The organism is Micromonospora chokoriensis (assembly GCF_000718555.1).
Taxonomy (GTDB): Bacteria; Actinomycetota; Actinomycetes; order Mycobacteriales; family Micromonosporaceae; genus Micromonospora; species Micromonospora chokoriensis_B.
Window position 1 is genome coordinate 1 of sequence record NZ_JOAN01000016.1, and the last position, 54,001, is coordinate 54,001.

Genomic DNA, 54,001 nt, shown 5'->3' on the forward strand with positions numbered 1-54,001 from the left:
GATGATCGTGTTCATGGGGTAGCTCCTTCGGGGGTAGAACACCCACACCACATCGGGGGAACAGTGGTGCGGATGTCGAGCACCTCGTCGGGCGCTGCACAAAAGGGGAAAAGTCTTAGGGGCGGCGGCCTACAAGCGGGGGCTCGTGGCGCCGGGTCCAGATGTAACGACCGGGCCGCGGTCGGCATTCCAACCCGCGGGGCCCGCACCCCAACCCCAGCTCGGGCGGTGGTGCTGCGATCGTCAGGATGTGTAACGACCCCGGCCCGGCCATGATTCCACCCCACGGGTGCGGCCCGTCACAGGTCAAACCACGCAAGAGCCACCAAATCATCCAAGTGCCGGGTGTAGCTTGCCGTCAGACCGGCCGCCTGCGAGGTGATCCACTCCGACTCCTTGATGTCGGGGTATCCGACACGGCTCGACACCCCGACATCAAGGAACCCGAGTCGATCACGCGACAGCCAACGACGCACAGCGCCCACAAGCGAACAAAAGCCACGGACCACCCGAGGGGTGTGGTGGCTTCTAACGTTCGTCCGAGGCCCAGGTTCCGCTTCGGTAGAGGGTGCCGCGACCACCCGGGTCGGGCACGCCGTTCAGCAGGCCCTGCTCGGGGTCGGTCGGCTCGGGGTGGCGGGCGGCGCGGCGAGCTTTCAGCACGCGGGATCCGACGAACCAGGCGGCCGCCGCCACGCAGACCACGATCACCACCTTCTGGAGCATGCCGGCGTAGCCCTCGACGAGGTGCCAGTTGTCGCCCAGCAGGTAGCCGGCGAGCACGAACGTGGTGTTCCAGATCAGGCTGCCCAGCGTGGTGTAGAGCAGGAACGTGGTCACCGGCATTCGCTCCACGCCGGCCGGAATGGAGATCAGACTCCGGAAGATCGGGATCATCCGGCCGAAGAAGACAGCCTTCACACCGTGCCGCAGGAACCACGCCTCGGTCCGGTCCACGTCGCTGAGCTTGACCAGTGGCAGCCGGGACACGATGGCGCGCATCCGGTCGCGCCCGAGCGACGCGCCGATCAGATAGAGAGCCAGCGCGCCCACCACCGAACCCAGCGTGGTCCAGAAGATCGCACCAACCAAGCTCATCCGTCCCTGCGCGGCGACGAACCCGGCCAGCGGCAGGATCACCTCACTGGGGATCGGCGGAAAGAGGTTCTCCAACGCCACCGCCAGGCCGGCACCCGGTCCGCCGAGCCGTTCCACCAGGTCAGTGACGTATCCGACAATGCCACCCTGCGGCGGTTCCGCTGCGGCGGCGGGGGTTCCGGTGGCGAACACGGCGTGGGACGTTCGAATCATGCGCCCACGTTACGAAGTCATCCTGAGAGCCGACCATGAGGACGACCGCCCGACCCCGCGGGTCGACCACACCGGTGAGGGTGCGGAAAGCCGCACCCCGCTGCGGCTCGCGGTGGTCCAGCCTCCGTGCGTACCCCTGGATGTCGCGGCGAACGCGCGGGCGCACGCCGTCGCGGTCCGCGCGGCGCGCACCCGGTTGGTGGTCTTTCCGGAGCTGTCACTGACCGGGTACGAGTTGGAGGCGCCGGTCGTGTCCGTCGACGACGCGCGGTTGGCGCCGCTGGTCGAGGCGTGCGCCGAGACGGGGGCGTTGGCGCTGGCCGGTGCGCCGGTCGCAGGCGACCACATCGCGATGCTGGCGGTGACCGGCGGCGGTGCGACGGTGGCGTACCGGAAGATGTGGCTGGGGGACGCGGAGGCCCGCCGGTTCCGGCCGGGCGGCACGGCGGTCGTGCTCGAGGTGGACGGTTGGCGGGTGGGGCTGGCGATCTGCAAAGACACCGGCGTGGCCGCGCACGCGGACCGGACGGCCGCGCTCGGCATCGACGTGTACGCGGCCGGTGTCCTCGAATCGGCGCGCGACGCCGCCGTGGTGGACCAGCGAGCGCACCGGGTCGCCACCACACACCGGGTCTGGGTGGCGGTGGCGAGCTTCGCCGGGTCGACCGGCGGTGGCTATACCGAAGCGGCGGGGCGGTCGGGCATCTGGACGCCTGAGGGCGAGGTGTACGCCCGCGCGGGCACCGAACCGGGCGAGTCGATCAGCGCCAGCGTCGGCTGACCGCGATGTCGTACGCATCCGGCAGGATCAGGTCATGGACACAGTTCCCCCTCGACTGTCTGTGGTGACGCTGGGAGCGCGCGACATCGGCGCGCTGCGGTCGTTCTACCGCGCGTTGGGCTGGCCCGAGCTGCCGGCCAGCGACGATGGCTGGTCGGCGTTCCTGCTCGGTGGGGTGTTGTTCGCGCTCTACCCGCTGCCGGAGCTGGCCGCCGAGGCGGCACCCGGCGTGCCCGATCCGGCGGGTGGATGGTCCGGCACCACCCTGGCCTGCAACGTCGACAGCCGCGAGCAGGTCGACACGGCGTTCGCTGCGGCCATCGCGGCTGGCGCGACGGTGGTGGCGGAGCCGACCGACCGGTCCTGGGGTGGGCGCTCCGGCTACCTCGCCGATCCGGAGGGCAACCGCTGGGAGCTCGCCTGGGCGGGCACGGCCCGCTTCGACGAGCGCGGCGCTCTCGTCTCCTTCGGCTGACGGTGTGGTGTTTGCGCGTCGACGATGATCTTTGGAATGCTTCGGGAATGACTGCCTTCCCGGGAACCTTCGCCGACGATGTCATCGCCCAGCCGGCCCAGACGCAGTTCGAGACGTTCATCGACGAGCACCGCAGAGCGCTCAACGGCTGTCTGGACGGGCTGACCGAGGAGCAGGCACGCCGGTCGTTGGTGCCGTCCCGGACCACGCTGCTCGGTCTGGTGAAGCACGCCGCGGTCGTCGAGAAGGTCTGGTTCGACGAGGCGGTCACGTGCCGGTCGCGCGCCGAGATCGGCATCCCCGCGACGCCGGACGAGTCGTTCATCCTCGACGACAGCGACACGATCGCCACCATCCAGCGGACACACCGCGAGGCGTGCGAGGCCTCCCGCCGTGCCACGTCCACCCTGGGCCTGGACGACCTGCTCCGCGGCAACCGGCGCGGCCCGCTGCCGCTGCGCTGGGTGTACCTGCACGTGCTGCGCGAGCTGGCGCAGCACTGCGGGCACGCGGAGATCCTGCGCGAACAGATCCTGGCCGCCGAATAGCATCGGCGGATGCCCGAGCTGGTCGCGCCCACCGTCCGTCTGCACGCCGCCTGGCTGGAGGCGCACGACGAGTGGGGTCCCGGCCTCCACGAGGACGGGTTCGGTCTGCAGTCGACCGATGAGGTGCGCTCGTCGGACGGGTTCGCGGCCTGGGTTGCCCGCCTGGCCGACCAGTCGGATCCAGACAGGCCACTGGAGGCTGCTCGGGTGCGGTGCACGTACCGGTGGATCGTCGAGCACGACCGGGTGCTCGGCGCAATCGCGCTGCGCCACGAACTCGACGACTACCTGCTGCGGGTGGCTGGCCACATCGGATACGGGATCCGCCCGTCCGCCCGCCGCCGCGGGCTGGCGAGCTGGGCACTGGCCCGGATGCTCGGCGAGGCCCGAGCGCTCGGGTTGGATCGGGTGCTGCTGGCCTGCGAGGCGGGCAACACCGCGTCGGCGAAGACGATCGAACGTCTCGGCGGCGTCCTTGAGGACATCCGAGACACCGAACTCGGTCCGGCCCGGCGGTACTGGATCACGCTCTAGCCCACCCCCCGGTGTCGGCGAAGCGACGGAGCGTCCAACGGGCCGGCGGCCAACCGCCGGGGTCGTGGTCGGTGGTCCACTCGGTGATCGAGGCCGGGGCCACGTCCAGGTCGAACGCCCGGAACACCGGCTGCGCGGCGAGCGCGTGGAACGCGCCCTCGACGGTCTCGCTGTGGCCGACCAGGATCGCGGTGGAGCCCCGGTGCCGGTGGGCGATCTCCATGATCGCGCGACTGACGCGGACCACCAGTTCGGCCCAGCTCTCGTTGCCCTCCTCGAAGGGCCGGAACACGCCGCCACCGGACACCGCGTGTTCGGTGCGGAAGCGGGCGGTGGGCAGACCGTCGGCGTACGGGGGTGTGTGCCAGGTACACAGACCACAGTCGGCCACCGGCCGGACGCCAAACGCCGCGCCGATCGGTTGCGCGGTCTCGACAGCCCTGCGCAGCACCGACGAGTAGACCGCCACCGGCCGGTCGGCGGCGACGTCACCGGTGAGCCGGTGGGCCAGGTCGTGTGCCTGCTCATGGCCGTAGGCGGTGAGGCCCCGACAGCCATGTGGCCCACCGACGGTTCCTTCGAGTTGGTGGACCGACTCGCCATGTCGCACGAAGATCAGACGTGTCCGCATCGGGACATCATGCCAGCGGTATCGGAAGAGGTATCAGTCGTCCGTACGGCCGGTAGAGAAGCTGTCGGCCTGCGTGAGCAGAGCGTCCAGTTGGGCGCCCGTCTGAGCTGGTAGGCGGTCCCGCCGCACCAGCTCGGAGATGTGGTCCCGCAGGTCGGCGACGCGCTTGGCGCGGTCCCGGGTGCGGCGGTTGACCTCGGCGAGGTCGTCACGCAGATCTTCAGCGGTCTTGCGGTCGACGTCACCCCGGGCGACCGCGGCGGCGAGGACGGCGGCGAACTCGCTGCTCACCTCCCGGAAGCTGACCGGTATCTGCTGCCCGACGGTCGAGGGCACGGTGCTGGCGGCGGATGGTGGCGAGGACGGCGCGACCGGCGTCGGCGAGTGTGTCGTGGGTTTGGGGGCCGCAGCGGAGGTCGACGGCGCGTCGGCGACCTTGCCCGGGTTGGGTGCGCCCGGGTGGCCGAGCGGACTCTCGGCGAGCAGGGCTCCGAGGCCGATCAGCACGGCGAGGCCGGCCGCGACGAGCACGGCGACGGGCCGACGCGAGCGGCGTCGGGTCGGCACGGCGGTGACCGGGGCGGGGCGGGCCACCGACCGGTCGATCAGGGTGGGCGGGTGGGCGGCCGGCCGGATGCGCAGCAGCTCGGTGGGCGGCTCGATCGGCTGACCGGCGCCGAATCGGCGGGCCAGGTGCGCGGCGCTCGGCCGGTCGGCCGGGTTGGCGGCCAGGCAGGCGACGGTCAACTCGGCGATGTACGCAGGTAGGCCGGGCATCCGCAGCGGCGGTACCGGGGTGCCCCGCCGGTGCACCTCCAGCGCGTCCTCCCAGCTCTGCACGGGCAGCGGCGCCCGCCCGGTGAGGGTGCGGTAAAGCAGTGCGCCGAGGGCGTACACGTCGCTCGCCGGGTCGGGCGGGCCGGCTCTCAGCCGTTCCGGAGCGAAGTAGGCGGGAGTGCCCATCAGCGATTCGCCGGACTGACTGTCGAGGCCGCCGAGGGCGGCGATGCCGAAGTCGAGCACCTTGGCGCCGGTGTCGGTGAGCATGACGTTGCCGGGCTTGACGTCGCGGTGCACGACGCCGATGCGGTGCGCGGCGGCAAGTGCGGCGGCGATCTGCCCGGCCACCCGGACCGCCTCCGGCCAGGGCAGCGGCCCGCTCCGCAGCCGGTCGGCCAGGTTGTGGCCCTCGACAAGCTCCATCACCAGGTACGGGACCACGACGCCACCGGTGAGGGTCGCCTCGGCGTAGTCGTACACCTGGGTCACGTGTGGGTGGGTCAGCCGGGCGGCCGCGCGGGCCTCGCGTTGGATGGTGGCCCGCAGCTGCGGATCGGTGGCGAACTGCCCGGCGAGCACCTTGATCGCGACCGGTCGGCCGAGCACCTCGTCGTCGCCCCGCCAGACCTCGGACATGCCGCCGAGACCGATCCGCTCGTGCAGTACGTAGCGGTCGTGGAGGCGGAGAGTGGGCGTGAAAGGTGACATGGCTTCACCAGTCTGCCTGGCCACAGCCCCTTCGACCACTCTGCGTGCCCAGCCCCACACTGTTCGTCCCGTGCGTACCGGAATGGGGTTGCTTCGGGTCAGGAGCAGCGGGGGGTGCCGGGCAGTGGTCGCGGCTGGATGCGGTCGGCGAGCCGGCGCAGGGCGAGGGCGGTGGCCTGTCGGGTCGGGGCGAGCACGGCCCGGCGGGGGTGTTCGACCTGGACCGGGGCGTCCGGTCGGGCCGAGTTGACGTGTCGGTTCATGGCGTCGAGCGCGGTGACGTATCCGGTGGGAAGTTCCATGGTCAACTCCTCGGGACAGGTCCGGTGGAGCCCCGGACGATGAGCGCGGTGGGCAGCAACACGTGACCGGCCGCGGCATCCGCGGGCGGGTCGAGCAGTAGTTCGGCGGCGATCCGGCCCTTCTCTTCGGCCGGCTGCCGGACGGTGGTGAGGCCAGCCGCGGCGGCCTCGGGGACATCGTCGAAGCCGGTCACCGAGACGGTTGGACGATCACGGGCCGGTCGCGCGGCCAGGGCGTCCAGCACACCGAGCGCGAGGACATCGGAGCCGGCCAGCACGGCGGTCGGCGGCGCGGGTTGGTCGAGCAGCCCGGCGATGGCTGCGGCTGCTGCCGGGCGGCTGTTGCCGGGGGCGTTGACCAGGGTCAACTCGGCCCAGCCGACGCCGACCTCGGCGAAGGCGTCGGCGAACCCGGCGAGCCGACCTCGGGTCGTCGGATGCGGCACCTGGTCAACCCCGACCAGGGTGAGTGGGCCGGCCGGCGCGCCGGGCAGCACCGAGTCGGCGAGCAGCGCCACCCGTCGGTGCCCGAGCCCCGCGACGTGCGCGGCGGCACTGCGCGCGGCGGCCCGCTCGTCGATGCCGACGAACCGTTCGTCGTCGCCAGCATCGTCGCGCGAGGCCGTGCTGACGAACGGCAGCCCGCGTTGGCGGATCACGTCCAACGCCCATTCCTCGTCGGCGACGCAGTAGACGCAGAACCCGTCGACCGCGGCGTTCTCCACCGCCCGACGGGCGTCGGTCACCGCTGGTGGCAGCGGGACCAGCAGCATGCTCGTGCCGTGCCGCTCGGCCGCCGTGCCGACACCGGCGAGGAAGCGGACCGCGAACGGGTCGGTGAAGGCGTACGACAGTTGCGAGGTGAACAGCACCCCGATCGACCCGACGAAGCCCCGGCGCAGGGAGCGCGCGGTGGGGTTGGGGCCTGGGTACCCGAGTTGCCGGGCGGCGTCCAGGATCCGCTCGCGCAGGGTGGCGGAGAGTTGGTCGGGGCGACTGTAGGCGTTGGACACGGTGCTGCGGGAGACGCCGACGGCGTCGGCCACGGCTTGCAGTGTTGGCTTCACCGGCACCTCTCTGTATCGATCCAGTCTGTATCGATACAGAGACTAACCCGAGCAGTTGGCAACGGTCAATGCGGAAAGATGTCCACCTGGCCACGACCGACCCGGGGTCGTCGCCCGGAGCAGCGGTCAGGCTGGGTAGGTGTCGTCCAGCAGTCGCCCGAGGATCTCCGACGTACGCTCCGGCGGCTCGGCCTCGACGCAGAGCCGCTCCATGGCCACCGCGTAGTAATCCAGATCGTCACGCTTGTCGAGGTAGATGGCGCTGGTCAGCTGTTCGATGTAGACGATGTCGGGCAGCTCCTGGTCGCCGAAGCGCAGGATGGTGAAGGCACCCCCAGCGGCGGCGTGACCACCGGCGGCAAAGGGGATCACCTGGAGCCGGATGTGCGGGGACTTGGTCGCCTCGATGAGCGCGGTGAGCTGGCCGCGCATCACCTCGGCGCCGCCGATGGGTCGGCGCAGCGCCGCCTCGTCCACCACAGCCCAGAGCTGCGGTGGGTTCTCCCGCTGGAGCAGCTGCTGACGCTGCATCCGCAGCGCGACGCGTCGGTCGATCTCGCCCGGACCGGCCGCGCCATGCCCGAGCAGCACGACCGCCCGGGCGTACTCCCGGGTCTGGAGGAGGCCGGGCACGAACTGCACCTCGTAGCTGCGGATCAGCGCGGCTGCGGCCTCCAGGCCAAGGTACGACTGGAACCAGGACGGCAACACGTCGCCGTAGCGGTGCCACCAGCCGGGGCTGTTCGCGTCCCGGGCGAGCTTGAGCAGCGCCTCGCGCTCGTGTTCCTCGGTGACGCCGTAGAGGGTCAACAGGTCGGCGACGTCACGCTCCTTGAAGCCGACGCGACCCAGCTCCATCCGGCTGATCTTGGATTCAGAGGAGCGGATCTCCCAGCCGGCACCCTCCCGGGTCACCCCGCTGGACTCCCGCAGGCGGCGCAGTTGAGCGCCGAGCAGCATGCGCAGCACGGTCGGCCCGGTTGTCGGGCCACCCTCGGCGGGAACCATCGTCACGTGCTGACCTCCGGAAACCGACCCACGGCGGCCGAGCGCCCCGGCCCGACCGACGTGTAAGCATGCCATGGACCGACAGTGAGGTGAACTCCTCCGCGCCGGTGAATAAGTCTCGTCGCCGGGACGACCCCTCCCGGGACGGTCAGTTGATCAGATGGTCGAAATCGCCGTCCCGCGCACCGAGCACGAAGGCGGTGATCTCGTCCACTGTGTAGATCAGTGCCGGCCCCTCCGGGTGGCGCGAGTTCCGGACCGCGATGCCCGCTCCCCCGGGCAGTTCGGCGAGTTCGACGCAGTTGCCGCTGGGGTTGCTGCGGCGGCTCTTCTGCCAGCTCAGCGGAGGCAACTGGTGGATTGGTACGCCATTTGGAGGCTGCTGCATGGGGGCGTCTTTCTGTTACGAGCCCGCCGGTGGCCGTGGGAGGAGCGGTGACGGCGAGGGGGTGCGGCATCGACATTGGACGGTTCTGCACGTGCATCTGCTATTGCATCTGCATCCGACGGCGAGCATGATAACGCACGTGATCGGTGCCCATCCGTTCACTTTGAGTTACCCCCGCAGGGGCAACGATCAGGCAAAACTGGGCCGACGCGGCACGCCGTGTCGGGCGAAGGCTGGAGGCGGTCGCGGCGATGGGAGGGTTCGTGCCGGATCCGATGAGTGTCGCCTCCGGCGTCTGCGCGGCCGGCGCATTGCTCTCCTCCTGGCAGTTACGCCGACGGGCCGTACGCGCCGAGGCCGAGATCGGGCACCTTCAAGCCGAGCTGGCCGCCGAACGGCACGCCGCGAGTCACGACCCGCTCACCGGGCTGCCCAACCGACGCGCCTTCTACCGCCTGGCGGCTGCCCTGCTCACCGACGCCGCCGGCCAGCCGTTGATCGCCGTGGTGCTGGACCTGGACGACTTCAAGCAGATCAACGACCGGTACGGGCACGCCGCCGGCGACCAGGTGCTGATCAGTGTGGCCGAACGGCTCGCCGGTTTCGCCGGAGACAACCTCGTCGCCCGCCTCGGCGGCGACGAGTTCGCCGGGCTGCTCTCCAGCCCCACCGTCGACCGGCGCTGGATCGAGCACTCCACCCGCCGACTCAGCGAGACCGTCGCCGCGCCCATCCGGCTGAGCGGGTGCAGCGTCCGGGTCACCGCGTCCGTCGGGCTCGCCCCCGTCAGCTGCCCAACTCAGCTCACCGAAGCGCTCAGCCGCGCCGACGCGGCTATGTACCAGGCGAAGAGCCTCGGCGGCGCCCGGTCACCCCGACAACTCGTCGACAGCGCGTTCCTGACCGAGCGCTGACCGTTCAGGCGACGGACGTGCCGAACCACCTGGGCAGCTGGCTGAGCAGGTCGCTCTGATCGTCGCCGACCCACGCCACGTGGCCGTCCGGTCGTAGCAGCACGGCGGGCACGTCCAACTCCTCGCTGACGTCGACGACGTGGTCGACCCGTTCCGCCCAGCCGGCGACCGAGAGCTGGCCGGTCTGGTCGAGCAGCAGACCGCGGCCGCCGTGCATCAGCTCGTAGAGGCGCCCCCGCTTCAGCCGTACGTCGCGCATGTGGCGCCCGAGCATCTCGTGGCCCGCGCCGAAGTCGTAGCGGACCCCGATCGCGGTGATCTTCTCGATCAGGTACCGGTTGACATCCTCGAAGTCCAACAGCTCCGACAACAGCTGGCGCACCGACCGGGGCCCCGGCTCGGGTGAGAGCAGCAGCATCTGCGCGCGGGTGTTGTTCAGCACGTCCGCGGCCACCGGATGCCGCTCACTGTGGTAGCTGTCCAGCAGCCCCTCCGGCGCCCAGCCGTTTATGTCTGCGGCCAGTTTCCAGCCGAGGTTGAATGCATCCTGGATGCCGAGGTTGAGCCCCTGCCCACCGGTCGGCGGGTGGATGTGCGCGGCGTCGCCGGCCAGCAGCACCCGGCCGACCCGGTAACGCTCGGCCAGTCGGGTGGCGTCACCGAAGCGGGAAAGCCAGCGCGGTGAGTGGACGCCGAAGTCGGTGCCCGCGTACACCCGCAGTTGGTGTTTGAAGTCCTCGATGGTTGGTGCGACGGTGCGGTCCTCGACCACCCTCTCGGCCGGAACGAGGACGCGGTACACCCCGTCCCCGAGTGGTCCGAGACCGAATCTGAGATGCGTCTTGCGGACCTCGGCCACCACCTCGACCACCGTCTCCGGCGGCACGCCCACCTCCATCTCGCCCAGCAGGGTCTCCACGCTGCTGGGCTCGCCGGGAAAACCGACACCGAGCAGTCCGCGTACGGTGCTGCGACCGCCGTCGCAGCCGACGAGGTAGCGCGCACGCAACTGCGTGCCATCGACCAGCTGCACGGTCACCCCATGGTCGTCCTGGCTCAGCCCGACCAATTCGCTGCCGCGCCGGATCTCGACGCCGACCTCGCTGGCGTGCTCGCTCAGGAGACGGTCGGTGATGGTCTGCGGAATGCCGAGAACGTACGCGTGTGCGGTGTCCAGCCCGCCCGGCGACGGCTTGGGAATCGCGGCGAAGAAGCCCCCGACCGGGTACTGCTGTCCGAGCGCAAGGAACCGCTCCAGCAGACCTCGCTGGTCCATCACCTCGATGCTGCGTGCGTGCAGGCCGAGCGCGCGGACGTACCTGGTCGGCTCGGTCTCCTTCTCGAGAACGAGCGCGTGCAACCCGTGCAGCCGCAACTCGCTAGCCAGCATCAAGCCGGTCGGCCCGCCGCCAGCAATGATGACATCGATCATGAAATCCCCCGATTTTCCCAGATTTGGGCGTCGGCTGGAGATTCTGCTGCACCACCGGGGGCTTGCCGCAAGGCCCCCGGTGCGATATATGTTGGAAGTGGCAGAGAGCGAACCGCTCTTTGCCTTACTTTTTGTCCGGCGTAGACGACGCGGTCGGTCATCTGCCGACCAAACCGGGCACGGGTGTTCCGGGACGTCCTCTTCGGGTATGGGAAGCCAGTACTCGAACACGACAGCCGAGAGGATCCGACGTGGCGAGCATTCGCGCCCTCGTACTCAACTGCACCCTCAAGCCGTCTCCGGCCCCGTCCAGCTCCGAGCAGCTTGGGCGGGAGGTGCTGGCCGAGTTGGCCGCGCAGGGCGTGGAGGGCGAGCTGGTCCGGGTCGTCGACCACGACGTGCGCTTCGGAGTGTCCACGGATGAGGGGGACGGCGACGGTTGGCCGACGATCCGCGCCAAGCTGATGGCAGCCCAGGTGCTGATCATCGCCACACCGATCTGGCTCGGTCAGCCGTCCAGCGTCTGCAAGATGGTCCTCGAACGCCTCGACGCCGAACTCTCCGAGACCGACGACGCGGGCCGCCTGCGCACCTACGGCAAGGTGGCCGGTGTCGCCGTCGTCGGCAACGAGGACGGCGCGCACCACACCATCGGCCAGGTGCAGCAGGCTCTCAACGAGGTCGGGTTCACCCTCGCCGCCGCCGCCGCGACCTACTGGGTCGGTGAGGCACTACACAAGGTGGACTACCGCGACGCCGGCCCCAAGCCCGACACCACCGGGCGCACCACGAAGGCCCTGGCGCTCAACACCGCACACCTGGCCCGGCTCCTCGCCGACCAGCCGTACCCGCCGCCGGAGGCCCGCAACGCCGCGGTGGGCCCGAGCCGCACGTAGACCTGACCCCGGATGCCCAGTTTCTGGGGCGGCCCGGCGGGCCGTCAGCGCCAGCCGTAGCTGGCGCGCAACGCCTGCCCGATCCGGTCGAACCGGGGCCGATCCAACACGGCACCCTCACGGCGGATGCTGTCCTCGCGCATGGTGAGCACCCGGTCCAGCCGGACCCAGCTCGGCCGGTTGTCGCGGTCCCACTCGCCCGGCCCGAGGGCGAACCAGTGCCGCTGCCCGTCCCGCTCACTCTGACTGGACAGCATCAACCCGAACAGGGTCCGGCTGCGCCGCCCGACCACCAGCACCGGCCGGTCCTTGCCCTGGCTGGGGTCGTCCTCGTACTGCACCCAGGTCCAGACGATCTCGCCCGGGTCTGCCTGGCCGTCCCGTTCCGGAGCGTAGGTCAGCTCCCGACGCTGCAACGCGCTCACCTGACGGCGACGAGCCACCTGGGCGGGCGACGGCCCGCTACGCCGGGGCGACGGGATGACCGCACCCACCCGGGAGATACGAGCCGCCACATTCCTCAACAGACCAGCCACGGCGGGCAGCCTACCCGCCGTCGCGGCGAGTGGCGCCACAGACCGACTCCATAGACGAGCTGCCCCGCGTCCTGCCGATCCTCAAGCGACACGCGGTGCGGGTGGTGGTCACCCCATCTCTCGCCGGCACGGAGATCGACGAGCCGTTCGAGCTGTGGTCGTGAGCCGGGCCAGCGGGCAGAGTAGGGCCATGAGGACCGATCTGCACAGGCCGCTGTCCGCGTACGCCGCACGGCTGCACGCCACGGCCGGCGACCGGCACCACGTCGCCTCCCCGCTCGGCGCCTGGCTGCTGCTCGCGGTCAGCGCCACCACGGCTGTCGACTCCGACCCGGCCGCCGTCGATCTGGCGCATGCCCTCGGCACCGACCTGCCCAGCGCGGCCGAGGTCGCCCGCACGCTGCTGGACGCACCGCACCCGCTGGTCGGGTCCGCCACCGCGCTCTGGCACCGCACGGGGCAGGGCGACGGCGGCCCGGCGACGTGGCGGGCCGCGCTGCCCACCACGACCGAGGTCGGCGTACTGCCCGATCAGGCCGGGTTGGACGCCTGGGCGCGCGAGCACACCCTCGGCCTGATCGACACGTTTCCCCTGCGGGTCGGGCCCGACGTGGTGCTGGCTCTGGCCAGCGCGTTGGCCACCAGGGTGTCCTGGGCGGCCCCGTTCGACGTCGCCGACGCGCGAGCGCTCGGCGCGGGCAGCCCATGGGTCGGCCAACTACGGCAGGTGCTGCGCAGCCCGAGTCAGGGCCACCGGTGCGCCATCGTGTCCACCGCGCGGGCCGGTGACGTGATCGTGCACGCCGCACCGGCCCAGACGACCGACGGCGCGGGGCTGGTGGTCCTCTCGGTGGCCGCCGCGCCTCAGGTGACACCGGCGGAGGTGCTGGCCGTCGCGTACGACCTCAGCGCTGGCGCGGCCGACGGCGGGCAACCGACGGGTAGCCGCTCGCTGTTCGACCTGCCGCTCGGCGCCACTGCGCTGTGGACGCTGCGCGAGGAGCGGGTACGCACCCAGGCCCGCGGCGGCCGCGAAGAGCGGCACACCGCCGTCCTGCCCTGCTGGTCGGCCCGGAGCGAGCACGACCTGACCGCCCCGACGCTCGGTTTCCCGGCCGCGTCGGCGGCGCTGGCGACGGCGATGGCACTGCGGGTGCAGCGCTTCGAGGCACGGCAGACGGCGGTGGCCCGGTTCGACCGGTACGGCTTCGAGGCGGCCGCGGTGACCGGCATGTTCGGGCGGACCAGCCTGCCGCCGGAGGGCGTGGCCCGCACCGCCGAGCTGCGCTTCGGTCACCCGTACGCGGTGGTGGCCGTGGCCACCGACACCCGGACCGACGGTGCCACCGGCCCCTGGCACGGGTTGCCGGTCTTCTCCGCCTGGGTCGCCGAGCCCGAGGAGGTTCCCGAGTCGTGAGCTACCTAGCGGCGGCTGGTTCGGACAACGCTGTGATCGACTCGGGTTCAGTGCGACCGGGTCACAGCACGTATCGCGAGGGTCCGGCTTCACCGTCGTCAAGCGGTAGCCGCGCCACCATCTGCCGGAACTCCCGTACGGTCATCGCCGCGCGTAAGGTCGCGAAGACCGCCCCGGTTCCGGCCCGCGCGGTGGCCGGGTCCACCCCGGCACGCTGTTCCACGCGACGAAGGAACTCTGCCGGGCCGGCGTCCGTCGGGGGTGCGGTCGCCGCGGCACCGCCGACCTCCAGCCCCACGCCGCTGGTGAACCCATCGGCGTCCGGCCCGATGACCCCAGCCGCATCCACGGCTGGGCCGGCAGTCCCAGCCGCACCCACGGCCGGGCCGGTCAGGTAGCCGTCGACCTCGTTCGGAAGATGCCCAACGAGGTCGTCGGGCGCGCCGCCGGTTACCCGCTCGGCCAACGTCTGGAGCACGGCGCGGGCAAGCACGGCGGCCTCCTCGGCCGGCAGGCCGGACCGTTGGGACACCGCGTCGATGAAGTACGGGAACCCGTCGCCGTCGGTCACGCTCGGGCGGTTACCCCTGGCCGGCCGCGACAAACAGCCCTCAGGCGAGCAGGCCCTCGGCCAGCAGATGATCGAAGATGATCTGGTCGACCGGCGCGGTGCGGTGCCGGTCCGCGTACCCGAGCCAGGCCATCTCGGCAATCTCGCTGGCCGGCCGCAGCTGTCCCGCGTAGCCGGCCCGGTAGCAGGTCATCCGCACGGTGATGCCGGCCGCGTGGCCGTGCGCTTGAGCGGTGAAGGTGCCCAGGTGTACGGCATCGCGCACGTCGACCTCGACGCTCAACTCCTCGTCGATCTCCCGGCGCAGGGTCTGCAGGTCGGTCTCGCCCGGCTCACGCTTACCACCCGGCAGATACCAGACGTCCTTGCCCTCCGACCGGGTGCTCAGCACCCGACCGTCCTCGATGAGGATCCAGGCCACCTTGTCGATCTCGCGCACGATGTTCCTTCCGGCCGCCGGGATCGGGCACGCTACCACCAGCAGGCGCACTCAGTCGGCCAGCAGGTCGAGCAGGAGTGCGGCGGTCCAGCTGAACGCCGGTGAACCCAGCCCGACGCCGGTGTCCGGGTGGAAGTACTCGTGGCAACCGGCACCGGCGACCAACCCGATCATCGAGTGGCGCAGACCGGCGGCCAACTCCGGGTGCCCGTGCGTGAGCAGCCCTCGCCGGACCAGCCACCCGATGTTGAGCCAGCTCGGCCCACGCCAGTAGCGCAGCGGCTCGACGTCAGGCGCGGTGCGGTCGTAGGTGGGCAGCGGCCGGTCCATCCGCCGGGCCACCCCGAAGCGCGCCGATCGGGCCTCGACGACAAGCGCGTCGGCCTGCCGGGTCGGCAGGTCGGGCAGGATCAGTGGGGTCAGCCCGAGGACGGTGCGGGCGCTGACCAGGCGGTCGGTGCGCAGGTCACGGGGCTGGAACGTGCCGGTGCTCGGGTCGTACAGCCGTCGTACCAATGCCTCGGTGATCCGGGCGGCGCGGGCCCGGTGTGGCCCGGGGTCGCCGCCGAGGAGCGCGGCGATCTCGGCGAGGGCGTGCTCGGCGGCCCCGAACGCCGCGTTGAACAGCGGGCACTCCACCAGGAACGGGTGGCCACCGGCCAGGTCGTGATCGGCGTAGCCATGGTCGCGGTAGGCGGCCACGATCGCCAGGTAGCGCGCGTAGTCCAGGTCCGTGGGGCGGTGCGCGGCGTCGGCGTGCGCGGTGTCATGCCGACGGTACGCGCGCATGACGGCCGCCTCGGCTCGGACCGCGGCCATCGGCTCGTCCCACGCCGGGCTGTTGTCCAACCCGGACTCCCACGGGTGCACGATGCAGACCAGCCCGTCACCGGCCACGTCCCGCCGGTCGGCCAGGTAGCTCTGTTGGGCGACCAACGCGGGGTAGAGCCGGCGCAACGCGGCCAGGCCGGCAGGGTCGGGTGCCCGTCGGTACGCCAGCAGCGCGGCGAGCGCGTGCACCGGCGGCTGGACCAGGCCGGAGGTGGCCACCGTCGGTGCTCCGGGCACGTCGGCGGAGCGCCACATCTCCGGCCCCGGGAAGTACGCGCCGACCCGCAGCGCCGGGTTGAACACGATGTGCGGCACCCGTCCGTCGGCCCACTGCGCCCGGAACAGGCTCGCCAGCTCCCGCCAGGCTCGGTCGGGGCGGGCCTGGGCCAGCCCGATCGCGATGAACGCCGAGTCCCAGCTCCACTGGTGCGGGTAGAGGGTGCGCGAGGGCACGGTGTGGTCGTGCTCCCAGTTGGCGTCGAGGGTGTCGAGCGCGAGTCGACGCAGCCCGGCCAGGTCGGCCGAGCCACCGGTGCGGGCCGCGCCGAGGCTCGTCGGCGCGGCGGCGGCGGGTGCGCCGACGCCTGTCTGCCCGGCACCGGCGGTCATGCGGCGGCCCGCCGGGGCAGCGCGTGTCGCAGCACCGTGGCGGCCTGTTGCAGGGCCCGGACCGGGTCGCCGCGCAGCCGGCACTCCAGGGCCAGCCAGCCTCGGTAGTCCAGCTCCAGCAGGGTGCGCAGCAGCGCCGGCCAGTCCAGGTGCCCGGCGCCGGGCTGGTACCGGTTGGAGTCGCTGACCTGCACGTGCCCGAGGTACGGCGCGGCGGCGCGCAGCGCGCGGTGCACGTCGTCCTCCTCGATGTTCATGTGGAAGGTGTCGGCGACCACCCGGACCGACGGCAGGCCGAGCGCGGCGCAGAGCGCCACCGCCTCGTCGAGACGGTTGACCATGTGGTCCTCGTACCGATTGAGGGGTTCCAGGAAGAGGGTGACCCCCTCGGCCTGGGCGTGCTCGCCCAGCTCGCCGAGGGCGTCGAGGAGCACCTGCCGGTCGTCGTCCGGAGCGCGCGGCGGCTCGAACGGCGGCAGTCGCCGGGAGAACATCCCCCAGGCGGCCGGGGTCATCACGCCGACGCCGCCCAGCTCGGCGATGACCGTGAGCTGGGAGCGCAGGTTGCGGACGGCGTCGGCGGACCGGGCGGGGTCGAAGTCGCCGATGAAGTGGTCCATCTCGACGCAGACGGTGGGCATCACCACCCCGGCGGCGCGGGCTCGGCGCAGCTCGGGCAGCCGGCGGGCGAACGCGAGGTCGCCACGGCCGCGTAGCTCGATGCCCTGGTAGCCGAGGGCGGCCGCGAGGGCGTACTTCTGGATCAGGTTGGTGCCCGGCAGGAGTTGTTCCTGACAGGCCAGCGCGATGGTGGTCATTTAGAACCTCAGCACGACTTGGAGGACGTCACCGGCGCCGCGATCGAGCAGCGCGAGGGCGTCGGCGACCGCGCTGGCGTCGACGATGTGGCTGACCAGCGGCAGTGGGTCGACGCTGTGTTCGGCCACCAGGTCCATGAAGGTCTGCGCGACCCGGTCTCCGGTCCACCGGCCGGCCATGCTCGGCGCGGGGGTGGGCCCGGAGACCTGGGCGGCCACCAACTGGATGCGGTTGTGGTGGAACTCCTCGCCGAGGCCGAGCGCGTCGGCCTGGCCCTGGTAGAAGCCGGCGGCCACGACCCGGCCGGCGTGGGTGGTGGATCGGATCGCCTCGTGCAGCGCCGGGTACGCGCCGGACAGCTCCAGGCAGACGTCGGCTCCTCGACCGTTTGTGGCCTGGCGCAGCATGGCGGCGGCGGACGCGACAGTGGCGTCAACAGTGGCTGTCGCGCCGTAGCGGGCGGCATGTGCCAGCCGGTCGGGCACCGGGTCGACGGCCACCACCCGGGCCCCGGAGAGCACGGCGAGCCGGGTGGCGAGCAGCCCGATCACGCCTTGCCCGAAGACACCGACCCAGTCGCCGAGGTGCAGGTCACCGGCGAGCACGGCGGTCAGCGCGATGGCGCCGGGCCGGGCGAAGACCGCGGCGAGCGGGTCCATCCCGGCGGGGAGCGCGCGGACCGCGTCGGCGGCGAGCACGGCCTCGGCCCGGTGCCCCCAGATGCCCCAGACGAGCTGCCCTGGGTGCCGGTCGGTGACCTCGGGTGCGACCTCGATGATCTCGCCGACCTCTTCGTAGCCGAAGCCGATCAGCGGGTAGGGCACCGGGGTCTGTCGGGGGACGAACATCCGGGCGGCGTCGTCCCAGTCCTTGCTGAGCCGGGGATTGCTGCCCCGGTAGAGGGTCAGCTCGGTGCCGGCGGAGATGCCCGAGTAGCAGGTGCGGACGCGGACCTGGCCGGGGCCGAGCGGATCCGGGGGGCAGGGCTCGAGGCTGATGCGTCGAGGACCCGCGAGAGAGACCACCCAGTTGCCCATGTGTCACATCCCGGTAGCACTGGGCTCCAGGATAGCAAAAAATCGCAATATGTCTTGCTATTGATCAATCGAAGGTGTTGGATCCGTCATGTACCCTTCGAGAGGAGTGCCACTGATGTCAGCACCTCCGAGGCGGATACTCGCCACCACCCTGATCCTGGCACTGACCACGTCCACCCTGCTGGCCTGCGGCGACGATGGGTCAGACAGCAACAGCAAGAAGATCACCGTGTGGAGCCTGGAGGACGTGGCCGACCGGGTCACCGCCACCAAGGCGATCATCGCCGACTTCACCGCGAAGACCGGGATCCAGGTCGAACTCGTGACCGTCAACGAGGACCAGTTCCCCTCCCTGATCGCCGCCAACGCCGCCGCTGGGGACCTGCCCGACGTGGTCGGGTCGGTCTCCCTCGCCGGCATCCGCACGCTCGCCGGCAACGAGCTGCTGCACGCCTCGGCGAACGCGGAGGTCGTCGACAAGCTGGGCAAGCAGACGTTCTCCCCCCGGGCACTGGAGCTCACCTCCGACGACGGCACACAGCTCGCCGTGCCCAGCGACGGATGGGGGCAGCTGCTCGTCTACCGCAAGGACCTGTTCGCCGCGGCCGGCCTGCCCGCCCCCGACACGTACGAGCGGATCACCGCCGCCGCAGCGAGGCTGAACACCGGCGGCGTCGCCGGGATCACCGCGGCGACCGCCCCTAGCGACGTGTTCACCCAGCAGACCTTCGAGCATCTGGCGCTGGCCAACGGCTGCCAACTCACCGACGACTCGGGGAAGGTCACCCTGGATTCGCCCCAGTGCGTCGAGGCGTTCCGCTTCTATGGCGACCTGATCCGCACCAGCTCGGTAAAGGGCGCGCAGGACGTGGACACCACCCGGGCCACCTACTTCGCAGGCAAGGCGGCCATGGTGATCTGGTCACCGTTCATCCTCGACGAGCTGGCCGGGCTGCGCAACGACGCCAAGCCGACCTGCCCGCAGTGCCAGGCGGACCCGGCGTTCCTCGCGAAGAACAGCGGGTTCGTCACCGCGATCAAGGGCCCGAACGGCACCGAGCCGGCCCAGTACGGCGAGATCAGCTCCTGGGCCGTGCTGGACGGCGCGGTCACCGACCCGGCGAAGTCCTTCGTGGAGTTCATGCACAGCGACGGCTACCCACGCTGGTTCGGCATGTCGCCGGAGGGCCGCTTCCCGGTGCGCAAGGGCACCCCCGCCGAGCCGGAGGCGTACCTGAGCGCCTGGAACTCCAGCCAGGCGGGCGTCGATGCGAAGAAACCCCTCGCCGACGTGTACGGCGAGGAGGTGCTGGCCACGCTGCGCCGCAGCCCGGACACCTTCGGGCGGTGGGGTCTCAGTCAGGGGCAGGGCAAACTCGTCGGCGCCATGCTCGGCGAGTTGCCGGTCCCCAAGGTGCTGGGCGACCTCGTCGCGGGCAAGTCCGACGCGGCGGCCACCGCCAGCCGGGCCAAGAAGGACGTGGACGCCATCAAGGCGGGCGTCAATTGACCACCACCGTGCCAGGCCCCGGCCGCTCCCCCACCCGGGATCGGCCGGCACCACCCCGACGCCGACCGCTGACGCTGCGCCGCCGCGAATCCCGGGCCGGGCTCGCGCTCGTCGCACCGACCCTGCTCGTCACCATCGCGGTCATCGGCATCCCGATCGTGTGGACCGTGGTGCTCGCCTTCCAACGGGTCCGGCTCGCCACGCTGCGCAAGACCGGCCTGTTCGGCGAGTTCACCATGGACAACATCGACCGGGTGCTGCACACCCCCGGCTTCGCCGAGACGCTGTGGGTCACGCTCATCTACAGCATCGGCGGCACCGTCGGGTCGATCCTGCTCGGTCTGGTGGCCGCCCTGGTCGTCCGCCGACCGTTCCGGGGCCGCACCCTGGTCCGGGCGTCCATGCTGCTGCCGTACGTGGCACCGGTGGTCGCGGTGACGTTCGTCTGGCAGGTGATGCTCGACCCGCAGCTCGGCATCGTCAACGCATGGGGTCAACGCCTGCTCGGCTGGGACACGCCGGTGCCGTTCCTCACCCAGGAGTCGACCGCGCTGGCTACGGTGATCGTCTTCGAGGCGTGGCGGTACTTCCCGTTCGCGTTCCTGTTCCTGCTGGCCCGGCTCCAGGCGGTGCCCGGTGAGTTGGAGGAGGCCGCCCGCGTCGACGGCGCCACCCCCACCCAGCGGTTCCGGCACATCCTGCTGCCGCAACTACTGCCGGTGATCGCCCTGCTGGGCGTGCTGCGCTTCATCATGACGTTCAACAAGTTCGACGACGTCTACCTGCTCACCGGCGGTGCGGCCGGCACCGAGGTGGTCAGCGTGCGGGTTTACGAGTTCCTCACCGCCCGTACCGACATCGGGGCCGCGGCCGCGCAGGCGGTCGTGCTGGCCGTGGTGCTCATCGTGTTCGTGCTGATCTATCTGCGCTTCTTCGGACGGAGGGTGGGCTGATGGACCGGGACATGGTCGAGACGGTGAGCCTGCGTTGGCTGCGCCGCCTGGTGATCGCCGTGTTCCTGCTGATCACCGTCTTCCCCTTCTACTACATGCTGGTGCTCTCGGTGCGCCCCATCGAGCGGCTGCTGCTCGACCCCGGCGCGTTGGTGGTCGGCTTCGGTGAGCTGACCGTGGCCACGTACGCCGAGGTGTTGAAGGCCACCGACGACGGTGGCCAGGGTTTCCTCACCTTCATCCGCAACAGCGGAATGGTCGCCGTCGCGGCGACCGTGCTCACCCTCCTGGTCGCGATCCCCGGCGCGTACGCGGTGGCCCGGCTGCGGTTCTTCGGCCGGCGGCAGGTGGACTTCCTGTTCCTGGCGGTCTACCTGTTCCCGTCGATCGTCATCGCGATCCCGCTGTTCGTGGTCTTCACCCGGGCCGGGCTGCGCGGCTCACTGTTCGGTCTGGTGCTGGTCTACATCTCGCAGACGTTGCCGGTGTCGGTCTACATGCTGAAGAACTACTTCGAGACCATCCCGGTCAGTCTGGAGGAATCCGCCGCCATCGACGGCGCCGGCCGACTCGGCATCATCCGGCGCGTCAGCCTGCCCCTCGCGATGCCGTCGATCATGGCGGTCGCGCTCTACGACTTCATGATCGCCTGGAACGAGTTCCTCTTCGCGCTGCTGTTCCTGGTCGACAAGCCCGACCGGTGGACGGTGTCACTGGGGCTGTCCCTGCTCGCCGACGGCGTGGAGGTGCCCAAGACGGTGCTGATGGCCGGGTCGGTCGTCCTCACCCTGCCCATCGTGATCCTCTTCTTCGCCAGCGAACGACTCCTCACCGAGGGGCTGACCAGCGGGGCCGAGAAGGGTTGAGTGGATTGGCGTCACAGTCCGGATACGCTCGGGCTGTGACGCCTCCCACAATCACCGTCATGTCCGTACCATCGGCACGTCCTTATTCCGGCACATCTGAGGGAGCCGGCGCATGAGTCAGGCACGACGGAATCGCCCGACCGAAACGGACGGCGAGGACTACACCGACCGGCTACAACGCCTCGGTGGTGCCCGGTGGAAGCAGGTGCTCGACGTGCAGGCGCCGTACCGGCGGAATCTGCGCCAGCTCAATCTGGGCAACACCCTCGACGTCGGCTCCGGCCTGGGTCGCAACCTCGCCAACCTGGACGGCAACGGCGTCGGCGTCGACCACAACCCGACCTCGGTCGCGCACTCACGGGCCGCCGGGTTCGAGGCCTACACGGTGGACGAGTTCAAAGACAGCCCGCACGCCCGGCCTGGCGCGTTCGACTCGCTGCTCGCCGCGCACCTGCTGGAGCACCTGCCGGCCGACGAGGCACGCGACGTCATCTCGTCCTACCTGCCGTACGTGCGCTCGGGTGGGCAGGCCGTGTTCATCACCCCGCAGGAACGCGGGTACGCCAGTGACGCCTCACACGTCCGGTTCGTCGGCTTCGAGGAGGCGGCGCAGACCTGTCAAGAGCTGGGTCTGACCGTCACCAAGCAGTACTCGTTCCCGTTCGCCCGGCCGCTCGGGAAGGTGTTCACCTACAACGAGTTCATCACGGTGGCCCGGCTGCCCTGATCCCGGCTGTCCCGGGTCGCCCGCCCAGCCCCCACCGGCCCGGTTACGGTGGCCACATGGCCAACCCGACCCGCTGGGCGACCGACACCGGTCCCGAGCACTCACAGTGGTATATCGACCGGTTCCGCAAGCTCGTGGCCGAGGGTGCGGACCTGGCCGGCGAGGCCCGACTGGTGGACGCGCTGGTCGCGCCCGGCTCACGGATCCTCGACGCCGGCAGCGGCACCGGCCGCGTCGGTGCCGCGCTGGCCGAGCGGGGGCACACGGTGGTCGGGGTGGACGCCGACCCCGCCCTGGTGGCCGCCGCCCGCGCCGACTACCCCGGCCCGACGTGGCTGGTCGCCGACCTCGCCGAGTTGGATCTTCCAGCGCTGGGTGAGGCGGAGCCGTTCGACGCCGCGGTGCTGGCCGGCAACGTGCTCGCCTTCGTCGCCGTCGGCACCGAACCGGAGGTGTTGCGACGGGTGGCCGCACACCTGCGGCCCGACGGCGTGCTGACCGTGGGCTTCGGCACCGAGCGCGGTTACCCGCTGACCGCGTTCGACGCCGACGCGGTGACCGCCGGGCTGCGCGTGGAGCAACGCTTCGCCACCTGGGACCTGCGCCCGTGGCGCGACGACGCCCCGTTCGCGGTCAGCGTCCTGCGCCGCCCGGCGGACTGACCCCGGCGGGGCCGCGTCCCCTCAGTCCAGGGCGGCGACAGCCCGGGCGGCGGCCGGGTCCAGGGTGGCCCCGGCGGGCACCAGGCTGACCAGCCCGGCCGGCAGCCGCACCGGGCGCACGTCGCGGTAGCCGAGCATCGCGAGCACCTCCCGGTCCGCCAGCACGTACCGTCGGCCCAGGTCGGTGACGACGGAGACCGCTCCGCCGGTCGCGCCGGGCGCCGCAGCGGCCTCGACCACCGCGCCGCGACCCGGCTCCACCACGACGTGGTCGGCCAGCACCGCGCCGCCGGTCGGCGCGGTGCGTGGCGCGGCCGTCAGGTCCCGCAGTGGTACGCCCCAACGCACCTCGCCAACCCCGCCGTCGTCGGCGACGCGGGTACAGAGCGCCCCGTCGTTGCCGGCCGCGAGCCGGGGCGGGGTCGGCGGCGGGGCGTTCGGGCCGGTCGGGGCGAGATCGGGCACCGTGGGCAGCGCGGCGAACCGGCCCAACGTCATCGGCACCGGCTCGCCCTGCCCGGTGCGGGCCAGCAACAGCCCCGCCTGCAACTCGGTGATGCCAGCCAGGCCGGCATCGAGGGCCACCGCGTACTGCCGGCCGCCCCCGGAGTTGCTCACCAGGTAGACCATGCCAATCGTGGCACCCGGCACCCGAGTCGCGGGCCGGCCCAGCGCGGGCAGGTCGAGCGGGGCGAGGTCGGTGCCGGCGGGCAACGAGTTGAGCAGTGCCGGCGCCACCGGCACCGCCTGGGCCCGGGTGGTGGCGAGCGCCGCCAGCACCCTGCTGGGATCGCGGACCAGGTAGCGCCGCTGGTGCCAGACCAGGTGCAGCCCGCCGTCGGGGTGGCGCAACAGCAGCGCGTCGTCGCCGAGCGGCCGGCCGCCGTGGGGCTCGGTGCCGATCAGCAGCGCGGAGCGGGGCGCTTCGACGCGCGCGCCGGCCGGGACCGTCGAGCAGACGGTCCACGCCGCAGTGGCCAGCCGGCCGGGGGCGGGCAGCGAGTCGGGGGCGTCGGCGATGCCCAACGGCAGGCCGCGCGGCACTCCGTCGATCGTGCGTCGGGACACCAGCACGGTCTTCGACCGGTCCGCGCCGACGATGAGCAGCGCCGAGGCGTAGTTGAGCACCGGATGCAGCTTCTGCTCGCGATAGACGAACCGGGCGCCGGACTCCTTTTCCACGATCACCGCGCCAGGGTCCCGCCACCCCTTGCCGCCACCGGCGAACAGGCCGTATAGGGCGAAACCACCGAGCCCGATCGCCGCGACCAGGACGCTGGCCAGGCCAGCGCCGGCCAACCGCCGAAACGGTGACTGCGCGGGATCGGTCTCCCGCATGACCAGGGCGGCGACTGCCCGCTGGACGCTGAACTGGTAGGAGTGCAGCTGGTCCTGCCGCGATGGCATGCGTCCCCTCCGGTGGATTGGCCGGGCACAGGATATGCGCTCCGTCGACCTCCCGCAGACCCTGCGTGGCCGTCCGTCACGGGGCAACCGGTACCATCCGTGGACGAATCCGGCGGCGAGAGGGCACCCGTGGGCGCGCGTTTCGAAGAGCTGGCCTGGCGGGAGACTCCGATCGGCGCGATCAGCCTGCGCCGACGTCGGGACCCGGCACTCCAGGTCGAGGTGTACGAGGTCAAGCTCGACGACGAGTACCTGATGTCCAGCCTCTTCCCGGTCGCGGAGATCGAGCTGGCTCGGCTCGGTCTCGCCGAGGTGCCCGGTGACTCGCTGGACGTGGTCGTCGGCGGTCTCGGGTTGGGCTACACCGCCTGCGCGGCGCTGGGCGATCCACGGGTGCGCTCACTGCTCGTGGTGGAGGCGATCGAGGACGTGATCGACTGGCACCAGCGAGGGCTGCTGCCGTTCGCGGCGGGGCTCGCCGAGGACCCCCGGACCCGGTTCGTGCAGGCCGACTTCTTCGCGGCGGTGGCCGGTGACACCGGTTTCGACGCCGAGGTGCCCGGTCGGCGGTTCGACGCCGTGCTGCTCGACGTCGACCACTCCCCGCGCAACGTGCTGCACCCGAGCCACGCGGCGTTCTATCCGCCGGCTGGGTTGCGCCGCCTGGCCGCCCTGCTGCGCCCGGAGGGCGTCTTCGCGCTCTGGTCGGACGACCCGCCGGACGCCGAGTTCACCGCGGCGCTCACCGAGGTGTTCGTGGACGTGCGGGCGCACGTCGTGCCGTTCGCCAACCCGCTGACCGGCGGCGAGTCGGCCAACACCGTCTACGTGGCACGCGCTGGCGGCTGATCGACTCGGGTGTCGGGCATGGTGTCGGCCGGACTGGGAATCTGAACCCGGGCCCGCCGCACCAGGCGCGGCCGGCTACGGGAGGTCGAGATGCGTGCACTGCTCTGGGTCGTCGGCGTGGTCGCCGGTGTGCTGATTCTGCTCGGGTTGATCCTCGAGGCGGTCCGCTGGCTGATCATCATCGGTCTGATCGCACTGGTGATCGTGATCATCTTGGGCGTCGTCAAGGGGCGGCAGGCCATGAGCCACCAGTCCCGCCGACGGTGACGGGTCAGAACCAGTCCGGACGCATGTCGAGGGTCGTCCGGTCCCGGCTTTCCAGCAGGTCGAACTGCGGGCCGGTCCGGGGCAGCTCGACCGTGAAGAAGTAGCGGGCGGCCTGCCGCTTGCCGGCGTGGAACGCGTCGCCGGCCCCCTCCGGCGGCAGCGCCAGCACCTGCTCCAACCACATCCAGGCGATCACCACGTGCCCGACGGCCTCCAGGTAGGCGCTGGCGTTGGCCAACGCGAGCACCGGGTCGCCGTCGGCCCACACTCGACGGGTGACCGCGGTGACCCGGTCCACCGCGGCGGCCAGCCGGCCCGCCAGGTCGGCCGCCTCTCCCCCGGCCTGCCGGGCCCGCTCGACCGTGTCGCCGATCGTCGCGGTCAGCAGGGCGAGGCCAGCGCCACCCTGCATGGTCACCTTGCGCCCCAGCAGGTCCAGTGCCTGGATGCCGTGGGTGCCCTCGTGGATCGGGTTGAGCCGGTTGTCCCGGTAGTGCTGCTCCACGTCGTGGTCGCGGGTGTAGCCGGCGCCTCCGAGCACCTGGATCGCGAGGTCGTTGGCGGTGAGGCACCACTGCGACGGCCAACTCTTGGTGATCGGGGTGAGCACGTCCAGCAACAGGTGCGCGCGCTCGCGGTCGGCGTCGGCCGGGGCGGTCTTCTGCTCGTCGAGCAGCCGCGCGCAGTAGAGCACCAGCGCCAGTGCCCCCTCCACGTAGCTCTTCTGCGCCAGCAGCATCCGTCGTACGTCGGGGTGGTCGATGATCGGCACCTGCGCGGCGGCCGGGTCCTTCGCGCCGACCGGCCGGCCCTGCGGCCGCTCCCTCGCGTACGCCAGGCTCTTGAGGTAGCCGGTGTAACCCAGCGCGGTGGCGCCCGCCCCGACCCCGATCCGGGCCTCGTTCATCATGTGGAACATCTGGGCCAGACCCTGGTGCGGTGCGCCGACCAGGTGGCCGACCGCTCCGGCGCGGCCCGCCGGGGTGTGCCCGCCGTCGCCGAAGCTGAGCAGGGTGTTTGTGGTGCCCCGGAAGCCCATCTTGTGGTTGAGCCCGGCCAACACCACGTCGTTGCGGTCACCGAGCGACCCGTCCGGGCCGACGAGCACCTTGGGCACGATGAACAGCGAGATGCCCTTGACCCCGGGCGGCGCGCCAGGGATCCGCGCCAGCACCAGGTGGACGATGTTCTCGGCCAACTCGTGGTCGCCGCCAGAGATCCACATCTTGGTGCCGAAGAGCCGGTATGTGCCGTCCGCCTGCGGCTCGGCGCGGGTGGTGATGTCGGCAAGTGAGCTGCCGGCGTGCGGCTCGGACAGGCACATGGTGCCGAAGAACCGGCCATCCAGCATGGGCCGGACGTAGGTGTCCACCTGCTCGGGGCTGCCGTGCGCCAACAGCAGGTTGGCGTTGCCCAGGGTGAGGAACGGGTACGCCGACGTGGCCACGTTGGCGGCCTGGAACCAGGTGAAGCAGGCCGCCGCGACGGCGTGCGGCAATTGCAGGCCACCGACCGTGGCGTCCAGCCCGGCGGTGAGCAGGCCCGTCTCGGCGAAGCTGTCCAACGCCGCGCGGACCTGTGGGATCAGCCGCACCCGCCGCCCGTCGAAGGTGGGCTCGGTGAGGTCGGCGGCACGGTTGTGCGGGGCGAACTGCTCGGTGGCCACCCGCTCGGCGAGGTCAAGGGCGTCGTCGAAGGTCTCCCGGGAGTGCTCGGCATAGCGGGGACGCTCGACGAGGTCGGACACCCGCAGCCACTCGTGCAGCAGGAAGTCGAGGTCACGGCGGGAGAGCAGGGTGGACGGCACGGCACTCCTCAAGCGGGCACGGGGGTGGGTCGAGCCGGGACGACGGCCCACGGTCGCCCCGGCCCATCCTGGCCGATCGACGGGGCGCACACCACCGGCCCGGGCGGCGTCGCCTGAGCGGAACTTGTCACACCGACCGAATAGCGTCGTTGCCCGTGACCGCACCCGGAGATGTCCCACCCGAGGTCCTCGACCGGCTGCGGCCGATCTGCCTCGGTCTGCCGGAGACCTACGAGGAGCCCGCCTGGGTAGGCACCCGCTGGCGGATCCGCAAACGCACCTTCGCACACGTGCTCACCGTCGACCCCGACCGCCAGGCGGTCCACGCGCGGGCCGCCGCGCTCGACGAGCCCGCCTGCCTGCTGAACTTCCGCTCACCCCTCGACGAGATCGCCGGGCTCCTCGCCGGCGGGCGCCCCTTCTACAAGCCGGATTGGAGCCCGAACGTGATGGGCATGATCCTCGACGGCGACACCGACTGGGACGAGGTGGGCGAGCTGCTCACCGAGAGCTACCGCGTGCTGGCGCCGAAGCGGCTCGCCGCCCAGGTCGGCCCCCCGGCCCCGCCGGCCGGCTGAGCGCTCTGGGTACGAAATCCGGTGGAGGGGGTGCGGTCCGAGGGGTGAAGATCGCAGTGTGTCCGTTCCCGCTCGTCAGATCCGTGCTCACCACTCGACCGACACGATCACCGTGTACCAGGCGTACCCACCGGAGATCGCGCTGCCGGCGGTGGCCGCCGGTCGCTTCGTGGCCCCCTTCAAGCGTGACCGGATGACCTGGATCAAGCCGTCCTTTCTCTGGATGATGTACCGCTGCGGCTGGGCCATCAAGCCCGGGCAGGAGCGCGTGCTGTCCATCGACATCACGCGGGAGGGCTTCGAGTGGGCGCTGTCGCAGGCCTGTCTGAGTCACTACGACCGGAGCCTGCACAGCGACCGGGCGACGTGGTCGCGACAACTCAAGGCCAGCCCGGTACGGGTGCAGTGGGATCCGGAACGGACGCTGCACCTGAGCGCGCTGCCGTACCGGTCGTTGCAGGTCGGCTTGTCCGGCGAGGCGGTGGCCCGGTACGTCGAAAACTGGATCGTCGCCATCCGGGACGTCACTCCCACCGTGCACCGGGTGCGGGACCTGGTACGGGCCAATGACCTGCGCGCAGCGACAGATCACCTGCCGGTCGAACGCGTCTACCCTCTGCCGGCGCAGATCGCGGCCCGCCTCGACGCTAGCTCGTGACCGGCCGACCTGTCGGAGGGCGGCGTTAGGCTCCCGGCCATGGCTGAATTCGTGTTGGTGGCGGGGGCGTGGCTGGGGTCGTGGGCGTGGGACGACGTGGTGCCGCCACTGCGGGCCGCCGGTCACGGCACCCACCCGCTGACCCTCTCCGGCCTGGCCGACAAGCGGGGCGTGCCCGCCGGGCAGCAGACCCACGTGCAGGACATCATCGACGAGATCGAGCGCCGCGACCTGCGCGACGTGGTGCTGGTCGGGCACAGCTACGCGGGCATCCCGGTGGGTCAGGCCGCCGAACGGATCGGTGACCGCTTGACCAGGGTGGTCTTCGTCGACTCGGAGGTGCCGGTCGACGGTGGGTCGTTCGCGTCCGGCTGGTGGCAGGGTCAGGCGGCGTTCGAGGCGCAGCTCGCCGACAACGGCGGCAACTGGGCACCGCTCGGTGCGGCCGACTTCGACGGGCAGGGTCTCACCGACGAGCAGATCGCGCGCCTGGTCGAGCGGGCCACCCCGCACCCGGGCGCCACGCTGACCGAGCCGGCCGTGGTGACCCGATCACTGGGTGAGCTGCCGACGACGTATGTCAAGTGCCTGCTCGACGGGCCGGAGCCCAACGACACGGTGGCCAAACTGCTGGCCAGCGACCACTGGCGACTGGTCACGATGGACACCGGCCACTGGCCGATGTTCTCGCAGCCCACCGAGCTGGCCCGGGTCCTGCTGGCGGAGATCGCCTGACCAGGTTAGGCGGTGGGCTCGTCGAGGGTCTGGATGTGGCGCACCGGTGACGCGAGCAGCCACAACACGGCGAGCACGCCGCCCAGGCCGGCGACGACCAGGGTGGGCCGCAGCCCGATGGTGGTACCCAACGCGCCACCGACCAGCGCGCCGAGTGGCCGGATCCCATAGTTGACGGCGCTGTAGGCACCGGCGCGGCGTCCAAGCGCGTCCGCGGGTGTCACGGCGATGAGCAGGGCGTTGAGGTTCACGTCCATCAGCATCACCCCGACGCTGGAGATCAGCTCGATGGCCGCCAGCATGGCCACCTTCGTCCAGGTGGGGCCGGACACCAGCGCGGTCAGCGCCAGCGGCGCGGGGAAGAGCACCGCGCCGATCATGGCGGTACGGCCCAGACCGATGGCGCGGGAGACTGGCGGTGCGAGCGCCGCGCCCACGAATCCGCCGAGCGCTCCGAAACCGAGGGCGATGCCGATCGCGCCGGCCGACAGGTCGAGTTCGCGGGTGGCGTAGAGCACCAGCAGCGCGCTGGCGATGAAGGTGAAGAAGTTGACTGTGCTGGTGCAGCCGAGGGCGGCCCGCAGCACCGGGTGCCGCAACACCAGCACGAGCCCGTCGCGGACCAGGCCGAGCGTGGAGGTCTGACGCGGCGGCGGCGGGGGCTCGGTCACCGGGATGCGGCTGAGCAGCAGCGCGGAGCCGAGGAAGCTGACCGCGTCGACGACGATCGCGACCGGTGCGCTGAGCGCCTGGACCAGCCCACCGCCGACTGCCGGGCCGGCGATGAAGGATAGCGACCGGCTCATGCTCATCTTGCTGTTCGCGTCCACGTACGCCGATCGCGGCACCAGGGCGACGAAGAACGCCTGACGCGCCATGGCGAAGAGCACCGCGCCGAAGCCGGTGAGCAGTGCCACCAGGTAGAGGTGGGTGAGGGTGATCGCGTCGAACAGGTAGGCCACCGGCAGGCTGAGCAGCACCGTGGCGCGGATCAGGTCGGCGATGATCAGCAGTCGCCGCTTGTGGGTGCGCTGGTCCACCCAGGCGCCCAGGAACAGGCCCAGCAGGTTGGGCAGCCAGATCAGCGCGGTGAGGACGCTGACCTGCACGGGTGTGACGGTCAGCAGGGTGACGGCGATGAGCGGTAGGGCCAGTTCGCTGATGCGATCGCCGAACTGGGAGATCGTCTCGCCGATCCAGAAGGTGCGGAAGCGCCGGTCACGGTGCAGGGCCGGCGGGGGTGCGGTGTCGGCATCGGTGGGGGCGTCGGTGGCGGTCATGACGCGGCCGGGCCGTCGCCGGGCTCGGCCGGGGCTGCGTCCCCCGGCTCGGGCAGCAGGTAGCGCAGCATCCGGACGATCCGCGCGTCGGCCGGAGCCGCCTCCTCCTTGCGCCGCACGTACGGGGCGATCAGCTCTTCGATCGACTCCTCCAGTAGCCGCAACTCGTCGGGGGTGGCGACGAATCGGGTGTCGGCCATGCCCGCCAGGGCACGCCACTCGGCGTCCAGTCGGGGCTCGTCATGCAGCAGCCACTGTTGGGGGGCCTCGGCGTTGCGGGCGAACATCTCGCCGCGCAGTTGCTGGACGGCGGACTGCCCCTCGGTGCCCTCGGGCGCGGCGAAGCGGAAGCCTCGGGCGGCCGCCTGCCACCAGCGTTCCCGCTTGCTGGTGGCACCGTCCCAGTCGAGGACCAGGCCGAACGTGGCGAGGTGCCGCAGGTGCCAGCTGACCACCGACGGGGTGGCCCCGACGTGCGGCGAGAGCCCGGTGGCCGTGTTCGGGCCGTGCCGCTGAAGGTGCTCCAGGATCGCGAGTCGGACCGGATGGGCCAGCGCCCGCAGCGCCTGTGGCTCGGTGATCTCGAAATCCCCGTACGGGTTCTTGAGAGACATGTTTCGAGAGTAGTCTCTCAGATTGTGTCGGGGCAACCACGAGCCGCGCCGATCAGGCGATGCCCAACCGCGCCAACGGCTCGACCAGCTCCCGCTCCTCGTAGCTGAGGTGCGACAACAGGGCGTCGGTCAGCAGATCCACCGCGGCCCGCAGTTCAGTGAGGCCGTCCGGAGACCCGACGTACGCGACCAGGGCCCGATCGACACCCTCCAGCACGTCGTGGATGACGTGATGCTCCTGCTCCAGCCGGTCGACCACCGGGCCGAGCCGGGGGTCACGCGCCCGCAACCTGGGGAAGAACGACTGGTCCTCGATCGTGTGGTGGGTGGTGACGATGCGGCAGTACGACTCGCAGTAGACGCCGAGCGTCCACCTGTTCTGCCGCATGGTCATCGTGTTGATGTGGGACCGGGCCGCACCGGCGTCGATCTCGCCGGCCGCCACCTGCTCGATGAGGTCGTGAATCTGGGCCAACTCGGCGCGCAGGCCGTCGTGGATCTGCACGAGGTGCGCGCCGGTGGCCTGCTCGTGCGCGGTGTAGGTGCGCTCCGGATCGGGAGCGGGCCCGGTCGGCCGGGTCGACTCGTCCCAGACCTGCCGCTCGCTGCGCCGTACACCGTCGTCGGGGGTCGGCACCACGGCGAACGCGCCGCCGGTCACCCTGACGCGGCTCGACCGGGCCGGCGAGGCCGCGACCGGCTCCGGCTCCGGCGCCGGGGTGCGCTCCGCAGCCGGCGTGCGCTCCGCAGCCGCGCCACGGTCGCGCTCGGCCGCGACCAACTCGCGGACGGCGGGGGCCACCTCGCCGGCGAACCGGCGCAGGTCGTCCGGGTCGTCGCTGCCGAGGATGAACGCGCTGACGCCCTCCCCCAGCGCCAGCTCGACCAGCTCCTGCACCCACTGCTCGGCGGGACCGTTCAGCGGGCCGCGTCCGAGCGCCGAGAACTGCCCGGAGATGTTGAGCAGGCGGCGTACGTCCTGCGGGGACCGCCCGGCCTGCTGCGCGGCGTCGTCGATGATCGCGTTGCCCTTGGCCAGGTCACCGGGCTGAAGGTAACCCAGCGAGGGCAGCCAGCCGTCGGCCCGCCGCCCGGTGAGCTGGAGCATCCGGGGCTTGTACGCGCCCAGCCAGATCGGCACCGCGTGGGCCGGAGCGGGCCCACGCTTGGCACCCACCACCCGGTAGAACTCGCCATCGACCCGCACGCCGCCGCGCGTCTCGACGTCCCAGAGCTGACGGATGACCTCGATGGCCTCCTCCAGCGCGCGTACGCCCTGGCCGGGGGTCAGCCGCCGACCGCCCATCGCCTCGATGGCGTCCCAGAACGCCCCCGCCCCGAGGCCGAGGCTGACCCGACCACCGCTGAGCAGGTCGAGGCTGGCCACACTGCGGGCGAGCACCGCCGGTGGGCGCAGCGGCAGGTTCGTCACGTTCGCCGCCACCTGCACCCGGCTGGTGCGGGCCGCGACGAAGCTCAGCAGCGTCCAGGTGTCGAGGAACGCCGGCTGGTATGGGTGGTCCTGGAAGGTGACCAGGTCCAGCCCAACCTGCTCGGCCAGGACGGCGACGCCGACCGTGTGGTCCGGATTGCCGGCGCTGGGCGTGACGAAGGATCCGAAGACCAGGTCGTGGCCGTAGTCGCTCATCTGCGAGCCTCCCGATTTCCGCGCCGCCTCGGGCGATGCGTCGTAACCATAACCTTATGCCACACAGAACATCTGCTGCCAACATGGTCTGGCCCACTGCGGTATTGTCGGCGTATGACGGGTGCCACTGACCGGCCGGACCGGCCCGATCCGCTCGACGACGACCTGGGCTGGATGCTCGGGATCGTCTTCCGCGGCTACGTCCGGGCGGCCGAGCACACGCTCACCGACTTCCCCGGTGGCCCTCGCGGCTATCAGCTGCTCACCGCGGCGATCAACGGGCCAGCCCGCAACCAGGGCGCGATCGCCGAGGAGCTCGGCATCGACCGCACCGTCCTCACCTACCTGATCGACGACCTGGAGCGACCCGGGTTCGTCGCCCGCCGGGCGGACCCGGCCGACCGACGCAACCGGCTGGTCGACGTCACCGACGCCGGCCGGGCTGCCTGGGAGCAACGGCGGTCGGCGCTGCGGCAGGTCGAGTCACATCTGTTGGGCGCGCTCGCGCCGGCCGAATCGGCGACGCTGCGGGCCCTGCTGCAGCGGGTGGCCTGCTCGGCCCAGTCGGTGGACCCGCTGCGTGACCTCTGCGAGGTGGTGACGCAGGTGCGAGCCGACGACCCGGCACCGGCGGCACCCGGGAAACCCGCCGGCCCGCGAGCCCGCCGCCGCAGCCCAGGCTGACCTGCGACGACTGCGGGCCCGCCCCGCACCGCCCGACGTCGTACGTCGAGCGGTGTCGGACGGGCCCGCGGTGTCGCTACCGCGCTCGGTCAGCGCACGTGCACGAACACCGGGTTCGAGTAGAACCACAGGTCGTCCCACGGGCTCTCCAGCCCGTCGGCGAGCGGCTCGTCCTCGTCGGTGCTGGTGCCCCGCACCCGCGCGTAGGTGTCGGCCTCGACGTTGCGCAGGGTGTGCCGGATGACGTAGCTGTCCCCGTGTCGACGCCAGTCCCGCGGGCCGAAGCGGGCCGCCACCTTGGTGGTGGGGTTGGTGTCGGCGTCCAGGCTGGCGCTCGGGCCGGTGATCTGGCCGACGATCAGGTCGACCCGACGGACCTCGGGCCGGTCACCGTTCGCGTTCGCCCCACCCAGCGGGCGGAACGTGATCTCGATCTCGACATCGGTACGGCTACGCCGGCTCACCGTGATCGTCTCGCCCACCTCGGCGGTCCTGCCCTGGGACGTGGCGGTGACGTCGAGGTTGCGGATCAGGTCACCGGTGGTGACCCAGATGCGGCCGTTGCGCAGGCCGTCCATGATGTCGCCGTAGTCCTGGCGGGCGTGCACGTACGTCTTGCTGTACTCGCCCGGCCAGAAGTCGGAGCCACCGCGGGTCCAGTGCACGTGCGAGTCCGAGGTCGCGGTGATCCACCAGCGCCGCCCCTCGCCGAGCAGGGAGTCCCACAGGCCACCGACCCGGGCGGTCATCTGGTCGAAGCCGCCGTAGGTGGGGTGGTTGCCGTACCCGCCGCGCTTGCCACCGTTGAGCGGGCCGGCCTGGTGGCCGGGGGCACCCTCGAAGCCGATGTAGACGTCCGGCGCGGCATTGTTGCCGTTACGGAACTCGCGCGGGGTGTCCTGACCGTAGACACCGAGACCGGGCGCCGAACGGGACGCGTGGTGGGCGATCACCAGCGGCTTGTGCGGCATGCCCCGGGCGACCTTGAGGAACTCCACCATCTTGGCCTCGGTGTCGCGGGCCGGGTCGGTGGGGAACGCGTCGTACTTGGCGAACCGGCTCTCCAGCTCGAAGAGCTGCTTGGCCTCGTCGTCGTGGCGCGGAATCATCAGCGTGTGGTGATCCAGCGAGGGCGCGTCGAACTCCATGCCCCAGAACTGGAGCACCTCGGGGACCAGCTTGCGCGAGCGCAGCAGGTCGGGGTACGCCTGCTCGATGTTCACCTTCGAGTGGGTGGGTCCACCGTGGTCGGTGCACATCGCCCAGGTCAGACCGAAGTGCTTTGCCATGATGGCGTTGGTGACGATCGGGTAGACCGCGTCCGCACCCTTGTGGAAGACAATCGGGGACTTCGTGGTGTCGAACTCGCCGCTGTACTCGGAGTGGATGTGGTGGTCGCCCGCGCGCCACACCCGGTTCTTGGAGTTGCCCCGGTCGCTCTTGTCGTCGTCACCCGGCCGGAGGTCCTCGTCGGCCCACGCCGCGCTGGCACCGACCAGCGGGCTGGCCGCGGCCAGCGTCGCGCCGACGCCCGCGTACTTGACCAGCTTGCGCCGCGACAGCTGAGCGTGCTCGGTCTCTTCGGGATGCTTGTCTCTCACGTGAGAGCCTCTCCTCGATCAAGCGAATGCTCTTTCGATCAAGGAGCCTCGAAGAGGGCGGTGAACTCCCGTCGTATGGGGCACGTGTTCACGATGAACACTCCGTCCGGGGCCGGTGGGCCGCCGACGGCCTGGTCAGATCCGGGCTCGGGGCAGCCAGCCCAGGAATCGGAGCCGGACCCGAGGCAGCGGCAGCGTGGGCAGGTCCTGGGCGGCGGCGACGAGACAGGAGCCGAGATAGACCGCGAGGGCGGCGCGCGCTCCACCGAACTCGGCGAGCAGTTGGCTCTGTTTGGTGGCGCAGGGCCACTCACGGCCGCATCCGGTGCAGGTCCAGCTCGGTGGGTTGGGCAGGTGCTCGGGCAGCTTGGCGCGGCGATACCGGCCGACGACGCTGTTGTCCGTGCGGACGTCGCGCCGCCGTGGCGCGGGGCCCTCGTTGCGGTGTACGACCGAACGGGCAGCGGGCAGGTAGCGCCCGACGGTGCCGAAGAGCACTCCAACGCGGATCAGGGCGTCCGGGCCGACGTGCTGGGCCAGCAACGCGGTCATCAGGTAGTGCCCCAGCAGGTCGAAGGCGTCGTGGTGCAGACCCAGGTCACGACAGAGGTCGACGAATTCCGGCGTAGTCAACGGCACCCGGTCGTCGAGTGCGCGGCGCAGCACCTTGCGCAGCGCGTCGCCCAGCCTCGCCAGTGCGTCACCCTCGCCCAACCCTAAGCTGTCCTCGTCCGCCACCCGGGCCAGCGCCTCGGCCACGGCAAGCTGAACGACACGGTCAGGATCCGTACTGTCCAACGCTCATCCCTCCGTGGGCCGGTCTCCCGGCGGTGGCCCGGGTCGTCCTCCGACGACGCCGGGAATCATGAACAAGATTTCGCTGTCGGCCGCGGCGGCGGCTAGGCCAGCAGGCGTAGAACCATTCGGCGCGCTAGCCGAAAAGCGAAGTCGATCTGCCGACACATCTCGGCGATTCGCGGGACGGCGCGACAGTGATTGTCGTATGGTGAAATTCCCATCTGCAGATATTGCGTTCCAGAGCCACCGAACGGTCAGACCAGATCCGATGCACTCAACCGGTCGCTGCCGTCCCGCTCGCGACGTTCCACTGCACCGCACCGCCGGCCAACATCGTGCCGGGCGCCCCCGAGTGCCCCGACACGTACCGATTTCGCCGTCGGACCGTTCCACCACCCGGCGGCACTCCACCGGACGGAGACAGCGGATGACGTCATCGCCAGTGCAGACCCACCGGTTCGACAGCCGTGACCCGGCGGCCGTCCAGGAGTTTCTGTCCGCGACGTACGACCCGAAACTGCGGATCCAGAGCACGGACCGCTACCGGCTCACCCATCACCGCGTCGACACCGGGCCCTTCGCCATCGCGACCACTCGCCAGACCGGGCACCTTGAGATCGGTACCAGCAGCAACCTGCACGGACTGGTCATCGGCCGCACCCGCACCGCCCGCGTCGAGCGCTCCTGCGTCGGATCGGCCCACCGGTTCGGGCCCGGCGAGGTCTTCCTCGCCACCAGGCCGGCGGAGCCGTGCAACGTACGCTGGCATCCCGGTGAGGTGGAGCTCTGCGTGCTGGACCTGTCGGTGCTGGCGCAGGTGGCCACCACCGCGCCGGCCCGCCGGCCCGGTCGAATCCAGTTCACCGATTTGAATCCGGTCAGCACGGCCCTCGCCCGGCAGTGGCGCAACACCACCAGCTTCGTCCGCGACGTCGTGCTCAACAGCTCCGCCGCCGACGCGCAACCGCTGGTGATCGGCAATGCCGCACGGATGCTCGCCGCGGCGGCGCTCACGGTCTTCCCCAACACCGCGTTCACCGAACCGACCGCCGCGGACCGACATGACGCCACCACCGGCACGCTGCGACGGGCGATCGCGTTCCTGGAGGAGCACGCCGACCGGGACATCAGCGCGGCCGACATCGCCGGTGCCGCCGGCGTCTCCCTGCGGGCGGTGCAACTCGCCTTCCGCCGCCACCTCGGCACCACCCCCATGGCCCACCTGCGTCGGATCCGCCTCGTGCGGGCGCACCACGACCTGGTGCGCGCCGACCCGCGCCAGGAGACCGTCTCGGCGATCGCCAGTCGGTGGGGGTTCGCCAGCCACAGCAGGTTCACCGCGCGATACCACGCCAGCTTCGGCGTGCCGCCGCGCGAGACGCTGCACACCTGAGACACAGAGCGCCCCCTCCCCCGCCGTCCGGCCCTCGGTCGCCTTCGACACGGCACTGCACGACGAGTTGATCGCGATGCTGGAGCGCGACCAGGCCGACCGCGCGGGCACGCCGCAGCACGAGTCCGACCAGGCCCGCATCGCCCGGTTGAAGGAGATCATCCGTACCCGCGGCTGGCCGACGTTCGCCCTCGTGGGTGCGGACGGCGGCAACGCCGCCTGGGCGATCGCCCAGCACTCCGACCAGGATCCGACCTTTCAACAGGAGGCACTGGACCTGCTGCGGGCCGCGGTATCCGCAGGCCAGGCATCGCCGGGCAACCTGGCCTACCTGGAGGACCGAGTCGCGGCGGGCAAGGGCGAGCCCCAGGTGTACGGCACTCAAATCCGCCGCGGACCGGGCGGCCCCGTCCCTGCGACCCCGATTAGGGACGAGCCGCGTGTCGAGCGGCGTCGGGCCGAGGCCGGTCTACCCACGCTGGCCAGCTACCTGGCCGAGATGACCACGATCTGCGCGCAGGACACCAACTAAGAGCGACCGGCGATAGGTAGGTCGTTTGGGCGGTGAGGACCCCGAGGTAGCAAGCAGGCCCACCACCCGCCGACTCAAGTGACACCTATTGCCGGTCGATCTAACGCGGGCGGGGCAGATGCGGGACCGGCCCTCCCCGAGCCGAGTCCCTGATTCGGCGCAGGACCGGGATGAATTGCGGGCTTTCACCACGATGCCCGGCGGTCACGACCATAGACAAGACCTTCTGTCCCTGCTCACAGGCCAGATGCGTTTTGGTGGTAAGACCGCCGCGAGATCGTCCGAGGGCGGGATCGGCGGGTCGTCGTGCACGCCGCCGGGTGGCTCTCTCTGCAGGTGGCCGTCAGTGCGAGCGTCGGCGGCGTCGGGCGACCGCCCCACCCTGTTCATCGATGCCGTGGCTGACCGCACCACTACCACTCGCTTGTCCCGCGCGAGCGCAATACGTCACCGCGCTGACCGAGAAGCGCGCCGGCCCGCAAGATCGAGTCCACCGTCATCTGTACAGTCCCGGGCAGTTCGGCATGGTTTGGTGACCGCATGGGTCAACTGCGGCCGCTCAGCAACCTATCGAGCACCCGCACGCCGAACTGGAGGCTGTCCACCGGCACGCGCTCGTCGACGCCATGGAACAGGCTGGAAAAGTCCATGTCGGACGGGAGACGCAGCGGCGTGAAGCCGACGCACTTCATGCCGAGCCGGTCGAAGGACTTGGCGTCGGTGCCGGCCGACAGCATGTACGGCAGTGGATGGGCGATCGGGTCCTCGGCGGTGAGCGCCTCGGAGATGTCCTTGATCAGCGGGCCGTCGAAAGAGGTTTCCACAGCGGGCCGACGCACGATGGGTTCGCACTCGAAGGCGTCACCGAGCAGCTCGCCCATGACGCGGTCGAACTCCTCCTCCTGGCCGGGCAGGAACCGTCCATCGATCATCGCGACGGCCTCACCCGGGATCACGTTCACCTTCTGGCCGGCCCGCATGAAGGTGGGGTTGGCGGTGTTGGCGATGGATGCGCCGATCAGGCGAGCCATCGGGCCGAGTTGGGCAAGCAACGGCTCCGGGTCCTTAGCGTCGAAGGGGAGCTCCAGGAAGGAGCTGAGATCGCGGAGCAGGCTGCGGGTAGTGTCGGTCAGGTGGATTGGAAAGCGGTGCCTGCCGACGCGGGCGACGGCCTCGGCCAGCTCGGCCACGGCGTTGTGGTCTGGCAGCATCGATCCGTGCCCGGCGACGCCGCGGGCCCGGATCTGCATCCAGGAGAGGCCTTTTTCGGCGGTCTGGACGAGGTAGAGGCGTAGATTGTCGCCGATCGTATACGAGAAGCCGCCCACCTCGCTGATCGCATCGGTGCAGTCCTCGAACCACTCGCGCCGGTTTTCCACGAGCCAGTGCGCACCGAGCTCGCCGCCGGCCTCCTCGTCGGCCACGAAGGCCAGCACGAGGTCGCGCTCAGGCCGGCGACCGGTTCGGACCATGTCTCGCACGACGGCCAGCACCATGGCATCCATGTTCTTCATGTCCACCGCGCCACGTCCCCAGACGCAGCCGTCCCTGAACTCGCCGGACAGCGGCGGGACGGACCAGTTGTCCTCCTCGAATGGGACGACGTCCAGATGCCCGTGCAGCAGCAGGGCGCCCCGGTCGGAGCCGGTGCCGGGGATCCGGGCGAGCAGGCTGGTCCGTTTCCCGTGGCCCGGAGGGGCGATGATCTCACAGGCGACCGCGACCTCGTCGAGCTTGCCGGCCACATATTCTGCCGTCAGCCGCTCGTCACCGAGGCCGTCACCGTAGTTGATCGAGTCGATTTGGATGAGTTCGCTGCAGAGCTGAGCAACTTCGTCCTCTGCGTTCATGAACTAGCTCCGCTTCCTGTTCGCTCTTGCCGCACTGACTGCCGGACAACGACTGGGGCGTGCAATCCGTCGCTGTCTCGGCAGAACGTATCGTCAGGACAGCGACGGATGACCATCAACGTTGCTGTTGCGCGGACGCGCCGCTGGCAACATAGTCGCCGACGTCCACGCCGGTCTGCCACAGCAGACTGTGGTAGCTCTGGAACAGCGACCCGAGCTCGCGGCTCTGACAGCTGAACCCCTTGAACTCGTCGCGTTCCACGACGAATGTCACGAAGACGATGTCGTCGTCGACCACCGCCATGCTGATCGCGTCACCGGTGTTGTTCTTCGCGACCCGCACTGTGTAATTCGGCCGGCGGTTGCGTTTCTGTTCTATTTCAAGCATGCCCTCCATGCCCAGGCCCTCGGGCCGGATCACGATCCTGCGGAAAGCGTGCCCCGCCGGATCGCGCGCCGCCCACTGCTCGCAGACCCTGAAATAGGTCTCGGCGTCCGGGCCGAGGGACTGGATTGACACCGGCCGCAGATAGGTGGTCCATACCCGGCGGCGCGCCTGCAGGACACGGGCGGCGAGGTCCAGATAGAACTCCGCCGCCGTCTCGTAGGTGCGCAGTTCCACCCGCCCGCGGGCGCTGTCCCTCCAGACCGCCACCAGCTTGTCCAGGGAGACCAGGAGGTACAGGATCGAGGCAGAGACGAGCGGACCCTCGATGTACTTGTTGAAGCCCAGCTCGCGGCCCATGAAGAGGGCCACGAAGTAGAGCGGGATCGAGACCAGGAGTGCCGCCTTCAGCACCCGCCTGTCCCACCGCTCGCGCTCACCGGCGAACGACGTGTCGATTGGGTTCACGAATCCTCCCGTGGCGTCGGAAGTCGGGGCGTCCTGTCCGTGGCCGGAACGGCCTTGCAGACCACGTTGCACCAGGTGCACTCCCAGACGTCGTATGCCTTCAGCTCGAAGGTGCATGTCGGGAAGAACGTCTGGCGGTAAGTGGGCCGGTGGCCGCATTCTGGACAGGTCTCGCCGCTCTCACGAATATCGGTGCAGGAACCGCTGGGCGCTGCCTTTGCGCCAGTGCTGTCGGTGTGCGTGTTCATATTTTGGCTCCTCCACTCGAATTCCTCTGAATACAGAGAATGCGCCGACTTGACGGCGTCCACAATCGGGTGTTGCGAGGTGTGGCGAGGAATAGCGGGAAAGGGCCTGCCGCCAGGGCGAAGGGCATTCGAGAGCACAGGAGCGACCCGCGATGCATCGGTGCGCCACGTGCCGCCATGGCGGCACGTGGCGCACCGATGCGATCTTGTGCGAAGATGTGCATACCTCAGGGAGGGAAAGCGAGGTTCCGCGTGATACAGGTGCCGGGGCAGCGGGTTCATGGCGAACCGCATGCAGTGCGCCGCCCGGAGCTTGTCGAGGAATTCATCGGGATGCTGCAGGAGCTCCGACTCCGTGCGGGTAACCCGCCGATCAAATCGTTCGTGACACCACTGGGGACAAATCGGAATGCAGCCGCTCAGATCCTCAAGGGGAAGAGGCTGCCCACCCACCCGCAGCTGGCCGCGCTGCTCGTGAAGCTCGACGTGCCCCGCTCGGAGCACTCGGACCGGCTTATCGGTCTGTGGGAGCAAATCCACGGCCTGGCTCCGGCGAACCCGTCGTCCGCGCCACTGGCCCGTCCGGATTGTGCCGACGAGACCGTGCCGACCACGTACTTCGATTCGACGAGTGATTTCTACTCATCGCTGGAGGCCGGGGTCGTCCGGGCACGCGAGCTCGTCCGCGTGACCTACATCCGCCAGAGCCCGCCGACCCGGTACGCGAACCAGGCCGCCACCAGCTACTTCCAGCGATTGGTTGCCTGGGCCGCGGAAACCCAGCTGCCGGTCAACCGGGTCATCGGCGCGCCGGTCGGCGCCGACGGGCAGCCGGAGGACGAGTTCTTCGACTGGCTGGAGGAGCACCAACGCCACACCCGGGACTTCACCACCTACGAGTCGAGGGTGGTGCCCTGGTCAGTTGGGGCGGATGCGATCAACATGGCACTAATCGACGACAAGATCGCGTTCCTGACCTTCTCCGGGATGAACGCACAAATCCTGCATGGCGTCCGCATCGAGAGCCGACGCTTCGTCGAACGCCTCACCGAGTACTTCATGCAGTTGTGGTACTCAGGCGTCCCGTTGAACACCTATCTAAAGAAGATCAGTCCGCGCTAGGTTCTGTCCCGCGCGATCTTCTAGCCCCGATCGCGCTCGTGGGTGTCGCGGGAGGTCTGCAACTCGGGCACCGCGGCCTCCAGCAGATCGGCGAGGCCCCGCAGGTGCTCGGCGACCCGGGCACCGAGGGGGGTCAGTGAGTATTCGACGCGTGGTGGGATCGCGGTGAGCACCTCGCGGGTGAGCATCCCGTCGCGTTCGAGGGTCTGCAGGGTCTGGGAGAGCATCCGCTCGCTGACCCCGTCGATGCGGCGACGCAGCGCGTTGAACCGGTAGCGACCCTCGCCGAGCGCCAACAGGGCCAGCGAGGCCCACTTCGAGGTGACGTCCTCGAAGGCCGCACGGGAGGTGCAGCCCCGCGCGAAGACATCGCTGACGAATTCCTGGGTAGGCCCCGCCGGGTCCTGGGCCGGCATGTCGCTCACCTCACCACCCTATCCCATGGCAACTCTCGGTTAGTGCTGTAGATTCGTAAGTGCTTGCAGATCTGTCACTACCCTTCGGAGGTTCTCATGCCCACCTATGCCGTCACCGGCGCCACCGGCCGGCTGGGCCGCCTGGTGATCGGGCAGCTGCTCGACAGCGGCGTACCCGCCACCGAGATCGCCGCCATCGTCCGCAGCCCGGAGAAGGCCGCCGACCTGGCCGCGCGCGGGGTCGAGATCCGCAAGGCCAGCTACGACGACCCGTCGACGCTGCCCGGCGCCGTGGCCGGCGTACGCCGCCTGCTGCTCATCTCCGGTGACACCCCCGGTCAGCGCGTCGCGCAGCACACCGCAGTCATCGACGCCGCCAAGCTCGCCGGGGTCGAGCGCCTGGTCTACACAAGCATCCTGAAGGCCGACACCACCGCGAACCCGCTCGCCCCGGAGCACAAGGCCACCGAGGAGGTCCTCGCCGCGTCCGGTCTGACCTACACCGTGCTGCGCAACAGCTGGTACACCGAGAACTACACCGACCAGCTGCCGCAGTACCTCGGGACCGGCACCATCCTCGGTGCCACCGGTGGCAGCAAGATCTCCGCCGCACCCCGGGTCGACTACGCGGGGGCCGCCGTAGCGGCGCTGACCCGCGAGGAGCACGGCAACGCCGTCTACGAGCTCGGCGGCACCGCCTTCACCTTCGACGAGCTGGCCGAGGCCGTCACCGAGGTGACCGGCACCACCGTCGTCCACCAGGACATGTCCGCCGCCGAGCTGGCCTCGGCCCTGGAGAACGTCGGCCTCGACGCGGGCACCGCCGGTTTCGTCGCCGCGCTCGACCAGTCGATCGCCAACGGCGAGCTGGCGACCGACAGCGACGACCTCAGCCGGCTCCTCGGCCGGCCGAGCACCCCGCTGCGCGACGCCATCCGGGCCGCGCAGGCCTGACCCGGCCGGCGCCCACGCTGACACCGGGCGGGCGACGGGACCCACGCTCCCGTCGCCCGCCCGGCGTGACTCCACACTGGCAGACTGGCGGCCTGGGAACCCGACCGAGGAGCGCCGAGGAGGTCGTGATCGTGGACCGGAAAACCCCCTGCCAGGGCACTGCGGCGCGCACCGGGTGCTCGCTGCCGTCCCTCGCCGCCCCGGCGTTCCCGCACCCGGCGGCAGCCCGATGAGCGCCGGCGACGTCGTCGTCCGGGCCGCGGTGCCAGAGGACGACCCCGAGCAGGTCTTCGACGTGCTGTGGCAACTCGCTCCCGACGATGCTCGGCCGGACGCCACCCGACTGTCCACCGCCTGGCGTGACCTGCACGCGCAAGCTGGCCGCCGCCTGCTCCTGGCCATCGCCGGAGACACCTTCGTGGGCACTCTGGACACTCTCGTCGCCCCCAACCTGACGCACGGCGCGCGGCCGTACATGGTGGTGGAGAACGTGGTGGTGGCGCCCGGCTGGCGTCGTCGTGGGGTCGCCCGGGCTCTCATGCTGGCGGCGGTGCACGACGCGACGGCGGCCGGTTGCTACAAGGTCCAGTTGGTGTCGAACGCCGCACGTACCGACGCCCACCAGTTCTATGCGGCCATCGGGTTCGCGCAGTCCGCTCTGGGCTACCGCCGCTACCTCGCCACTGAGACGTGACGCCGGGTGCGCCCCGCTACTCTGCCTCGTCCTGCTCTTCGGTGAGCTCGGCCAGGACGTCGGCCGCATCCCGGTTCCCGCCGTCGGCGAGCCGGCGAAGTTCGCCGACGTCCGCCCGCTCCGCGGCCAACTCGACGAGGTGGTCAGCGGCGTCCCGGTCGCCCCGGTCGGCGAGACGTCGCAGCTCGTTCGTGTCCCCAAGTTCGGTGGCAAGCTCGACCAGCTGGGCCGCCGCGTCGGTGTTGCCGTCCTCGGCTAGCTGACGCAGCTCGGCCAGGTCACCCCGTTCCCCCGCGAGCTCGACGAGCTGGTCGATCGCGTCCCGGTCACCGCCCTTGGCCCGTTGGCGCAGGTCAACAAGATCAGGTTCGGACATCGCGCACCCCTCATAGCTGGCGCGGGTCGCCTGGTCCCGCTCACCATCGAGAACCTAGACCAGCGGACGTCGTGGTAGGCGCGAGAACCGCCGACACCACCTGTCCGCCCGGGCGGTCAGCCCGCCTCGGCCGACTCCGCGAGCAGCAGACCGGTCAGCAGACTGCGCAGGGTCCGCTCGACGAGGTCCGCCCGGGGCTCCGGCCCGGAAGGCTGACGGAACGCCGCGACCAGGTGCGGGTATGCCGCGAGGTCCACCCCGGCGAAGCTGAACGCCCCGGTGGTCGACTCGCGGCGGGCGAAGAGGCTCACCACGCCGGTCATCATCGCGATGGCCTCGAACTTGGCGGCGACGGGGCAGCGCACGGGTTCCAGGATCCGGATGCAGTTGTCGAACCAGGCCAGGGTCTCGGGGCCGATGCCGGACGGGCGGTGGATCACGTCGAGCAGCCACGGGTGGGCGCCGAACAGCGCCAACTGCCGGCGGCCCAACAGCACCATCGTGTCCAACCAGGTGCCCTCGGCCTGCGGGTACGGGCGCAGCTCCCCCACGGCCCGGTCGGTCATCAGGTCCAGCAGGTCGTCGCGGGACGACAGGTATCGGTAAAGGGATCCAGCGCCGGTGCCGAGCGCGCCGGCGACCGCGCGCATCGACACCGCGGCGAGCCCTTCGGTGTCGGCCAGGGCGATGGCGGCCACCACGATGGCGTCCCGGCTGTGCGCCGGAGCGGGGCCACGGCTGCCCCGTTCGGGCCTGTTCCAGATCGGCTGCCGGTCGGGGCCGCCGCTCGCGGGTGTGTCACTCACTGACCCACTGTAAATCGCACGGATCGCGCCAGCGTTGATCTTGGCTAGGCTGGTGGGCATGTGGGCCGACCGGTGTGACCAACTCGCCCGATCGCGTCCCTTCGAGATCATCATCGTCGTGGTCATCCTCGCCAACGGGATCGTCCTCGGTCTGGAGACGTACGACGATCTGAGCCCGGCGGGCACGGCGCTGCACTGGCTGGAGCTGTTCTTCCGGGCCGTCTTCGTCGTCGAGATCGGCGTCCGACTGGCGGCGTACGGCAAGCGCCCACAGGACTTCTTCCGGCACGGCTGGAACGTCTTCGACTTCGTGGTGATCGCGGCGATCTTCATACCAGGCCTGCACGGCGACTCGGCGCTGCTGCGGGTCGTACGGGTCGCCCGCATGGTCCGCCTGGTGCGATTCTCGCCGGGTCTGCGGACCATCGTCTCCGCGCTATGGCGCAGCCTGCCGGGCGTCACCGGTTTCCTCGCCCTGGCCGTGGTGACGCTCTACGTGTACGGCATGGCCGGCTGGCTGATCTTCGGCACCAGGTATCCGGAGGAGTACGGCGACATCGGCCGATCGCTGCTGACGTTGTTCGTGCTGCTGTCGCTGGAGACGTTGCCGGACCTCATCGAGCAGGGCTTGGCGATCTCGCCGTGGACGCTGCTCTACTACGTCAGCTACGTGCTCATCACCGTCAACCTGCTGCTCAACATCCTCATCGCGGTCATCGTCAACTCGATGGAGGAGGCCCGCCGGCTGGAGATGACCGAACGACTGGCTCCCGGGTACGACGAGGACGGTGACGGCGTACCGGACGAGGTGGACCGCATCGCGCTCACCCAGCGGCTGGACGACCTGCGGGCGGTCATCGCCGAGTTGGAGCGGGAGCTGCGCATCGACCGGGAGGACGGGCGCAGCCGAACCCACCGGGACAACGCCCACGCCAGACGGTAATCCGACGCTCGCGCTGCGTCTTCGGATTCGGATAGTCTCGACGGCGGTCCCACCGGTCTGACTGAAGGGGCACGCGCATGACGGCCACTGTCGACAATGCCCAGACCACCTCCGACTCCACGGACACGCTCGGCACGGTGATCGACGACGTGATCCGCCCGCAGGCTCCGATCGTCGACCGGGACGGGGCCTTCCCCCGTCAGGGTGTCGACGCTCTCGCCGCAGCCGGTCTGCTCGGCCTGGCCTCCTCGACCGAGGTCGGCGGCGGTGGCCAGGGCATGCGGGCGGTCGCCGAGGTCGTCGAGCGGTTGGCCGGCGAGTGCGGGTCCACCGCGATGGTGGTGCTCATGCACTACGCGGCGACCGCAGTCATCGAGGCGCACGGCCCACGCGACGTCCGCGCGGCCATCGCCGCCGGCGATCACCTCACCACCCTGGCGTTCTCCGAGTACGGCTCACGCAGCCACTTCTGGTCGCCGACCGGCACCGCGAGCGCCGCCGACGACGACACGGTCCGCCTTGACGCCCGCAAGAACTGGGTCACCTCGGCCGGCGAGGCCAACAGCTATGTCTGGTCGAGCCTTCCGCTGGCCCGCGATGCCGGCCCGATGACGCTGTGGCTCGTACCGGCTGACAGTGCCGGCCTGAGCGTGACCGGCGACTTCGACGGGCTGGGCCTGCGCGGCAACGGTTCTCGCCCGATGACCGCCGACGGCCTGCGGGTTTCGCCGGCGGCTCGGATGGCGGCCGACGGCGCCGGGCTCGACACCGCGCTCGGCGCGGCCCTGCCCTGGTTCCTGGTGCTCAACGCCGCGTTCTGCCTCGGGCTCGCCGCCAGCGCGGTGGCCGAGGCCGGCCGACATCTCACCAGGACAACTCTCACGCACACCGGCGCCGCCCTGCGCGACGCGCCCGTCACCCGACGCGACTTCGCCCGACTGATGATCCGCACCGACGCGCTGCGCGCCTTCCTGGGCGACACGCTCACCGCACTGGAGACCGGCCGGGACGACGCGATGCTGCGGGTGCTCCAGGTCAAGGCGCTCGCCGGCGAGACGGTCGCCGACGTGACCGATGGCGCGATGCAACTCTGCGGCGGCAGCGCGTTCCGTAAGGAGCTGGGCCTTGAGCGCCGATTCCGGGACGCCCGCGCGGCCCGGGTGATGGCACCGACCACCGACGCGCTGCACGATTTCGTCGGTCGGGTCGCCACCGGGCTGCCCCTGCTCGACGAGGCCAACCGCTGATGCCCACGCCAAGCGTCCTGATGGGCGCGGTCGCGTACGACCCCAAGGTGGTGACCATCTGGGAGGGCTTCCGCGCCTGGCTGCGCGGGCGGGGCCTGGATTTCGACTTCGTCCTCTACTCGCACTACGAGCGGCAGGTCGAGGATCTCGTGGCCGGGCGGATCGACGCGGCCTGGAACTCTCCCCTGGCCTGGTTGCGGGCCGAGCGACTGGCAGCGGCCAACGGCACGACCGTACGCGCGCTCACCATGCGCGACACCGACCAGGACCTCACCTCGATCGTGGTGGTTCGCGCCGACTCGTCGGTGCGCCAGATCGCGGACCTCGCCGGGCGAGTGGTCGCCGTCGGCGCGGTCGATAGTCCACAGGCGACGCTCATACCGCTGGGTCACCTCGCGGCGGCCGGGGTCAAGGCCGACGTACGCCGCTTCGACGTGGGTGTCGGCCTGCACGGCGACCACATCGGCGGCGAGCGCGACGCGGCCCGCGCCCTGGTGGCCGGGGAGGTCGACGCCGCCTGCATGATCGACGCCAACCACCTGGCGTTCGTCCAGGAGGGCACGTTACCGCCCGAGGGCACCCGGATCGTGGCGCAGACGGCACCCTACGACCACTGCAACATGACGGTCCGCGCGCCGGAGTCGGCCGGGGTCCAGCTCTTCGGCACCCTGCTGCTCGGCATGTCGTACGCCGATCCACAGGTGCGTCCGCTGCTCGACCTGGAGGGGCTGACGGCCTGGAAGGACGGCCGCGCCACGGGGTACGACGCCCTGGCCGGGGCGGTCGACGCGAGCGGCTTCTACTCCCCCGACGGGCGGGTGACGGCCACGGACTACCGGCCGTGAGCACGGCACCGGTCGCCGAGGTCGACCTCGGTGGCCTGGGTTTCGGCCGGGGAGCGCACCTGCTCGTGCAACGCGCCCTGGCCGGGCTGCCACCCGGCGGCCGGTTGGCGGTCTCCGGCCGCGACCCGGCACTGCGCGTACACCTGGCCGTCTGGTGTCGTCGCCGGGGCCATCGGGTCGAATGGCCGGATCGGGGCGACCGGAGCGACCTGGTCGCGGTGGTGGTCCGGGGCTCGGCGGATGACGAGCGCTGGTTCGGCGCGGAGCGGGCCGGGCCAGCGCTCCCGTCGGCGCTCAGCAGCCGTCCGCCGGCACGGTGGGGGCTCGGCGCCCGGGGTGCGCTCCTCGAAGCCGGCGGCCCCGAGGCCCGGTTCGACCTGGACGACCGCGACCTGGTGTGGGCCGACATCGCCCCCCACCTGTACACGCAGGCTGCCGCGCGACAGTGGGACCCGCAGACCGCGGTGCCGTGGGACGACTCTTTCGCGCTGCCGGCCGACGTCGAGGCCGCGGTGGTGCAGGTGATGACCTACCTGGTCGAGAACGAGCAGGCCGCCCTCGTCGTGCCGGCCCGGTTCGTGGGGCGCATCCATCCGCACTTTCGCGAGGTGGTGCAGCTGCTCGCCGTGCAGATGGCCGACGAGGCCCGGCACATGGAGGTCTTCAGCCGGCGGGCGCTGCTGCGCGGCGCCGAGTTGGGCACGTCGTCGGCCGGAGGTCGGCAGTCGCTGTTCACGCTCGTCGCGGAGTCCGACTTCGCGTTGGCGTCGTTCCTGCTCTCCGTGCTCGGGGAGGGCAGCTTCGTCGATCTGTTGTCGTTCCTGCACGAGTTCGCCCCCGACCCGGTGACCCGCCGGATCTGTTGGCTCGCCATGCAGGACGAGCGTCGGCACGTGGTGTTCGGCATGGCACACCTGGAGCATCAGGCGCAGCTTGATCCGCTGCTGCGCGACCGGCTGCGGGCTGCCATCCACCGTCGCCACGACGCGCTCGTCGACACCGCCGGCCTCAACGCGGACGTCTTCGACTCGCTGGTGGTGCTCGCGGCGGGTGGTTGGCGCCCGGACGACGTGTCCGCCGGCTACGACCGGGTGCAGGCCCTGCAACACGCGATGGATCAGGGCCGCCAGCGCCGCCTGGTCCGGCTGGGTTTCCTGCCCGACGAGGCGGCGGCGCTCTCCGCCCTGCACACCCGCAACTTCATGTGAGCGACCCCCGCGCGTGCCGTGGCATGCGCGGGGGTCGAGACATCACCTATCAGCGAGCACTGGTCACTGACCGAGCAGCGTCCGGATCTTCTGCGCGTAGCCGGCCACCGTAAAGTCGGGGCTGACGGAATCCACCAGGATCAGGTCGTTGATGGTGTGGTTGACACGCAGCGGCAGGAGCGCCTGGTACTCGGGCGACCTGTACCAGGCCTTTGCGGTCTCCGCGTCCGGAAACTCGATCAGGACGGCCGAGCCCTCCCAGGATCCCTCAACGACCTGCACCTCGGCGTCCAAGACGAGCCACTTGCCGCCGTACGCCTTGGTGGTGGCCTCCACCTGCTCCAGGTACTGCAGAGACTCCTCGGTCGGCACTCCACCCGGGATGCGCAGGTGATTGATCAGGTACGTGCTCATGTCTCACTCCTCAGTGCAGGTGCTCGGTTGCCCGGCCACATACGTACGACCGGTCGTCTTATTTGGGATACGCGCGGGGACATCTGGAACCACACGTACCCGGGGGTCGGACCCGACCCTGATCAGGTGAGGATCCGCCTCGTGGTGATCGAGAGGAACTCCTGAAGGGCGGCCGGGTCGCCGGATGCCTTCGCCCGTGCTGCCGCACCCTCGTAGCTGGAGACGACGAAGCCGGCGAGGTCATTGGCGGATTCGTCGCCGTGTAGTTCACCAGCGGCCCGCGCTTGCTCGATTGCCGTGGCGAGCACGGCGACCCAGCGGCCGAAGCCGGCGTCGACGGCGTTCCGCAGCACGTCGCTGTGCGCCGGGATCTCGGTGGCGAAGTTGCCGAGCAGGCAACCACGGTCACCCATGGTGTCGCCGAGGCCGGTGATGTAGCGGAGGTGCCTGGTGATCCGCTCGAGCGGTGTGCCGCCCTGCTTCTCGTCGAGCATCTCCAGCCCCATCGCCGCGGAGTATCTCGCCACCGAGTCGAGGGCGAGGTCCTCCTTGCTGGCGAAGTGGTTGTAGAAGGTGCCCTTCGGGGCCCCGGCGGCGGCGACGATGTCCTGGACGCTCGTGCCGTTGTAGCCCTTCAGGTGGAACAGGTCCAGCGCGGCGTCGGACAACCGCTGCCTAGTCCCGGCGGAGGCCGGCGACTTCGCTCGTGCCATGTCGTGGCGCTCCTCTCGATCAGTTCGGCTGGCTGACATCCACCACGATATGACCGGTCGTCTCGGAATGCCAGCAATGTGACCGCTGTCATTCCGCAGTACGGTGGAACGGCCATGAACAGGGATTCCAGCGCAGTCCGCGAGGAGTTGCTGCGGCTGCGCGAGCAGACCGAGGCTCAGGCCACCGCCTTGGACGGCGACCTGCGGAGCCTCTTTGAGGCGTCCCGGTCGTCCAACGCCGATGACGAACACGACCCCGAGGGCAGCACGATCGCCTTCGAACGCGCGCAGCTCACCGCCGTCCTGGACGCCACCCGCCGACGCCTCGCCGAGCTGGACATCGCGCTGCGACGGGTCGACGACGGCAGCTACGGCGTGTGCGAACGGTGCTCCCGTCCGATTCCCGCCGAACGGCTCGTCGCCCGCCCGTCCGCCCGTACGTGTGTCGCCTGTGCCAGTCGACGGTGACGGTGCCCACCGACCGTGAGGGCGGCGGGCACCGTCGTCAGCGGTGATCAACTGCCGCAACAACCCCCTGCGGGCGCGGCATCGAGGGCGATAAGGCTGATTGGCGCGGACAGCAGCCCTCCGGAAATGCCCGTGGACAGTCCACGCGCCGTCGGCCCCGGCCCGCAGCAGTCGTCACCGCTCGCCGAGACGGCGGGGTCGCTGCTGCACACACCGGTTTCGGGCAGGTCGAGCTGCACGTCGCGGGCGGCGGCCCAGTCCCCGGCGAGCGCGGCGACGACGGAGCGGACCTGCTCGTAGCCGGTGGCCATGAGGAACGTCGGCGCCCGGCCGTAGGACTTCATGCCGACGGCGTAGTAGCCGCTCTCCGGGTGGGCGAGTTCGTCCACGCCATGTGGGGGCACGGTGCCGCAGGAGTGCTCGTTCGGGTCGATCAGCGGCGCCAGAGCGCGGGTGGCACCCAGCACCGGGTCCAGGTCCAGGCGCAGTTCGGCGGCGATGGAGTGGTCGGGCCGGAAGCCGGTGGCGGCGACGACGCGGTCGACGGTGATCGACTCGTCGGCGCCGTCGGCGTGCCGCACGACGACGCTCACCCGGCCGCCCGTTGGGGTGAGGGCATGCACGGAGAAGCCGGTGAGCAGCCGGATCCGTCCGGCGTCGACGTGCGCACGCAGGCGCGAGCCGAGCGCCCCCCGCGCCGGCAGGGCGTCAGCGGCCCCGCCGCCGTAGGTACGCGCTGGCGAGGCGGTCCGGATCGCCCAGGTCACCTCGGTGCCGGCCTCGACGGCGGCCAGCTCCGCCAGGGACAGCAGGGTGTTCGCGGCCGAGTGACCGGCCCCGACGACAAGGGTGTGCCGGCCCACGAACCGGCCCCGGTCGGCACCGAGCACGTCCGGCAACGCGTGCTCCAGGTACGCCGCCACGTCGGCCTCACCCCGCGCGGGCAGGCCGGACGCGCCCAGGACGTTCGGCGTACGCCAGGTGCCGGAGGCGTCGATGACGGCGCGGGCGAGCAGTTCGTCGCCGTCGGCGAGGCGGAGCAGGAACGGTGTGGTGTCGCGTCCGGAGGTGCGCAGGCGGTCGAGGCCGAGGCGGCTGATCGCCTCGACGCGTGCCCGGTAGCGCAGGTGTGGCTTGAGCTGCGGCAGCTCGGCCAGGGGCTGGAGGTAGTCGCCGGCCAGCTCCGCGCCGGTGGGCAGGGCCTGCGGGTCGGGGGCGACCCAACCGGCCTCGTCGAGCAGCCGCCGGGCGGCCGGGTCGATGTTGTAGCGCCACGGCGAGAAGACGCGCACGTGCCCCCACTGGCGTACGGCGGCACCGGGGGCATCGCCGGCTTCGAGGACGGTGAAGGGCAGGCCGCGCTCGTGCAGGTGCGCGGCGGCGGCGAGACCGGTCGGGCCAGCGCCGATGACGACGATGGGGAGGTCGTCCAGAGCGTTCATCCTTGGCTCCTCGCTGTGGTGGCCCGTCTGAAGGGCCACGCTCGTCAGGTGACGGTGGGGCTACGGCGTTCCAGCAGGACGACGTCGCGCCAGCGGTTGTGGTGGCGGCCGACCCGCTCGCGTACGCCGATGACGCGGAACCCGGCGCGCTGGTGCAGCGTCAGGCTCGCGGTGTTCTCCGGGAAGATCCCGGACTGGATGGTCCAGATGCCGGCGGTCTCGGTGGAGGCGATCAGCGTGTCCAGCAGCAGGCGGGCGACGCCGCGACCCTGGGCGGTTGGGTGCACGTAGACGGAGTGTTCGACCACACCGGCGTAGACCGGGCGGGTCGAGGTCGGCGAGACGGCGATCCAGCCGAGGACGGTGCCGTCGCGGTCGACGGCCGCGAAGCGGTGCGCGGCCAGGCGGGCAGCGTCGAATGCCGCCCAGGTCGGCGCGGTGATCTCGAAGCTGGCGTTGCCGGCGTCGAGACCGGCCTGGTAGATCGCCAGGATCCGGTCGGCGTCGGCGACGACCATCGGGCGCACGGTGATGTCGGCCATCAGCGGGTTCCCTTCCGGAAGAGATCAGAGACTGTCTTGACGTCTGTCGAAACAGACAGTTGCACACTGATTAGAGAAGTGTCAACCTAGAGCAATGTCGAATCAAGCAGGTTCAGCCATGGACGTGTCGTGCTGCCCCTCGCTGACCGAGCAGCGCGTACCGGCCGAGGCCGCCGCGGTGCTCGCGCCCGCGTTCAAGGCCCTCGGCGACCCGGTACGGCTGCAGCTGATGTCGATGATCGCCTCCGCCGAGAGCGGCGAGATCTGCGTCTGCGACCTGACCCCCGCGTTCGACCTGACCGGCCCGACCATCTCGCACCACCTCAGGACGCTGCGCGAAGCGGGGCTCGTCGACGCCGAGCGCCGGGGCACCTGGGTCTACTACCGGGCCCGGCCGGCTCTGCTGGGCCAGCTCGCCGCCCTGCTCACCGTGGCACCGGAAGTCAACGCCTGAGCCGCGCTTGACAGGTACGCAATTACTCAACCATAGTTGAGTCAATGAACGCTGACGGTAATTCTCTGCATCAGCGCGCCCGCATTCACGCCGCGCTCGGTGATCCAGCGCGCCTGGCAATCGTGGACGCCCTCACCCTGGGCGACGCCTCCCCCGGCGAGATCGCCCACGACCTGGATATGCCGACGAACCTGGTCGCTCACCACGTCAAGGTCCTCAGCGAGGCCGGCCTGGTCACCCGCGGCCGGTCCGAGGGCGACCGCCGCCGCACCTACCTGCGATTGCGGCCCGAGGCTCTGGCCACGCTGACCCCGCCACGGCTCACTGGCGTGGGCCGGGTGGTGTTCGTCTGCACCCACAACTCCGCCCGCTCGCAACTCGCCGCCGCCCTGTGGGCCGACCGCACCCACACCACTGCCGCCTCGGCCGGCACGAAGCCGGCCCTCCGCGTACACCCCCGCGCGGTGACGGTGGCGCGCCGGCACGGCCTGCACCTCGACCCGGGCGGCACCAGGCACGTCACAGACATCGTCCGGGACGACGATCTGCTGATCGCCGTCTGCGACAACGCACACGAGGAGCTGACCGGGCCAGTCCGCCCCCGACTGCACTGGTCGGTGCCAGACCCGGTGCGGGCCGACACCGACGACGCGTTCGAGGCCGCGTACGCCGACCTCGCCGCCCGCGTCGACCGCGTCGCCCCCGTCATCAGCCCCACCATCAGCTCGGGAGTCCACCATGACTGACACCCGCCCCCACCCCCACAGAGACCTCGCCGTCGACCAGCAGGTCGCCCTGCGCAC

At 70.8% G+C, this 54,001-nt stretch carries 62 protein-coding genes and 1 pseudogene (1 of these 63 cut by a window edge); 32 read left to right on the forward strand and 31 right to left on the reverse strand.

Features of this window, described 5'->3' with window-relative positions; genetic code table 11:
• Positions 1-528: 528 nt before the first annotated feature.
• On the reverse strand, positions 529-1,311 hold the full coding sequence (locus tag IF46_RS0121705; RefSeq protein WP_030490194.1) for a DedA family protein: 783 nt from the start codon (positions 1,309-1,311) through the stop codon (positions 529-531).
• On the opposite strand from IF46_RS0121705, the gene IF46_RS0121710 reads away from it, so the two are divergent.
• The 4 genes from IF46_RS0121710 to IF46_RS0121725 are packed head-to-tail and all read left to right on the forward strand — an operon-like array spanning position 1,310 to position 3,649.
• On the forward strand, positions 1,310-2,092 hold the full coding sequence (locus tag IF46_RS0121710; RefSeq protein ID WP_084597988.1) for a carbon-nitrogen hydrolase family protein: 783 nt from the start codon (positions 1,310-1,312) through the stop codon (positions 2,090-2,092). The two genes, IF46_RS0121705 and IF46_RS0121710, sit on opposite strands and share 2 nt — an antisense overlap.
• A gap of 34 nt (positions 2,093-2,126) precedes the next feature.
• Complete coding sequence (locus IF46_RS0121715; protein WP_030490196.1) at positions 2,127-2,567, forward strand: VOC family protein; 441 nt, start codon at positions 2,127-2,129, stop codon at positions 2,565-2,567.
• 47 nt (positions 2,568-2,614) lie between these two features.
• Complete coding sequence (locus tag IF46_RS0121720) at positions 2,615-3,115, forward strand: DinB family protein (RefSeq protein WP_030490197.1); 501 nt, start codon at positions 2,615-2,617, stop codon at positions 3,113-3,115.
• Positions 3,116-3,124: 9 nt separating this feature from the next.
• Positions 3,125-3,649: a GNAT family N-acetyltransferase gene (locus IF46_RS0121725; RefSeq protein ID WP_030490198.1), complete on the forward strand. Its 525-nt coding sequence runs from the start codon at positions 3,125-3,127 to the stop codon at positions 3,647-3,649.
• Here IF46_RS0121725 and IF46_RS0121730 read toward each other — a convergent pair.
• The 6 genes from IF46_RS0121730 to IF46_RS0121755 form a co-directional block, all read right to left on the reverse strand.
• The gene (locus tag IF46_RS0121730; RefSeq protein ID WP_030490199.1) at positions 3,639-4,280 is read right to left on the reverse strand and encodes a histidine phosphatase family protein; all 642 of its coding nucleotides are present in this window, start codon (positions 4,278-4,280) and stop codon (positions 3,639-3,641) included. The two genes, IF46_RS0121725 and IF46_RS0121730, sit on opposite strands and share 11 nt — an antisense overlap.
• Before the next feature lie 33 nt (positions 4,281-4,313).
• Complete coding sequence (locus tag IF46_RS0121735) at positions 4,314-5,768, reverse strand: serine/threonine-protein kinase (protein WP_030490200.1); 1,455 nt, start codon at positions 5,766-5,768, stop codon at positions 4,314-4,316.
• A gap of 98 nt (positions 5,769-5,866) precedes the next feature.
• Positions 5,867-6,070, reverse strand: a complete 204-nt coding sequence (locus IF46_RS0121740; RefSeq protein ID WP_030490201.1) for a hypothetical protein — start codon at positions 6,068-6,070, stop codon at positions 5,867-5,869.
• 2 nt (positions 6,071-6,072) lie between these two features.
• Complete coding sequence (locus tag IF46_RS0121745; protein WP_232234113.1) at positions 6,073-7,116, reverse strand: LacI family DNA-binding transcriptional regulator; 1,044 nt, start codon at positions 7,114-7,116, stop codon at positions 6,073-6,075.
• 147 nt (positions 7,117-7,263) lie between these two features.
• The gene (locus IF46_RS0121750) at positions 7,264-8,151 is read right to left on the reverse strand and encodes a helix-turn-helix domain-containing protein (protein WP_157563305.1); all 888 of its coding nucleotides are present in this window, start codon (positions 8,149-8,151) and stop codon (positions 7,264-7,266) included.
• A gap of 142 nt (positions 8,152-8,293) precedes the next feature.
• Entirely contained in the window at positions 8,294-8,533 is a 240-nt protein-coding gene (locus IF46_RS0121755) for a DUF397 domain-containing protein (RefSeq protein WP_030490204.1), read from the reverse strand.
• Positions 8,534-8,796: 263 nt separating this feature from the next.
• Between IF46_RS0121755 and IF46_RS0121760 the strand changes: the two genes are divergently transcribed.
• The gene (locus IF46_RS0121760) at positions 8,797-9,447 is read left to right on the forward strand and encodes a GGDEF domain-containing protein (RefSeq protein WP_030490205.1); all 651 of its coding nucleotides are present in this window, start codon (positions 8,797-8,799) and stop codon (positions 9,445-9,447) included.
• A 4-nt stretch (positions 9,448-9,451) separates the two neighbouring features.
• Here the strand turns inward: IF46_RS0121760 and rox are convergent, their stop codons facing one another.
• Positions 9,452-10,879: a rifampin monooxygenase gene (rox, locus tag IF46_RS0121765; RefSeq protein ID WP_030490206.1), complete on the reverse strand. Its 1,428-nt coding sequence runs from the start codon at positions 10,877-10,879 to the stop codon at positions 9,452-9,454.
• A gap of 251 nt (positions 10,880-11,130) precedes the next feature.
• Here rox and IF46_RS0121770 point away from each other — a divergent pair, with 251 nt between their 5' ends.
• Positions 11,131-11,775: a flavodoxin family protein gene (locus IF46_RS0121770; protein WP_030490207.1), complete on the forward strand. Its 645-nt coding sequence runs from the start codon at positions 11,131-11,133 to the stop codon at positions 11,773-11,775.
• 44 nt (positions 11,776-11,819) lie between these two features.
• Here IF46_RS0121770 and IF46_RS0121775 read toward each other — a convergent pair whose 3' ends face one another.
• Positions 11,820-12,311, reverse strand: coding sequence for a type II toxin-antitoxin system PemK/MazF family toxin (locus IF46_RS0121775; RefSeq protein WP_030490208.1), 492 nt, complete (start codon positions 12,309-12,311; stop codon positions 11,820-11,822).
• A 29-nt stretch (positions 12,312-12,340) separates the two neighbouring features.
• Here IF46_RS0121775 and IF46_RS35545 point away from each other — a divergent pair, with 29 nt between their 5' ends.
• Positions 12,341-12,475, forward strand: coding sequence for a hypothetical protein (locus IF46_RS35545; RefSeq protein ID WP_269639719.1), 135 nt, complete (start codon positions 12,341-12,343; stop codon positions 12,473-12,475).
• A 26-nt stretch (positions 12,476-12,501) separates the two neighbouring features.
• On the forward strand, positions 12,502-13,728 hold the full coding sequence (locus IF46_RS0121785; protein ID WP_030490209.1) for a hypothetical protein: 1,227 nt from the start codon (positions 12,502-12,504) through the stop codon (positions 13,726-13,728).
• 61 nt (positions 13,729-13,789) lie between these two features.
• On the opposite strand, the gene IF46_RS32695 is transcribed toward IF46_RS0121785, so the two are convergent.
• From IF46_RS32695 to IF46_RS0121815, 5 genes are read right to left on the reverse strand one after another with little or no spacing between them, the layout of a single operon-like run.
• Positions 13,790-14,299: a DUF2267 domain-containing protein gene (locus IF46_RS32695; protein WP_051724064.1), complete on the reverse strand. Its 510-nt coding sequence runs from the start codon at positions 14,297-14,299 to the stop codon at positions 13,790-13,792.
• Positions 14,300-14,339: 40 nt separating this feature from the next.
• Positions 14,340-14,738 (reverse strand): NUDIX hydrolase, encoded by a 399-nt coding sequence (locus tag IF46_RS0121800; RefSeq protein WP_030490210.1) that lies wholly within the window; start codon positions 14,736-14,738, stop codon positions 14,340-14,342.
• 51 nt (positions 14,739-14,789) lie between these two features.
• On the reverse strand, positions 14,790-16,178 hold the full coding sequence (locus tag IF46_RS0121805) for an MGH1-like glycoside hydrolase domain-containing protein (protein ID WP_232234114.1): 1,389 nt from the start codon (positions 16,176-16,178) through the stop codon (positions 14,790-14,792).
• Positions 16,175-16,996, reverse strand: coding sequence for a sugar phosphate isomerase/epimerase family protein (locus tag IF46_RS0121810; RefSeq protein ID WP_030490212.1), 822 nt, complete (start codon positions 16,994-16,996; stop codon positions 16,175-16,177). The genes IF46_RS0121805 and IF46_RS0121810 overlap by 4 nt, the downstream gene beginning before the upstream one ends.
• Positions 16,997-18,034 carry a zinc-dependent alcohol dehydrogenase gene (locus IF46_RS0121815; protein ID WP_030490213.1) on the reverse strand — a complete coding sequence of 346 codons (1,038 nt, stop codon included), beginning with the start codon at positions 18,032-18,034 and terminating at the stop codon, positions 16,997-16,999.
• A gap of 115 nt (positions 18,035-18,149) precedes the next feature.
• Here IF46_RS0121815 and IF46_RS0121820 point away from each other — a divergent pair, with 115 nt between their 5' ends.
• The 5 genes from IF46_RS0121820 (at position 18,150) to IF46_RS0121840 (ending at position 22,752) form a co-directional block, all read left to right on the forward strand.
• A complete protein-coding gene (locus tag IF46_RS0121820) occupies positions 18,150-19,544 on the forward strand; it encodes an ABC transporter substrate-binding protein (protein WP_030490214.1) in 1,395 nt (464 codons plus the stop codon).
• Positions 19,541-20,497 (forward strand): carbohydrate ABC transporter permease, encoded by a 957-nt coding sequence (locus IF46_RS0121825; protein WP_030490215.1) that lies wholly within the window; start codon positions 19,541-19,543, stop codon positions 20,495-20,497. Before IF46_RS0121820 ends, IF46_RS0121825 begins: the two co-directional genes overlap by 4 nt.
• Positions 20,497-21,363: a carbohydrate ABC transporter permease gene (locus IF46_RS0121830; RefSeq protein ID WP_036392887.1), complete on the forward strand. Its 867-nt coding sequence runs from the start codon at positions 20,497-20,499 to the stop codon at positions 21,361-21,363. The genes IF46_RS0121825 and IF46_RS0121830 overlap by 1 nt, the downstream gene beginning before the upstream one ends.
• A gap of 112 nt (positions 21,364-21,475) precedes the next feature.
• On the forward strand, positions 21,476-22,090 hold the full coding sequence (locus IF46_RS0121835) for a methyltransferase domain-containing protein (protein ID WP_030490217.1): 615 nt from the start codon (positions 21,476-21,478) through the stop codon (positions 22,088-22,090).
• Positions 22,091-22,146: 56 nt separating this feature from the next.
• Positions 22,147-22,752: a class I SAM-dependent methyltransferase gene (locus tag IF46_RS0121840; protein ID WP_030490218.1), complete on the forward strand. Its 606-nt coding sequence runs from the start codon at positions 22,147-22,149 to the stop codon at positions 22,750-22,752.
• 21 nt (positions 22,753-22,773) lie between these two features.
• Here the strand turns inward: IF46_RS0121840 and eccB are convergent, their stop codons facing one another.
• Positions 22,774-24,159, reverse strand: a complete 1,386-nt coding sequence (gene eccB / locus IF46_RS0121845; RefSeq protein WP_030490219.1) for a type VII secretion protein EccB — start codon at positions 24,157-24,159, stop codon at positions 22,774-22,776.
• Between the two features lie 129 nt (positions 24,160-24,288).
• Between eccB and IF46_RS0121850 the strand changes: the two genes are divergently transcribed.
• Together IF46_RS0121850 and IF46_RS34850 are read left to right on the forward strand one after the other, a co-directional pair.
• Positions 24,289-25,008 (forward strand): spermidine synthase, encoded by a 720-nt coding sequence (locus IF46_RS0121850; protein WP_030490220.1) that lies wholly within the window; start codon positions 24,289-24,291, stop codon positions 25,006-25,008.
• 90 nt (positions 25,009-25,098) lie between these two features.
• Positions 25,099-25,275 carry a hypothetical protein gene (locus tag IF46_RS34850; RefSeq protein ID WP_198041500.1) on the forward strand — a complete coding sequence of 59 codons (177 nt, stop codon included), beginning with the start codon at positions 25,099-25,101 and terminating at the stop codon, positions 25,273-25,275.
• 4 nt (positions 25,276-25,279) lie between these two features.
• On the opposite strand, the gene IF46_RS0121860 is transcribed toward IF46_RS34850, so the two are convergent.
• Complete coding sequence (locus tag IF46_RS0121860) at positions 25,280-27,082, reverse strand: acyl-CoA dehydrogenase (protein ID WP_030490221.1); 1,803 nt, start codon at positions 27,080-27,082, stop codon at positions 25,280-25,282.
• 155 nt (positions 27,083-27,237) lie between these two features.
• Here IF46_RS0121860 and IF46_RS0121865 point away from each other — a divergent pair, with 155 nt between their 5' ends.
• From IF46_RS0121865 to IF46_RS0121875, 3 genes are read left to right on the forward strand one after another with little or no spacing between them, the layout of a single operon-like run.
• Positions 27,238-27,660, forward strand: coding sequence for an MmcQ/YjbR family DNA-binding protein (locus tag IF46_RS0121865; protein ID WP_030490222.1), 423 nt, complete (start codon positions 27,238-27,240; stop codon positions 27,658-27,660).
• Positions 27,661-27,718: 58 nt separating this feature from the next.
• The gene (locus tag IF46_RS0121870) at positions 27,719-28,318 is read left to right on the forward strand and encodes a DUF4291 domain-containing protein (RefSeq protein WP_030490223.1); all 600 of its coding nucleotides are present in this window, start codon (positions 27,719-27,721) and stop codon (positions 28,316-28,318) included.
• A gap of 39 nt (positions 28,319-28,357) precedes the next feature.
• Positions 28,358-29,053 carry an alpha/beta fold hydrolase gene (locus IF46_RS0121875; protein WP_030490224.1) on the forward strand — a complete coding sequence of 232 codons (696 nt, stop codon included), beginning with the start codon at positions 28,358-28,360 and terminating at the stop codon, positions 29,051-29,053.
• A 5-nt stretch (positions 29,054-29,058) separates the two neighbouring features.
• Here IF46_RS0121875 and IF46_RS0121880 read toward each other — a convergent pair whose 3' ends face one another.
• Genes IF46_RS0121880 through IF46_RS0121890 form a run of 3 tightly spaced genes read right to left on the reverse strand, consistent with a single transcriptional unit; the run spans position 29,059 to position 32,595 of the window.
• Positions 29,059-30,333, reverse strand: coding sequence for an MFS transporter (locus tag IF46_RS0121880; protein WP_030490225.1), 1,275 nt, complete (start codon positions 30,331-30,333; stop codon positions 29,059-29,061).
• A complete protein-coding gene (locus tag IF46_RS0121885) occupies positions 30,330-30,947 on the reverse strand; it encodes an ArsR/SmtB family transcription factor (protein ID WP_030490226.1) in 618 nt (205 codons plus the stop codon). Before IF46_RS0121885 ends, IF46_RS0121880 begins: the two co-directional genes overlap by 4 nt.
• A gap of 52 nt (positions 30,948-30,999) precedes the next feature.
• Positions 31,000-32,595 (reverse strand): LLM class flavin-dependent oxidoreductase, encoded by a 1,596-nt coding sequence (locus IF46_RS0121890; RefSeq protein ID WP_030490227.1) that lies wholly within the window; start codon positions 32,593-32,595, stop codon positions 31,000-31,002.
• Positions 32,596-32,709: 114 nt separating this feature from the next.
• Between IF46_RS0121890 and IF46_RS0121895 the strand changes: the two genes are divergently transcribed.
• Positions 32,710-33,279 carry a MarR family winged helix-turn-helix transcriptional regulator gene (locus IF46_RS0121895; protein WP_051724065.1) on the forward strand — a complete coding sequence of 190 codons (570 nt, stop codon included), beginning with the start codon at positions 32,710-32,712 and terminating at the stop codon, positions 33,277-33,279.
• Positions 33,280-33,368: 89 nt separating this feature from the next.
• Here IF46_RS0121895 and IF46_RS0121900 read toward each other — a convergent pair whose 3' ends face one another.
• Positions 33,369-34,880 (reverse strand): hypothetical protein, encoded by a 1,512-nt coding sequence (locus tag IF46_RS0121900; RefSeq protein ID WP_030490229.1) that lies wholly within the window; start codon positions 34,878-34,880, stop codon positions 33,369-33,371.
• 135 nt (positions 34,881-35,015) lie between these two features.
• Positions 35,016-35,678 carry a hypothetical protein gene (locus IF46_RS35260; RefSeq protein ID WP_232234115.1) on the reverse strand — a complete coding sequence of 221 codons (663 nt, stop codon included), beginning with the start codon at positions 35,676-35,678 and terminating at the stop codon, positions 35,016-35,018.
• Positions 35,679-36,105: 427 nt separating this feature from the next.
• Between IF46_RS35260 and IF46_RS0121910 the strand changes: the two genes are divergently transcribed.
• Together IF46_RS0121910 and IF46_RS32700 are read left to right on the forward strand one after the other, a co-directional pair.
• Positions 36,106-37,071: a helix-turn-helix transcriptional regulator gene (locus IF46_RS0121910; RefSeq protein WP_030490231.1), complete on the forward strand. Its 966-nt coding sequence runs from the start codon at positions 36,106-36,108 to the stop codon at positions 37,069-37,071.
• A gap of 76 nt (positions 37,072-37,147) precedes the next feature.
• Complete coding sequence (locus tag IF46_RS32700) at positions 37,148-37,603, forward strand: DUF6624 domain-containing protein (RefSeq protein WP_198041501.1); 456 nt, start codon at positions 37,148-37,150, stop codon at positions 37,601-37,603.
• Between the two features lie 66 nt (positions 37,604-37,669).
• On the opposite strand, the pseudogene IF46_RS35770 reads toward IF46_RS32700, so the two are convergent.
• From IF46_RS35770 to IF46_RS0121925, 3 genes and pseudogenes are all read right to left on the reverse strand, one after another.
• Positions 37,670-37,966 (reverse strand): annotated as a pseudogene (locus tag IF46_RS35770) (IS5/IS1182 family transposase); the annotation flags it as partial.
• A 182-nt stretch (positions 37,967-38,148) separates the two neighbouring features.
• The gene (locus IF46_RS0121920; protein ID WP_030490233.1) at positions 38,149-39,453 is read right to left on the reverse strand and encodes a M20/M25/M40 family metallo-hydrolase; all 1,305 of its coding nucleotides are present in this window, start codon (positions 39,451-39,453) and stop codon (positions 38,149-38,151) included.
• A 115-nt stretch (positions 39,454-39,568) separates the two neighbouring features.
• Entirely contained in the window at positions 39,569-40,306 is a 738-nt protein-coding gene (locus IF46_RS0121925) for a hypothetical protein (protein WP_030490234.1), read from the reverse strand.
• 500 nt (positions 40,307-40,806) lie between these two features.
• Here IF46_RS0121925 and IF46_RS0121930 point away from each other — a divergent pair, with 500 nt between their 5' ends.
• Positions 40,807-41,676, forward strand: a complete 870-nt coding sequence (locus tag IF46_RS0121930) for a hypothetical protein (protein WP_157563308.1) — start codon at positions 40,807-40,809, stop codon at positions 41,674-41,676.
• A gap of 20 nt (positions 41,677-41,696) precedes the next feature.
• On the opposite strand, the gene IF46_RS0121935 is transcribed toward IF46_RS0121930, so the two are convergent.
• Entirely contained in the window at positions 41,697-42,092 is a 396-nt protein-coding gene (locus IF46_RS0121935) for a winged helix-turn-helix transcriptional regulator (protein WP_036392915.1), read from the reverse strand.
• Between the two features lie 96 nt (positions 42,093-42,188).
• Here IF46_RS0121935 and IF46_RS0121940 point away from each other — a divergent pair, with 96 nt between their 5' ends.
• Both IF46_RS0121940 and IF46_RS0121945 read left to right on the forward strand, forming a co-directional pair.
• Complete coding sequence (locus IF46_RS0121940; RefSeq protein WP_030490237.1) at positions 42,189-43,046, forward strand: SDR family oxidoreductase; 858 nt, start codon at positions 42,189-42,191, stop codon at positions 43,044-43,046.
• 229 nt (positions 43,047-43,275) lie between these two features.
• Positions 43,276-43,740, forward strand: a complete 465-nt coding sequence (locus tag IF46_RS0121945) for a GNAT family N-acetyltransferase (protein WP_030490238.1) — start codon at positions 43,276-43,278, stop codon at positions 43,738-43,740.
• 16 nt (positions 43,741-43,756) lie between these two features.
• On the opposite strand, the gene IF46_RS33360 is transcribed toward IF46_RS0121945, so the two are convergent.
• Together IF46_RS33360 and IF46_RS0121955 are read right to left on the reverse strand one after the other, a co-directional pair.
• Positions 43,757-44,116: a hypothetical protein gene (locus IF46_RS33360; protein WP_232234116.1), complete on the reverse strand. Its 360-nt coding sequence runs from the start codon at positions 44,114-44,116 to the stop codon at positions 43,757-43,759.
• 116 nt (positions 44,117-44,232) lie between these two features.
• Positions 44,233-44,922, reverse strand: coding sequence for a TetR/AcrR family transcriptional regulator (locus IF46_RS0121955; RefSeq protein WP_030490240.1), 690 nt, complete (start codon positions 44,920-44,922; stop codon positions 44,233-44,235).
• 58 nt (positions 44,923-44,980) lie between these two features.
• On the opposite strand from IF46_RS0121955, the gene IF46_RS0121960 reads away from it, so the two are divergent.
• The 4 genes from IF46_RS0121960 to IF46_RS0121975 all read left to right on the forward strand — a co-directional run bounded on the left by IF46_RS0121960 (position 44,981) and on the right by IF46_RS0121975 (position 49,165).
• Complete coding sequence (locus IF46_RS0121960) at positions 44,981-45,865, forward strand: ion transporter (RefSeq protein ID WP_157563315.1); 885 nt, start codon at positions 44,981-44,983, stop codon at positions 45,863-45,865.
• Positions 45,866-45,942: 77 nt separating this feature from the next.
• Positions 45,943-47,112, forward strand: a complete 1,170-nt coding sequence (locus IF46_RS0121965; RefSeq protein ID WP_051724068.1) for an acyl-CoA dehydrogenase family protein — start codon at positions 45,943-45,945, stop codon at positions 47,110-47,112.
• Entirely contained in the window at positions 47,112-47,957 is an 846-nt protein-coding gene (locus IF46_RS0121970; RefSeq protein WP_030490243.1) for a phosphate/phosphite/phosphonate ABC transporter substrate-binding protein, read from the forward strand. The genes IF46_RS0121965 and IF46_RS0121970 overlap by 1 nt, the downstream gene beginning before the upstream one ends.
• The gene (locus tag IF46_RS0121975) at positions 47,954-49,165 is read left to right on the forward strand and encodes a hypothetical protein (protein ID WP_030490244.1); all 1,212 of its coding nucleotides are present in this window, start codon (positions 47,954-47,956) and stop codon (positions 49,163-49,165) included. The genes IF46_RS0121970 and IF46_RS0121975 overlap by 4 nt, the downstream gene beginning before the upstream one ends.
• Before the next feature lie 63 nt (positions 49,166-49,228).
• On the opposite strand, the gene IF46_RS0121980 is transcribed toward IF46_RS0121975, so the two are convergent.
• The gene (locus tag IF46_RS0121980; RefSeq protein ID WP_030490245.1) at positions 49,229-49,579 is read right to left on the reverse strand and encodes a DUF1330 domain-containing protein; all 351 of its coding nucleotides are present in this window, start codon (positions 49,577-49,579) and stop codon (positions 49,229-49,231) included.
• 122 nt (positions 49,580-49,701) lie between these two features.
• Positions 49,702-50,292 (reverse strand): TetR/AcrR family transcriptional regulator, encoded by a 591-nt coding sequence (locus tag IF46_RS0121985; protein ID WP_030490246.1) that lies wholly within the window; start codon positions 50,290-50,292, stop codon positions 49,702-49,704.
• Positions 50,293-50,406: 114 nt separating this feature from the next.
• Between IF46_RS0121985 and IF46_RS0121990 the strand changes: the two genes are divergently transcribed.
• Positions 50,407-50,760, forward strand: a complete 354-nt coding sequence (locus tag IF46_RS0121990; RefSeq protein WP_030490247.1) for a TraR/DksA family transcriptional regulator — start codon at positions 50,407-50,409, stop codon at positions 50,758-50,760.
• 47 nt (positions 50,761-50,807) lie between these two features.
• On the opposite strand, the gene IF46_RS0121995 is transcribed toward IF46_RS0121990, so the two are convergent.
• Entirely contained in the window at positions 50,808-52,202 is a 1,395-nt protein-coding gene (locus IF46_RS0121995) for an FAD-dependent oxidoreductase (protein ID WP_030490248.1), read from the reverse strand.
• Positions 52,203-52,246: 44 nt separating this feature from the next.
• Entirely contained in the window at positions 52,247-52,744 is a 498-nt protein-coding gene (locus IF46_RS0122000) for a GNAT family N-acetyltransferase (protein WP_030490249.1), read from the reverse strand.
• Positions 52,745-52,838: 94 nt separating this feature from the next.
• Here IF46_RS0122000 and IF46_RS0122005 point away from each other — a divergent pair, with 94 nt between their 5' ends.
• The 3 genes in view from IF46_RS0122005 to IF46_RS35270 are tightly spaced (at most 44 nt apart) and all read left to right on the forward strand, a layout consistent with a single transcriptional unit that may run on beyond the window.
• Positions 52,839-53,198 (forward strand): ArsR/SmtB family transcription factor, encoded by a 360-nt coding sequence (locus IF46_RS0122005; RefSeq protein WP_030490250.1) that lies wholly within the window; start codon positions 52,839-52,841, stop codon positions 53,196-53,198.
• Positions 53,199-53,242: 44 nt separating this feature from the next.
• Complete coding sequence (locus IF46_RS0122010; RefSeq protein WP_030490251.1) at positions 53,243-53,944, forward strand: helix-turn-helix domain-containing protein; 702 nt, start codon at positions 53,243-53,245, stop codon at positions 53,942-53,944.
• Positions 53,937-54,001, forward strand: the start of a protein-coding gene (locus IF46_RS35270; RefSeq protein ID WP_051724070.1) for an arsenate reductase ArsC. It continues 646 nt past the right edge of the window; 65 of the gene's 711 nt are visible here — the first part of the coding sequence; the start codon lies at positions 53,937-53,939; the stop codon falls past the right edge of the window. Before IF46_RS0122010 ends, IF46_RS35270 begins: the two co-directional genes overlap by 8 nt.

Coding starts and splice junctions, on each gene's coding strand:
- IF46_RS0121710 (WP_084597988.1), top strand. CDS start 1,310: ATGCGCCCACGTTACGAAGTCATCCTGAGAGCCGACCATGAGGACGAC.
- IF46_RS0121705 (WP_030490194.1), bottom strand. CDS start 1,311: ATGATTCGAACGTCCCACGCCGTGTTCGCCACCGGAACCCCCGCCGCC.
- IF46_RS0121715 (WP_030490196.1), top strand. CDS start 2,127: ATGGACACAGTTCCCCCTCGACTGTCTGTGGTGACGCTGGGAGCGCGC.
- IF46_RS0121720 (WP_030490197.1), top strand. CDS start 2,615: ATGACTGCCTTCCCGGGAACCTTCGCCGACGATGTCATCGCCCAGCCG.
- IF46_RS0121725 (WP_030490198.1), top strand. CDS start 3,125: ATGCCCGAGCTGGTCGCGCCCACCGTCCGTCTGCACGCCGCCTGGCTG.
- IF46_RS0121730 (WP_030490199.1), bottom strand. CDS start 4,280: ATGCGGACACGTCTGATCTTCGTGCGACATGGCGAGTCGGTCCACCAA.
- IF46_RS0121735 (WP_030490200.1), bottom strand. CDS start 5,768: ATGTCACCTTTCACGCCCACTCTCCGCCTCCACGACCGCTACGTACTG.
- IF46_RS0121740 (WP_030490201.1), bottom strand. CDS start 6,070: ATGGAACTTCCCACCGGATACGTCACCGCGCTCGACGCCATGAACCGA.
- IF46_RS0121755 (WP_030490204.1), bottom strand. CDS start 8,533: ATGCAGCAGCCTCCAAATGGCGTACCAATCCACCAGTTGCCTCCGCTG.
- rox (WP_030490206.1), bottom strand. CDS start 10,879: ATGATCGATGTCATCATTGCTGGCGGCGGGCCGACCGGCTTGATGCTG.
- IF46_RS0121785 (WP_030490209.1), top strand. CDS start 12,502: ATGAGGACCGATCTGCACAGGCCGCTGTCCGCGTACGCCGCACGGCTG.
- IF46_RS0121805 (WP_232234114.1), bottom strand. CDS start 16,178: ATGACCGCCGGTGCCGGGCAGACAGGCGTCGGCGCACCCGCCGCCGCC.
- IF46_RS0121810 (WP_030490212.1), bottom strand. CDS start 16,996: ATGACCACCATCGCGCTGGCCTGTCAGGAACAACTCCTGCCGGGCACC.
- IF46_RS0121815 (WP_030490213.1), bottom strand. CDS start 18,034: ATGGGCAACTGGGTGGTCTCTCTCGCGGGTCCTCGACGCATCAGCCTC.
- IF46_RS0121820 (WP_030490214.1), top strand. CDS start 18,150: ATGTCAGCACCTCCGAGGCGGATACTCGCCACCACCCTGATCCTGGCA.
- IF46_RS0121830 (WP_036392887.1), top strand. CDS start 20,497: ATGGACCGGGACATGGTCGAGACGGTGAGCCTGCGTTGGCTGCGCCGC.
- IF46_RS0121835 (WP_030490217.1), top strand. CDS start 21,476: ATGAGTCAGGCACGACGGAATCGCCCGACCGAAACGGACGGCGAGGAC.
- IF46_RS0121840 (WP_030490218.1), top strand. CDS start 22,147: ATGGCCAACCCGACCCGCTGGGCGACCGACACCGGTCCCGAGCACTCA.
- eccB (WP_030490219.1), bottom strand. CDS start 24,159: ATGCCATCGCGGCAGGACCAGCTGCACTCCTACCAGTTCAGCGTCCAG.
- IF46_RS34850 (WP_198041500.1), top strand. CDS start 25,099: ATGCGTGCACTGCTCTGGGTCGTCGGCGTGGTCGCCGGTGTGCTGATT.
- IF46_RS0121875 (WP_030490224.1), top strand. CDS start 28,358: ATGGCTGAATTCGTGTTGGTGGCGGGGGCGTGGCTGGGGTCGTGGGCG.
- IF46_RS0121880 (WP_030490225.1), bottom strand. CDS start 30,333: ATGACCGCCACCGACGCCCCCACCGATGCCGACACCGCACCCCCGCCG.
- IF46_RS0121885 (WP_030490226.1), bottom strand. CDS start 30,947: ATGTCTCTCAAGAACCCGTACGGGGATTTCGAGATCACCGAGCCACAG.
- IF46_RS0121890 (WP_030490227.1), bottom strand. CDS start 32,595: ATGAGCGACTACGGCCACGACCTGGTCTTCGGATCCTTCGTCACGCCC.
- IF46_RS0121895 (WP_051724065.1), top strand. CDS start 32,710: ATGACGGGTGCCACTGACCGGCCGGACCGGCCCGATCCGCTCGACGAC.
- IF46_RS0121910 (WP_030490231.1), top strand. CDS start 36,106: ATGACGTCATCGCCAGTGCAGACCCACCGGTTCGACAGCCGTGACCCG.
- IF46_RS32700 (WP_198041501.1), top strand. CDS start 37,148: ATGCTGGAGCGCGACCAGGCCGACCGCGCGGGCACGCCGCAGCACGAG.
- IF46_RS0121920 (WP_030490233.1), bottom strand. CDS start 39,453: ATGAACGCAGAGGACGAAGTTGCTCAGCTCTGCAGCGAACTCATCCAA.
- IF46_RS0121935 (WP_036392915.1), bottom strand. CDS start 42,092: ATGCCGGCCCAGGACCCGGCGGGGCCTACCCAGGAATTCGTCAGCGAT.
- IF46_RS0121940 (WP_030490237.1), top strand. CDS start 42,189: ATGCCCACCTATGCCGTCACCGGCGCCACCGGCCGGCTGGGCCGCCTG.
- IF46_RS0121945 (WP_030490238.1), top strand. CDS start 43,276: ATGAGCGCCGGCGACGTCGTCGTCCGGGCCGCGGTGCCAGAGGACGAC.
- IF46_RS33360 (WP_232234116.1), bottom strand. CDS start 44,116: ATGTCCGAACCTGATCTTGTTGACCTGCGCCAACGGGCCAAGGGCGGT.
- IF46_RS0121960 (WP_157563315.1), top strand. CDS start 44,981: ATGTGGGCCGACCGGTGTGACCAACTCGCCCGATCGCGTCCCTTCGAG.
- IF46_RS0121965 (WP_051724068.1), top strand. CDS start 45,943: ATGACGGCCACTGTCGACAATGCCCAGACCACCTCCGACTCCACGGAC.
- IF46_RS0121970 (WP_030490243.1), top strand. CDS start 47,112: ATGCCCACGCCAAGCGTCCTGATGGGCGCGGTCGCGTACGACCCCAAG.
- IF46_RS0121980 (WP_030490245.1), bottom strand. CDS start 49,579: ATGAGCACGTACCTGATCAATCACCTGCGCATCCCGGGTGGAGTGCCG.
- IF46_RS0121985 (WP_030490246.1), bottom strand. CDS start 50,292: ATGGCACGAGCGAAGTCGCCGGCCTCCGCCGGGACTAGGCAGCGGTTG.
- IF46_RS0121990 (WP_030490247.1), top strand. CDS start 50,407: ATGAACAGGGATTCCAGCGCAGTCCGCGAGGAGTTGCTGCGGCTGCGC.
- IF46_RS0121995 (WP_030490248.1), bottom strand. CDS start 52,202: ATGAACGCTCTGGACGACCTCCCCATCGTCGTCATCGGCGCTGGCCCG.
- IF46_RS0122000 (WP_030490249.1), bottom strand. CDS start 52,744: ATGGCCGACATCACCGTGCGCCCGATGGTCGTCGCCGACGCCGACCGG.
- IF46_RS0122005 (WP_030490250.1), top strand. CDS start 52,839: ATGTCGAATCAAGCAGGTTCAGCCATGGACGTGTCGTGCTGCCCCTCG.
- IF46_RS0122010 (WP_030490251.1), top strand. CDS start 53,243: ATGAACGCTGACGGTAATTCTCTGCATCAGCGCGCCCGCATTCACGCC.